The following is a 57366-nucleotide window of genomic DNA, read 5'->3' on the forward strand; positions in this document are numbered from 1 at the left end:
CCGGCAACCTGGTTGGCGCTATCGCCAACGAGAGCGGCCTCGAATCACGCTTCATCGGCCGCATCGAGATCCTGGACGACCACGCCTTCGTCGAGATGCCGGACGGTATGCCGGACGACATCTTCAAGCACCTGCGCAAAGTGTGGGTCGGCGGCAAGCAGCTGAAAATGTCGCTGGCCGACAGCATGCCGGCAATGTCCGGCAAGCACACCCCGCCGAAGAAGCCGGTAGCCAAGCCGAAGCGCTGATCCGCGCCGGCACCCTGGGGCCGGGCAAACCGCCCGGCCTTTTCGCCCCCTCCGTACCTGCTACTGAAAGCTACTGAAATTTTTCCGTTTATAGCGCTATCACGGGAAAAACCAGTAGATTTCAGTAGTTTCAGTAGTTCTTTCAGTAGTTTTCAGTAGTAGTCCGCGACAGGCCCGCAAGGGAAACCGAAAGCCGCGCCCAGGCTGGCGGCCCCAGCACCGCTTGTTGCCGGATTAGCCATCCCCACGCTATGCTGCTGGCTGTTCCGGACCTCACCGAGAAAGCCATGCACAAACTGATCCGCCATTCCCTGTGCGCCGCCGCCGGCGCTGCTGCCGTTGGCGCCTGCGCCGCGCCGGCCGACACCGTCGTCACCAAGCCAATGGACTTGCAGGACTACCTTGCGCTGAAGGGCCCTGCGCCCGACAAGCGGATCATGTACGGCACGGCGCCCAGCCAGTTTGTCGAACTGTTCAAGCCCGCCGGCCCCGGCCCGCACCCGGTGGTCGTGCTGGTGCACGGCGGCTGCTGGACCGTGCACTTTGGCGGTATCGAACAAATGCGCAATATGGCCGGCGCGCTGGCCAGGCAGGGCATCGCAGTGTGGAACGTGGAATACCGCCGTTACGACGAGGAGGGCGGCGGCTATCCCGGCATGTACCAGGACGTCGCCACCGCAGTGGACTTGCTGAAGCACGAGGCCAAGTCCAGCGCCCTCGACCTGGGCCGCGTTGTCGCGGTCGGCCACTCCGCCGGCGGCCATCTTGCGCAGTGGGCCGTTGCGCGCCACAAGCTGCCCGAATGGAGTCCCGCCTGGGCGCCACAGCCTTTGAAGATCGGCACCGTGATCAGCCTTGGCGGCCTGGCCGACCTGCGCAACGAAGCAGCCCTGATCCGCCGCACCTGCGACCGCGAGACGGCGCAAATCGCCGGCACGCCAAGCGCCCGGCGCCCCGACGTTTTTGCCGACACCTCGCCGGCCGAAATGCTGCCGGCCGGCGTGCGTACGGTGCTGATCCACGGCGAGCATGACGACATCTCGCCCACCGTCACCGGCGAAAACTACGCCCGCCGCGCGCGTGCAGCCGGCGACAGCGCCGAGGTCCTGGTACTGCCCGGCGGCAGCCACTACGACGAAGTCTCGGCCGACTCGAAAGCCTGGGCAATCGTCAACGCCCAGGTCAGGAAAGCGCTCGGACTCTGATGGAAGCAATCCTGTTTGTCGGCATCCAGGCCTCCGGAAAGTCGACGTTCTACAAAGAGCGATTCTTCAATTCCCACCTCCGCATCAGCAACGACCTGCTGAAAACGAAGAACCGGGAAAAGCTGATGTTCGCGCTGTGCTTTGACACGGGTATGCCGCTGGTTATCGACAACACCAATGCCAGCAAAGAGGTGAGGGCGCGCTATATCGCGCTGCTGAAGGAGCAGGGCTACCGCATCAAGTGCTACTACTTCAAGAGTGATCTGGAGCGGTCGCTCGAATGGAACGACCAGCGCCAGGGAGCCGAATGCATCCCCCGGGCCGGCATCTTCAGCACCCACAAGCGGCTGGAAATCCCCAGCCCGGACGAGGGCTTTGATGAGTTGTTTTACGTTGACTGGATAGGCGGCCAACGCGTCGTAAAGGAATGGAATAGTGAAGTTTGATGAACTCGACGAATCCATGCGCGTGTACGAAACCGCGCATGACCAGTGCGTCCTGCCCGGCATTTATATGGTCGCCCGCATCGACGGCCGGAGTTTTACGCGGCTGACCAAGGAGCTTGCCGGTTTCGAAGCGCCGTTCGACGTGCGCTTTCGCGACTTGATGATCGAAACCACCAGGCACCTGATGAATTGCGGATTCAAAGTCATGTACGGCTACACCGAGAGCGATGAAATCTCCCTGCTGTTCGACCCGGATATCAATGTATTCGGCCGCAAGACCCGCAAGTACAACTCCATCCTGGCCGGCGAAGCCTCCGCCAAATTCAGCCTGATGCTGGGGCAGTTGGGCGCCTTCGATTGCCGGATTTCGGAACTGCCGACGAAGCGGCTGGTGGTCGACTATTTCCGCTGGCGTAATGAGGACGCCCACCGCAACGCCCTGAATGCGCACTGCTACTGGATGCTGCGCAAGGAAGGCGTAGACCCCAACAGTGCAGCCGCAACGATCGCCGGCAAATCGCTGGCCGGCAAGAACGAGCTGCTTTTCAGCCGCGGCATCAACTTCAATGAACTGCCGAACTGGCAGAAGCGCGGCGTGGGCCTCTACTGGGGCGTCGAAGAGAAGGCGGGCTTCAACCCCAAGGACAATGTACCGGTCGTGTCGCAGCGCCGCGCAATCGTGACGGACCTGGAGCTGCCGATGCGCGGCGAGTACAGCACCTTCGTCGCCAACCTGCTGGAAAACGCTTAGCCCTGCCAGGCTTACTTATTCCGCGGCGGGTACTTGATCGCGTTGAGCTGGATTTTTTCCAGCGCCGCCGCGTGCAGGTCGACATCGAGCTTGTCGGCGATCTGCACCAGGTAAAGCAGCACGTCGGCCAGCTCCTGGCGGATCGCTTCCTGCTGGCCTTGCGCCAGCTCGCCGGCGCGGCCGGTCGGCAGCCACTGGAAATGCTCGGCCAGTTCGGCCACCTCCACCGACAGCGCCATCGCCAGGTTTTTCGGCGTGTGGTACTGCTCCCAGTCGCGCGCGGCGGCAAAAGCGCGGGTGCGCTCGCGCAGGTCGTGCAGCGCGTCGCTCATGCCGCCTTTTCCATGAATACGCTCAAAGGATCGTCGCGGTAATCGCCATACGGTCCGCGTACCCGGTAGCCCAGGCGTTCGTACAAACCGATCGCTTCCGGCTGCGACGGCCCGGTCTCCAGCATGAACTGGCGGCAGCCGCGCGCCAGCGCTTCCGTCTCCAGCATGCCGAGCAGGCGCTGTGCCACGCCCTGGCCGCGCGCTGAAGGATGCACGAACATGCGCTTGACTTCCCCGTATTCCGGCGTCACCACGATGGCGCCGCAGCCCACCGCCGCGCCATCGATATTGCGCGCCACCGCGAACAGCACATTGGGCTGCAGCAGGGAATTCATGTCGAGCGCATATACGCTCTCCGGTGGATACAGCGATAGCTGGTAGGCGTCCAGCAGGTCGATCAGGGCCACGACTTCGGGCTGGTTGGGGGTCTCGAGTTTGATGTCCATCGCCCAATGGTATCATCCCTGCGCCGCCAGACCGGGGTCGGTCCGGGGCGAGACATGTCTAAGGATAACCATGAAATCGCTAGTTCCTCACGCCATTACACTGGCAGTCAGTGCACTTGTCGCCACCAGCGGCATCGCGGCCGACAACAGCGCCATCACCCCGCGCGCCGAAAACCCTTACCTGAGCCAGGTCGATGCCGCCGCCCGCTCCGCGCGCGTGTCGAATGTCGCCTATGTCCTCGACTTCACGCTGACCGGCCAGGAGACCTTCAGCAACACCACCACCGTCAATTTCGACCTGCAGGACAACGCGCAGCCGCTGACGCTGGACCTGGACAAGGCCAGCATCAAGCGCCTGGTGGTGAACGGCAAGCCGGTCGCCGCGCCGCAGTACAACAACTGGTTCATCACGCTGGCCGCCGCCGACCTGAAGGCCGGGCGCAACAGCGTGACCGTGGAATTCGAGCGCAAGCACAGCACCAACGGCGAGGGTCTGCACCGCATGGTCGACCCGGTCGACGGCCGCGTGTATACCTACTCGCACTTCGAGCCGGCCGCCGCGCACCAGATGTTCGCGCTGTTCGACCAGCCTGACCTGAAGGCGACCTACCAGGTCAATGTGAGCGCACCTGCCGACTGGACCGTGGTGTCCACCGCGCGCGAATCCAAGGTGGAAGACGTCGCCAGTTCGCCCGACACCAGGCGCTGGACCTTCCCGGTCTCGAAGATCCTCAGCCCGTACAATTTCTCGCTGCACGCCGGACCTTACAAGGTGTGGGAGGACGCCACCAGCGCCAAGTACCCGATGCGCCTGTTAGCGCGCCAGTCGGTGGCCGACCAGGTCGACCCGGCGCCATGGTTCGAATACACCAGGCAGGGCCTGGCCTGGTTCGACGACTATTTCGGCATCCCTTACCAGTACGGCAAATACGACCAGCTGCTGGTGCCGGACTTCCTGTACGGCGCGATGGAAAACGCCGGCGCCGTGACCTTTGCCGAACACTCCTTCCTGCACAAGGACAAGATGTCCAGCGCCGAGAAGCACGAGCTGGCCAGCGTGATCATGCACGAAATGGCGCACCAGTGGTTCGGCGACCTGGTCACCATGCAGTGGTGGAACGGCCTGTGGCTGAACGAGAGCTTTGCCTCCTTCATGGGCACCCTGGCCACCGCCGAAGCCACCGAATTCAAGGACTCGGCCTGGCAGTATTTCTACGCCCAGGGCAAATCGGCCGCGTACGTGATGGACCAGCGCGTCACCACGCACCCGATCGAAACCCCGGTGCCCTCGACCGCCAACGCCTTCGACAATATCGACGCCATCACCTATTCCAAAGGCGCCTCCACCCTGAAGCAGCTGCGCCACCTGCTGGGCGAGGAAACCTTCCGCAAGGGCGTGCACAACTACCTGGTCAAATACCAGTGGAAGAACGCCAGGCTGGATGACTTCATCGGCAGCCAGGCCGAAGCGGCCGGGCGCGACCTGGGGCAGTGGACCCAGGACTGGCTGTACCAGCCGGGCGTGAACACCATCACCGCCAGCTACAGCTGCAAGGCCGGCAAGGTCGACGCCTTCAGGCTGCAGCAGACGGCCGTGGCGCAATTCCCGACCCTGCGCGAGCAGCGCGTGCAGCTGGCCCTGATGCAGAAGACGGGCAAGCAGCTGACGATCTCCAGGGTGCTGCCGGTGACCTACAAGGGCGCCAGCACCGAGGTGGCGGAACTGAAAGGCGCCGCCTGCCCTGACCTGGTCTACCCGAACTACCAGGACTGGGGCTTCGTGAAAGCCAAGCTCGATACGCGCTCCTTCGCCACCGCGCGCCAGGACGTCAGCAAGGTGGACGACAAGCTGCTGCGCACCATGCTGTGGCACAGCATGTGGGACAACGTGCGCGACGGCGCGCTGCCGCTCAACGAATTCCTCGACACGGTGCTGCTCAACGCGCCGCTGGAAAAAGACTACGTGCTGCTGGGCGATGTACTGGGCAAGATGGGCCAGTCGATCCGCTACCTGCGCACCATGTCGAGCGACGGCGCCTACACCCGCACCGTGGTGGGCCGCCTGGAAAAGATGGCCTGGGCGCAGTCCAGGGCCAGCAAGGGCGACTTCCAGCGCCGCTGGTTCAGCGCCTACCTCGGCACCGCCGGCAGCCAGGAATCGCTGCAGCGCATCGCAGCCATGCTCGATGGCCGCGAAAAGCTGGCTGGCCTGACCCTGAGCCAGGACGTGCGCTGGGACATGATCGCGGTCCTGAACCGCAAGGATTATCCGGGCGCCGAAGCGCGCATCGCGGCCGAGCAGGCCAAGGACAAGTCCGACAGCGGCGAACTGGCTGCGGTGGCGGCGCAGGCTGCGCGTCCGGACGCGAAGGTGAAGCAGGAATGGCTGGCGAAGATCGGCGACACCCAGAGCAAGCTGCCGTTCTCGCGCATCCGCACCGCGATGCACGCGCTGTATCCGTCTTCGCAAGTGGCGCTCAATGAGCAAAGCGCGGCAGCCCGCCTGGCGCAGTTGGCCCAGCTGGACAAGTCGGCTGGCCCGGTCTTCATGCGCGATTATGCCGGCGCCATGATCCCGGCCACCTGCACCGCTGCCAGCGTGCAGCGCCTGGCCGACAGCGCGCAGGCCAACCCGGGCCTGAGCGCCGGCACCCGCCGTGCGCTGCTGGTGGCGCACCAGGAAGACCAGCGCTGCCTGGCGATCCGCAAAGCCTTGACCGTGAAGCTGAACTAAACCTGCACTTTGGTGGAGAGCGCGGCCTGCGCCGTCAGCAGGTCGAGCAGCGCCGGCAGCGGCGCCGGGCGGCCCAGCAGGTAGCCTTGCAGAGCATGGCAACCGTGGGCCGCCAGGAAGTCGGCCTGGGCCTGCGTCTCCACCCCTTCGGCCACCACCCGCAAGCCCATCTGGCCGGCCATGGCCAGGATGGTCTGCACGATCACCACGTCGCTGGCGTCGTCCGGCATGTCCATGATGAAGCTGCGGTCGATCTTCAGCTCATACAGCGGCATGCGTTTCAGGTACGCCAGGCTGGAATAGCCGGTGCCGAAATCATCGATCGAAAAGCGCACCCCGAGGTCGGCCAGCTGGTTCATGCGCGCCACGATTTCATCCATCCGGTCCACCAGCAGCCCTTCCGTCACTTCCAGGATCAGCAGCGCCGGCTCCATGCCCTGCTCCTGCAAGATTGTGCGCACCTGCTGCACGAAGTCGGGCTGGCGGAATTGCTGCGGGCTGACGTTGACCGACAGCGGCAGCGACAGTCCCAGCACCGCCATGCGCTGCTGCGCCAGGCAGGCCTGCTTCAGCGCCCATAAGCCGAGCGGCCCGATCAGCCCCGCTTCTTCCGCCAGCGGGACGAAGATGGCCGGCGCCACCATGCTGCCGTCGTCGCGCTCCCAGCGCATCAGCAATTCGGCGCCGTGCAGCCGTCCCAGGCAATCGAACTGCGGCTGGTACACCACGTGCAGCCGCTCCTGCTCGATGGCCTGGCCCAGTTCGCGCTCCAGCGTCAGGCGCCGTTCGAGCTCGGACTGCATGGCCGCTTCGAAGAAGGCAATGCCGTTGCGCCCGGCGCCCTTGGCGCGGTACATCGCCGTATCGGCTTCGCGCAGCAGGTCGTCGGCCTGCTGGCCGTGCTTGGGCAGCAGCGTGACGCCGATGCTGGCCGAACAGCCGTAGCCCTGGCCGGCGATCTCGAATTCCTGCGCCAGGGCGGCGCGGATCTTTTCCGCCACGCCCTGCGCGGCGCTGCTGGCCGCCGCCAGGTCCGGCGCCAGGTGCGCCAGCAGCACCACGAATTCATCGCCGCCGATGCGCGCCACGGTGTCGCTTTTGCGCACCACCTCTTCCAGGCGCTGGGCGGCCAGGCGCAGCAGGTGGTCGCCGGTGGCATGGCCGCGCGCATCGTTGATGGTCTTGAAGCGGTCGAGGTCGACAAACATCACGGCGCTGAACACGTGCTGGCGTTCGGAACTGGCCAGCAGGCCGGCCAGCCGGTCCAGCAGCAGGCGCCGGTTCGGCAGCCCGGTCAGCGGATCGTAGAAGGCCAGCTGCTCGCCCTCGGCCAGCGAGCGTGCCAGGTGGCGCAGCAGCACGCCGCAGCTCATGGTCAGGATGCCGGCGATAAACAGGTAATTCAGGGCCACGATGGCGGCGCGCACGGCGTGGTCGTCGGCCAGGCCCATGACTGCCGGATCGGGCGCCGGCGCAAAGCCGGTCAGCACGATGGCCACGGCGCCGGCCAGCAGCAGCCAGACGGCCGGCTTCAGCCCCACCAGCAGCGCGGCCAGGCAGGGCACGGCCAGCAGGTAGGTGTGCGCCACCGGGCCCACCTGCAGCATCAGCGCCACGCCGACTGCGAAGGTGATCAGCAGGAATTGCATGGCGCGCAGCGGGTAGGACACCACCTCCTGCAGCCGCCACAGGGCCGCCAGCCAGGACAGCGCGACCAGGTCCACCACCACCACGCCCCACAAGCCTTCGCGCAGCGACTGCGCGATGCTGGGGATGGCCGTGGCCAGGCCCAGTACCAGCACGACCTGGACCAGGCGGGCAAAGATTTTTTCGCGCCAGTGGGTGATCTGGTCGGGGGCAGCCATGCGCTTGCTTCCTTGCTCTAAGGAACCTTGATAGTACGCCCTATGGCGCCCCGTGTCACCGCCGCCGGCGTAGCGCGTGTGTGACTATTTGATAGAATTTTTGATATGCCTTTCTTATAAAATCGGCCGTTTCATTCAATAATTAGGGGATCTCCGTATGAAGACCAAACTGTTCGCGGCCGTGGCGGCCATGGCGCTGGCCGGTTGTGCCGGCACCCAACCAACCCTCGGCGGCGGCAGTACCGTGGCCACCGGCAGCGCCGGCGGCGCCACCGCCGCCAACGCCAGCACCCAGCTGGAGAAATGCGACCGTCCGCTGGGCACCCTGTCGGTGGTGGAAGACCGCAGCATGCCGTGGTTCCAGCAACTGAGCCAGTACAAGCTGGGCTCCACCACCCCGGTGCTGCGCATGATGATCCAGCAGTCGAACTGCTTCGTGGTGGTGGAACGCGGCGCGGCCATGGACCATATGATGGGCGAGCGCGCGCTGGAAAAGTCCGGTGAAATGCGCGCCAACAGCAACTACGGCAAAGGCCAGATCGCGGCGGCCGACTACACCATGAGCCCGACCATCACCTTCAGCCAGAAAGGCACCTCCGGCGTCGGCGGCGCACTGGGCGGCCTGGGCCTGATCGGCAGCGTGGCCGGCATGGTGGCCGGCAATATGAAGACCAATGAAGCGTCGACCATGCTGCTGATGATCGACAACCGCTCCGGCGTGCAGCTGGCGGCAGCCGAAGGCAGCGCCAAGAACACCGATTTCGGCATGTTCGGCGCCATGTTCGGCGGCGGCGCGGCAGCCGGTGCCGGCGGCTACACCAACACCCCGGAAGGCAAGATCCTGGTGGCGGCCTTCATGGATTCGTACAACAACGTGGTGCGCGCAGTGCGCAACTACAAGCAGCAGGAAGTAGCGGGCGGCCTGGGCACCGGCGGCGCGCTGGGCGTGCAGGGCGGCACCACGGCGGCGTCGCAGCAGCCGGTCGCTGCGCAGTCGCAGACCCCGTCGTCGAAAACCAAGGCCAAGAAGAAGTAAGCGGCCATGCTTGCCGGGCGTACGCTACGCCCGGCAAATTGCCAGCAGCGCCTGGCATTGCTATAGTGCTCCGTTGCAGTCCTGCGCGGAGCTTTTCCTTGAACACCCAGACCATTCCAGACACCGCCGCGCCAATCCGGGTGCTGCTGGTGGACGACCATCCCATGCTGCGCGCCGGCCTGGCCGATGCCATTGCCGGCCAGCCCGACATGCAGGTTGTGGCCGAAGCCGGCGACGGCCAGCAGGCGATTGCCGCCTGGGCCTCGGTGCGCCCCGACCTGGCCATCATGGACCTGGCCATGCCCGGCATGTGCGGCCTGGAGGCGCTGCAGGCGATCCGCGCCCGGTTTCCGGCGGCGCGCATCGTGATGCTGACCACCTTCGGCGGCGACGCCCAGGTGCGGCGCGCGCTGCAGGCCGGCGCCAGCGGCTTCCTGCTGAAAAGCAGCCTGCGCAAGGAGCTGGTGGGCATGATCCGCGCCGTGCACGGCGGCCAGCGCTACATCTCGCCGGAAATCGCGCAGCAGCTGGCCAGCCACCTCGGCGCCTCCCTGCTCAGCGAGCGTGAAGTCGAAGTGCTGCAATGCGCGGCGGCCGGCAACGCCAACAAGCGCATCGCCGTCCTGCTGGCGATTTCCGAAGAAACGGTGAAGGCGCATATGCGCAGCATCCTGGCCAAGCTCGATGCCAACGACCGCACGCACGCCGTCACCATTGCCCTAAAGCGCGGCATTATCGCTCTTTGACAGCAGCGCCATCGCCAGCAGCAGTGCGATGGCCGGCAGCAGGCCGACCCCCATGCCCCAGCGCGAAGCCAGCGCACCCGTCACGCAGCCCGCCGCAAACGCCAGCACGCCGCCGCCCAGCGCCGCCAGCGCCGGGCGCTGCTCGCCGCCGGCGCGGTCCAGGCAGTCGATCACCAGCTGCGTGACGTTGCCCGTCATGACGGTGCTGGCCGGCAGCTTCGCCAGCAGCAGCTTGCCGTAGCCGTTCTGCGCGCCCATGGCGGCGGCGCACAGCAGGCCGGCCGCCATGTCCCAGCGCGCCGCGGCGGCCGCCGCCAGCAGCAGCGCCGCCTGCAGCACGTGGGCCGGGCGCAGGGCGTTGGCGCCGCCGCGCTGGCGCCGGCGCACCAGGGCGCGCACCGCGACGATGCCGGCCACGAAGGCGGGGAAGGCGAGCAGCTTGAGCAGCACGTCATTGCCCGGCGCCACCAGCTCCTTCCCGAGCAGCACGAAGTTGCCCGTCACGTGGGCCGTAAACAGCCCGTGCAGGGCCACGAAGCCCAGGGTATCGACATAGCCGCCCAGGAAACTCAGGGTCGTTCCGCGTGCCATGGCCCCCCCTTGCCTGACTTGGCCGCCAGGTCATGCCAGGCCACCAGCAGGAAGCCGCCGGCCAGGCCCAGGTGCTCGTAAAAGCTGTTGGCGGCCATGAAGCGCTGCATGCCCGCCATCTCCCAGTAGCGGTTGGCGATCAAGCTGGCCGCCACCGTGAACAGGGCCAGCCAGGCTGCGCCGAGCCAGCGCAGGCGCCCGCTCAGGACCATGGCCGCCGCCCCCAGCTCGCCGCCGATCACCAGCAGCGCCAGCGGCGCCGCCGGCTGCAGGCCGAAGTGCTGCATTTCGCCGACCGCGCCGCCGAAGTCCAGCAGCTTGTTCAAACCGCCCTGCAGGTAGGCCGCGCATAGCAGGAGCAGGGCCAGCCAGTGCAGGACGCGTAGCGGGCGCGCCACGTCACACCGCCCAGCAGGAGCAGCCCAGCGCGCCCCAGAACGACTTCAGGTCGGCGATCGGCAGGGAACGGGTCCACGCCGTGGCGTGCTGGTGGCCGTGCATGCCGCACTGGCTGGAGCAGGCGCAAGCCGCCGCCGCTGCCATGGCAGCCGTGCGCGCATGCCCGGCAGTGCCGCCCTGCGCCGCGCGCGCCGCGGCGCCCGGCAGCGTGCCCCAGGCGCCATAGCCGCCATACTGGCGCACTGGCGACCAGTCCGGCATGGCGGGCGGCATGGGCGGATCAAACGCGGCAAATGGCCCGGCGCCGTACACCACCTTGCCGCCGACCACGGTCAGCAGCGAGGTGGTATCGGCAATCTCGTCCTCCGGGCAGCGCAGGAAGTCGCGGTCCGGCACCATCAGGTCGGCCAGCTGGCCGGCCGCGATGCGTCCCTTCTTGCCTTCCTCGTTGGAGAACCAGGTGACGTTTTCGGTCCACATGCGCAGCGCCGCTTCACGCTCCAGCAGGTTGCGCTGCGGGTAAAGCCGCATGCCGCCCACCGTGCGCCCGGTGCTCAGCCAGGACAGCGAGACCCACGGGTTGTAGGACGCCACGCGTGTGGCATCCGTACCGGCCGATACCTTGACGCCCGATTCCAGCATGTACTTCACCGGCGGCGTCGCCTCGGCCGCTGCCGCGCCGTAGCGCTCGACGAAGTACTCGCCCTGGTACGCCATGCGGTGCTGCACCGCCACGCCGCCGCCCAGGGCCGCGATGCGGTCGATCGACTGCGGCGAGATGGTTTCCGCATGGTCGAAGAACCAGTGCAGGCCATCGAGCGGCATGTCGCGGTTGACCTTCTCGAACACGTCCAGTGCGCGCGAGATGGTCTCGTCATAGGTGGCGTGCATGCGCCACGGCCAGCGGTTCTGCACCAGGATGCGGATCACGCCTTCCAGGTCGTCTTCCATATTGGCCGGCATGTCCGGGCGCGGCTGGCGGAAGTCTTCGAAGTCGGCGGCCGAGAAAGTCAGCATTTCGCCGGCGCCGTTGTGGCGGAAATAGTCGTCGCCCTGCTGGTACTTGCTGCTGGCCGCCCAGTGCAGGAAGTCGTCCTTTTCCTGTTTGGGCTTTTGCGTGAACAGGTTGTAGGCCAGGCGGATGGTCAGCTCGCCGGCATCGGCCAGTTGCTGGATCACCTGGTAGTCCTCGGGGTAGTTCTGGTTGCCGCCGCCCGCGTCCAGCGCGCCGGTCACGCCCAGGCGGTTCAGCTCGCGCATGAAGTGGCGCGTCGAGTTGAGCTGGTATTCCGGCGGCAGTTTGGGCCCCTTGGCCAGCGTGGCGTACAGGATGGATGCATTCGGCTTGGCCAGCAGCAGCCCGGTCGGATTGCCGGCGCTATCGCGCAGCATCTGGCCGCCCGGCGGCTCCGGCGTATCACGGTTGTAGCCCACGGCGCGCAGCGCGGCGCCATTCAGCAGGGCGCGGTCGTACAGGTGCAGGATGAAGACCGGCGTATCGGGTGCCGCGGCATTCAACTCCTCGATGCTCGGCAGGCGCTTTTCCACGAACTGGTGTTCGGTGAAGCCGCCCACCACGCGCACCCATTGCGGCGCCGGGGTGTTTGCCACCTGGGCGCGCAGCATGGCCATGGCGTCGGCCAGCGAGCGTACGCCGTCCCAGCGCAACTCCATATTGAAGTTCAGGCCGCCGCGGATCAGGTGCAGGTGGTTGTCGATCAGGCCGGGCAGCACGCGCCGGCCTTGCAGGTCGATGACGCGGGTCTGCGCACCGGCCAGCGGCAGGATCGCGCGCGCCGCGCCTACATGGGAAAAACGGCCGCCGCTGACGGCGACCGCATCGGCCTCGGGCTGGCTCTTGTCCAGCGTCGTAAAGCGGCCGTTATGGAGTATCAGCTCCGGTGCAGCAGTCATTGCGTGTCCTCCTTCTTGCCGGCGCATGGCAGTTGGCCGAAACAATGCGGCTTGACCTGTCCATGCAGCCAGGATACCTGCTGTTGCTTCGGTGCCAGCCACTGGCGAACCAGCGGCGGCACCTGTTCTCCCAGCAGGATGCCGAGCAGCCCCACCAGCGCCACCACGGGCGGCGCCGGCGAGCGCACGTTCAGCACGCCGTACAGGATGCCGGCCAGCAGGCCGGCACCCAGCGAGAGAAGATAAATCTTCACTGGCCTTCCTTGGCGTGGAACATGGTCTGCGCGTAGATGATGCCCAGGCCGTAGGCGCCGCCGAATTTCTTGGCGATGCCGGTGGTCAGTTCATAGGTGTCGGTACGGGCCCAGTCGCGCTGCAGTTCCAGCAGGTACTGCAGCGAAGTCATTGGCCGGGCGCCGGCCTGCACCATGCGCTCCATGGCGCGTTCGTGCGCTTCGGCCGAGACGTCGCCGCAGGCGTCGGAAATCACGTACACCTCGAAGCCCTGGTCCAGCGCCGATAGTGCCGGGCCGACGATGCAGACGCCGGTCCACAGGCCGGCCAGCACGATGCGCTTTTTGCCGATGGCGTTGACGCGCCGGATCACGTGCTCGTCTTCCCAGGTGTTCATCGAGGTGCGGTCGGTGATTTCCGCGCCGGGGAAGGCATCCTTGATCTCGTCGAATACCGGGCCGGAGAAGCTCTTCTCGGCCACGGTGGTGACGATGGTCGATACCTTGAAGCCGGCCGCGGCATGCGCCACCAGGGCGGCGTTGTTACGCAGCTGCACGGCGTCGATCGAGTGCGTGGCGAAGGCCATCTGCGACTGGTGGTCGATCATGATCAGGGTGTGGTCTTGCGGCGTGAGCAGCAGGGCGCCGGCGGTGGCTTTGGCAGTAATGGTCATGTTGTTTCCTTTTAGTGAGTTACCAGAGTGGGCGCAGCTTGTCGAGCGCGGCGGACACGCCCGCGCCGTAGGCTTCATCGGCCTTGTTGCAGTTTTCAATGTGGCGCTGCTGGATGTGCAGCGGCACCCCGGCCAGCGAACGCGCGGTGTTGTCGAACAGTGCCTGGCGCTGCTCCTGGTCCATCAGGCGGAACAGGGCGCGCGGCTGGCTGTAATAGTCGTCGTCGGCGCGGTGGTCCCAGCGCGCGGCGGCGCCTTCCAGCGCCAGCGGCGGCTCGGCGAAGGCGGCTTGCTGCTGCCATTCGCCTTTCGAGTTCGGCTCGTAGCCAATGCTGCCGCCCTGGTTGCCGTCGACCCGCATGGCGCCGTCGCGGTGGTAGCTGTGGAACGGGCAGCGCGGCGTGTTGACCGGGATTGCGTGGTGGTTCACGCCCAGCCGGTAGCGCTGCGCGTCGCCGTAGGCGAACAGGCGCGATTGCAGCATGCGGTCGGGCGAGAAGCCGATACCCGGCACCACGTTGGCCGGCGTGAAGGCGGCCTGCTCGACGTCGGCGTGGTAGTTGTCCGGGTTGCGGTTCAACTCCAGCACGCCCACCTCGTGCAGCGGGTAGTCCTTGTGCGGCCAGACCTTGGTCAGGTCGAACGGGTTGAAGGCTGCCTGCGCCGCCTGCTGTTCCGTCATCAGCTGCACCTTCAGCGTCCAGCGCGGGTATTCGCCGCGCTCGATTGCTTCATACAGGTCGCGCTGCGAGGATTCGCGGTCTTTCGCGATCAGCGCTGCCGCCTCTTCGTCGCTCAGGTTGACGATGCCTTGCTGGCTGGCGAAGTGGAACTTGACCCAGTGCCGTTCACCCGCGGCGTTGATGAAGCTGAAGGTATGGCTGCCGAAGCCGTGCATGTGGCGGTAGGAGGCAGGGATGCCGCGCTCGCTCATCACGATGGTCACCTGGTGCAGCGCTTCCGGCAGCAGGGTCCAGTAGTCCCAGTTGTTTTCGGCGCTGCGCAGGTTGCTGCGCGGGTCGCGCTTGACGGCGTGGTTCAGGTCGGGGAACTTGAGCGGGTCGCGCATGAAGAACACCGGCGTGTTGTTGCCCACCACGTCCCAGTTGCCTTGCTCGGTGTAGAACTTGACCGCGAAGCCGCGGATATCGCGTTCCGCGTCGGCCGCACCGCGTTCGCCGGCGACGGTGGAAAAGCGCGCAAACACTTCGGTCTTCTTGCCGACGGCGCCGAACAGCGCCGCCTTGCTGTAGCGCGCGATGTCGTGCGTGACGGTGAAGGTGCCGAAGGCGCCCGAGCCCTTGGCGTGCATGCGGCGCTCCGGAATCACTTCGCGGTGGAAGTGGGCCAGCTTTTCCAGGTGCCATACGTCCTGCAGCAGCATGGGCCCGCGCGGGCCGGCCGTTTCCACGTTCTGGTTGTCCGCGACCGGCGCGCCGGCTGCGGTAGTCAGTTTGCGGTCCATGGATTAGCCCTTGATGAAGGCCAGCAGGTCGGCGTTCAGCCTGTCCTTGTGGGTGTCGGTCAGGCCGTGCGGCGCGCCGGGATACACCACCAGCTTAGCATTTTTCAGCAGTTTTGCTGCCGCCTTTGCCGATGCGTCGATCGGCACGATCTGGTCGTCGTCGCCGTGCAGTACCAGCATCGGGATATCGATCTTTTTCAGGTCGGCGCTGAAGTCGGTTTCCGAGAACGCCTTGATGCAGTCGTAGGTGTTCTTGTGGCCGGCCATCATGCCCTGCATCCACCAGGCGTTGATCATGCCTGGCGACGGTTTGGCGCCCGGGCGGTTGAAGTTGAAGAACGGGCCGGAAGCGATGTCCAGGTAGAGCTGCGAGCGGTCCTTCAGCGAACCGGCGCGGATGCCGTCGAACACTTCCATCGGCAGGCCGCCAGGGTTGGCGGCGGTTTTCAGCATCTGCGGCGGCACGGCGGAAATCAGGCCGGCCTTGGCGATGCGCTTGCTGCCGTGGCGCGACAGGTAGCGCGCCACTTCGCCGCCGCCGGTGGAGAAGCCGAACAGCGCTGCATTTTTCACGTCCAGCAGGTCCAGCAGCTGCGCCAGGTCGTCGGCGTAGTGGTCCATGTCGTTGCCGTCCCATGGCTGGCTGGAACGGCCATGGCCGCGGCGGTCGTGCGCGATGGTGCGGAAGCCGTGGTCGGCCAGGAACAGCATCTGCGATTCCCAGCTGTCGGAGTTCAGCGGCCAGCCGTGGCTGAACACCACCACCGGGCCGTTGCGCGGGCCCCAGTCCTTGTAATAGATTTCCACACCGTCGCGGGTGGTGAAAGTGCCTGAGGTGCGGCCGGCGGCAGCACTGCCTTTGGCGGCTGCGGGCGCGGCGGAAGCGGAGAAGGACGCGCCGGCGGCGGCGACGGCGGTGGCGGCACCCAGCAGGACGTTGCGGCGGCGGTTGCTGATAGGGGATGGCATGGTCTGTTTTTCTTTCTTAATGTGGTTAAAACGCACTTGAAAGAATAGCCAGACCAGGCCGCGGCCGAATCGCCCATCCGGGGGCGTAGGCACTACCTCTTTTGGGGGAGGCGGCGCCGGCGCTTCAGGCGTAGGCCTGCTGCGCCGGGATCACCAGGCGCACCGCCACGCCGCCCTTCGGCCCGGGTCCGATGTCGATCTGCCCGCCCAGGCGCACGATCCGTTCGCGCATGCCGGTGATGCCCCAATGCCCGCTCTTGCCGTGCTGCGCGAGGATGGCATCGAGGCCGATGCCATCGTCGCGGGCTTCCGCCAGCAGGGCTTCGTCACTGAAGCTCAGGCGCACCTCGATATGCGCCGCACCGGAGTGGGCCACGCTGTTCAGCACGGCCTCGCGCAGCACGCTGGCCAGTTCGGCGCACGTGTCGCTGCGCAGGTGGCGCGGCTGGCCCACAACAGTGCAGCTCAGGCGCTGTTCGGCGCCCGGCGCCGCCTGCGCGGCGGCGTGGCGCAGCGCCGCGAACATTTCATCGGCATCCTGTGCACGGCGCAGTTCCATCACTTCGTCGCGGGTGGTGACGACCAGCGATTCCGCGTAGTCGAGCGCACTGCCGACCATTTTCTGCAATTCCGGCTGCTGCCCCAGCTTTTGCTCGACCAGGTGGAAGCGCAGCAGCAAGGCCTGTACTGCCTGCAGCAGGTTGTCGTGCAGCGAACGCGCAATCCGGCTGCGCTCCTGCAGCGTCGCGTCCAGGCGCAGCGCTACCTGCTGCTCCGCGCGGCGCTGGATGATTGCCACACGCCAGCGGTACAGCAGCACGCCTGCCACCAGCAGCGCCAGGGCGCAGGCCAGGCGGAACCAGCTGGTCTGCCAGAAAGCCGGTTCGATCTCGAAGCGGAACTGGGCGCCTTCGTTGTTCCACACCCCATCCTCATTGGCGGCGATGACATGGAAGCGGTAGCCGCCGGGCGCCAGGTTGGTGTACTGCACCCGCCGCTCCAGGCCGGCTTCGCGCCAGCCGCTGTCGACGCCATCGAGCCGGAACTTCAGGCGCACCCGTTCCGGGATCGACAGGGCGGTGGCAGTGAATGCCAGCTCGATGGCCGTGGTGCGCTGCGGCAGCAGCAACTGGTCGGTGGGATGGTACTCGCGTTCAGCCGTGCGCAGCGCTTGCAGCAGAACGGTTGGCGCGCGCGTATTGCGCGGGATGATGGCAGGATCGATCCAGCCGGCCTGCGTCATTGTCGCGTAATACAGCCGGCCGTCCTGCGCCAGCGCCAGCGAGGGCAGTGGCCGCGATTGCGCGGCCATGCCGTTGATGCCGTCCTCGAAATTGAACAGCTCGGACTCCAGCGCCTGTGCCGGCGCGGCCCAGAAGCGCGCCAGCGCTTGCTGCCTGACGCGATGCAGGCCGGCGTTGCTGTGCATCCAAAGGCTGCCTTGCCGGTCCAGCAGCATGCCGGTGATGCGCTGGAAGCCGCCGCCTTGCTGCAAGCGCAGCGGGTGCGCCGTGCCGCCTTCGACCCAGGCGACCCCGAGGTCGCCGCCCACCAGCATTTTGCCGCCGGCGTCCAGCAGGGAAAGCACATTGCCCACCTGCAGTCCGGCGCTGGCGGGCAGCAGCCTGGCCGCGCCAGGCGTCAGCTCGGCCAGGCGGCTGTTGGTCAAACCGAGCCAAGTCCTGCCCTGGCCGTCGGTCAGCATGCAGGTTGGCATCGGCTCCTCGATGCCGTGCAGGCGCTGGTCCGGGCGCCACTGCCCCTGCTCGAACGTCCACAGGCCGTTGCGTGAAATGGCTACCAGCAGGCGGCCGCCAGATTCTGCCGCCAGCGCCTGGATTTCGTAACCGCGGCCCAGGTCCGGCGGCAGGGCCCAGCGCTGCCGGACATCGCCATGGAATTCCCACAGTGCGTCCGCGGAGCCGACCCAGACATGGTCGGGCGCCAGGCGCAGCAGGGCGCTCGGGCCATCGATTTCGGTTTGCAGGCGGCTGCCGTCAGGCCTCAGTCTTGCCAGCGGGGACCTGTTGGCCCCGAGCCACAGCTCCTCCCCGAAACCCTGCTGCGCCAGCCAATAGAAGGCATTGGACGGCGACTCCAGGCGGTGGAAGCGATGGCGCCGCAGGCGCTCGATGCCGCCCGGCGTGATCAGCCACAGGTTGTCTTCGCGGTCGATGGTGATCTTGTCGAATTGCGCCTCGCGCCCCATGGCGCTGGTGAACAGTTCGGCCGCCCGCAGGATGCCGGCGCCGTCGCGCGCCAGCCGCACCAGTCCGTCCACACGCGTGGCCCACAGTGTGCCATGCGGCCCGGACACCGGTGGCCCCTGGTATAGCTGCGGCTGATCGTAGCGCTCCTGGCGCTGCGTGGGCTGGATGTCGAGCACCTGGACTTGCTGGCCCGGCGCCATTACGAACAAGCCATCCATGCGCCAGGTGACCCGCGACTGTGGCGGCACCGGCACCTGGACGAAGCGTTGGCTGCCGAGCGGGCGCACATAGTATTCGGCGCCGACTTTCGCCCACAGCCGGCCGGACTGGTCGTGCTTGACCATATTCACCGAGCCCTTTGGCAGCGAGTCCTGGCCCACCGGCAGCCACTGGCCGTCCTGCCGCATCACCAGGCCACTGCTGGTGGCGACATACATATGACCGTTGTTGTCGGTGCTGATGCTGAGCACAGAGCCGCGTGGAAAACCCTGGCCGGCCACATAATGCGTGGCATGCCCCGGCGTGAAGATGCTCAAGCCGCCGAAGTAGTAACCGACCGCCAGGCCGCCCGTCACCTTGCGCATGGCCATGATGTTGTTCGATGGGAGCGCATGGCCATACACCTTGTCCATCTGGCGGAAACGTATGCCGTCAAAGGTGTACAGTCCCACGGCGGAGCCAAACCACAGCAGGCCTTCGTCGGTCTGGGTCATGTTCAGGGCTTGCTGCGGTGCGCCGTCGGCTTGCGTCCAGCGTCGCCGCTCAAAGCTTTGCCCGTCCGGATACAGTTGCTGCGCCTGGACGGCCAGTGCAATCATACTGCCCAGCAGCAGCGCCCAACGATGTAACCCCATGCCTCAACCCGCGATTCGCAAAAGGCGCATCTTACCCGGAAGCGGGGCTTCATGCCGGGGCGGCGAACGGTTACAGGCGGGCCAGCTGCGGCCCGTCTTTCGGTCCCAGCCAGGTGGCGGCGAAGCGCTTGCGGGTGGCTGCCGCCGCCGCCTTGTCGCCGCGCTTCTCATACACCTCGAGCAGGCCGCGCAGGGCCCAGCCGTTGCTTGGTGTTCTGGCAAACGAAGCGCGGAAGGCCGCTTCCGCTTCTTCCAGCTTGCCCGCCTTCAGCAGCGCCGCCCCCAGCGACTGGCGCACCGGGTAGTACCAGTAGGGCGGCTCGGTATAGGGCAGCGCATCCTGCGCCGCGACCGCCTGCGTGAACAGCGCGATCGCGCCCGCCAGCTCGCCCTTGGCTTCGGCCAGCTTGCCCGCCGCGACCAGGCGCGCGGTGCGCACGATATCGGCGCCCGGCACGCCCCAATCGAGCAGCGGCTTGAAGTCGGCCTTCTGCTCGATGACGGCAATGCTGTCGACCTCGCGCCGGCCCTCGTCCCACATGCCCTTGCGTGCAAAGCCGACGGCGCGCGCGTAATGCCACATCGCGCGCAGCAGGACGAATTCCTCGCCGGGGGCGGGCAGGGCCAGCAGGGTTTCCGCGCTGCTGAATTGCACGTGCGCGAAATAGGGCGCGGCGCGCACCGGCTGCATCGGCGGAATGGCGCGCAGCAGCTCGGGGCTGATCGATCGCTCCAGCCTTTGCGTGGCTTGCAGCGCCGCCTTGCCGTCGCCGCCCATCAGCGCCGACACCATCGCGAAGTGAATGTTGTGCGGGTAGTAGGCACCCTTGTACACGGCGTCGCTGGCGGCAGCGCGGAAGTATCTTTCGTCGATGGCAATGGCGTCGAGATTCGACTGCAGCGCGTCCTTGTACAGGCCGACGCGGTAGTAGATGTGGGACGGCATGTGCACGATATGGCCGGCGCCGGGAACCTGCCTGGCCAGCTGGCGCGCATAGGGCAGGGCTTTTTCCGGGTGGGTCGAGGCTTCCATCGCGTGGATGTAGTAGTGGATGGCGCCGGGGTGGCTGGGATTGCGCTCCAGCACCCGCTCCAGCGCATCGACCAGTTCGCGCGTACGCCCCTTGGGGCTGGCGCCGCCGGCCTCCCAGTAATCCCAGGGCGACAGGTCCATCAGCGCTTCGGCAAACAGTGCCTGTACCGTGTCGTCGTTGGGGAAGCTGCGTGCCGCTTCGCCCATGGCTGCCGCATAAGCCTGGTCCAGCGGCGCGCGGTCGGCTGGCGCCTGCGCGGCATAGCGCTGGTTGACGGCGCGTACCAGCGCCTGTTCCAGCGGACTGGCGCTGTTGGCTGCCGCTGCTGCGCGCTCGGCTGCCGCGAATGCGGGCGCCGCCATTTCGGGCAACATCGGCGCGTTGATGTTCGGTCCCAGCACCAGCGCCTCGCCCCAGTGGCACATGGCGCACTGCGGGTCGGCCTGCTGCGCGGCGCGGAAGGCGCGCGCCGCCTCGGCATGGTTGAAGGAAAACAGCAGCCGCAAGCCCTGGTCGAAATAAGCCTGGGCGCGCGGGCTGCGCGTGGTGATCGAAAAATGCAGCTTCCCCAGGTCCGTGTACAGCGGCGGCGGACCGGCATCATTGGGCTTGCGCGCCTGCTGCACCGGTTTGAAGGGCGCCGTTTCGCTTGGCGCCGCCATGGCCAGCAGCAGCGGGCGTCCGCCGGCTGGATTGGCGCACCATGCGCCATCCAGCAGCGGATCGAAGACCGGCTCGCGGACCGCCTGCGAACCGGCGGGCAGGGCGCCGGCCGCCAGGCACAGCATCAAAGGCAGGGCACGGGCGGTCGGCATGTCGGCTCTCCTGGCTAGTGGTGCAACGGCTTGCCGGCAGCCTGGCCGGTGGTGGCCGGGTGCAGGGCGTGTTCCAGCTTGCTGGTGTCGTAGTAGGCGCGCAGCGAAGCGACTTTATCGCCGCTCATCTTGAAGACATGGACGAAAGGATTGTCGTAGGCGATGCCCGTGCTGCGCGCAATCCAGCTCGAGTCGCCGGTGACCACCACGGTATCGCCTTCCTGCACCATGGTCTTGGGCTCGAGGTAGGTGCACTGCGTGGTTTCATTCAACTTCACGAAAAATTCGGCTATTTGTTGCTTGCCTTGATAGCTGCCGCCTATGGGCAAGTAGTCGGAGTCGGGATTGATCATCTCCGCATCGTCGTTGTAGCGTTCGAGCAGGCCTTTCAGGTCGCCTGCCGCGTAGAGCTTGTAGCCTTCCATGATGAACTTCTTGGTGTCCATACATCCCCCAATTACCGGCACCTGCAGCGGCATGCCGCAGGCTGCCGATCAGATAAGCCTAGTACGCAGCGGGCAGATGTCAAGCTCAGCGCGGGGTGCCGAATACCTGGGTCCAATAGGCTGCCGGGCGCTTGCTGCGGCGGATGCCGACGCCGGCGCCGAACTCGGTGAATCTGGGATTCATCAGGTTGCGGCAATGGCCGGGACTATTGATCCAGCCGGTCACTGCTTCCTGCGCACTGGTCTGGCCGCGCGAGATGTTTTCGCCGACATGGCGCCAGCGGTAGCCTTGCGCTTCGGCGCGCTGCGGCACCTCGTTGCCCTGCTTGTTCTTGTGGGCGAAATAGTTTTGCTGTGCCATGTCCTCGCTATGGGCCTGCGCCGCCTCGGCCAATTGCTGGTTCCACGCCAGCGGCGGCGCGGCCTCCATCCAGCTGTCGCCGCATTGGCGGGCTTCGGCACGGGCGGCATTGGTGGCCTGGAACACCTGGCGCGCCGCGGCGGCAGTGTCGGGCAGCAGCTCGAGCGGATTTGGTGTTGGCGCCGCCAGCACGACGGTCCATTCATTGCCCGCGCGGTGGGCTCCGATATCGCGGTAGCGTGTGCTGCCCAGGGTGGCGCAATACGATTCGCGCAAGGCCTCGAAGGCGCTGCGGGCATCATTGGGGCCTTCCACATTGACCGCGTCTGCAATTTCCGGATCGTAGCCGGCGCTGTCGAGCGTGGCCAGCAGGATGACGCCAGGCCGCAGCGCAATGCGCGACAACACAGGCTTTGGCGTCAGCACCGGGACGGCGCGGCGCAGCTTGCCCTGGCAAGTGGCGGGGGCGGCACGCCAGGCATTGACCATGGCTGCCAGTTGATCCGCATCGCCCGCGTGGGCGGCCGGAAGCTGCGACGCGCATGCGCTTGCGAGAATGATAAGCCTTTTCATGCGGCCACTATACGCGCTCTGCTAAACTGCCGGCAACAGAGGAGTTAAACATGGTTTCGTTGCAAGAACAATTGATGAAGGCTGGCCTGGTCGACAAGAAGAAGGTCAACAAGGCGCAGCAGGACAAGTCCAAGCAGCACAAGGAAGAACTGCGCAGCGGCAGCAAGGCCGTGGACCAGTCGCGCGAGGCCGCCGTGGAGCAGCAGCGCAAGAATGCCGAGCGGGCGCGCGAACTGAATGCGCAGCGCGACGCGGCCGCCGGCCAGAAAGCCGTCATGGCCCAGGTGATCCAGATGGTGCAGCAGCACCGCCAGCCGAAGGGCAATGGCGATGTGGCCTACAACTTCACCATCGGCAGCAAGATCGAGCGTATCTATGTCGCGGACAAGGTGCAGCAGCACCTGGTCAACGGCCGCCTGGTGATCGTGGTGCTGGACGGCGTGGCCGAACTGGTGCCGAAAGTGGTGGGCGAAAAGATCGCCGAGCGCGCGCCGGAAGTAGTGGTGGCCGTCAAAAAGGCCGCCGGCGAGCAGCCGGCGGAAGACGATCCTTACGCCGACTACAAGATCCCGGACGACTTCACCTGGTAAGCAGCACGCCGGCCTGGGCGGACACGGTGAACGGCACCGTCGCTCCGCCATAGCCGGCCCAGTTGCGCAGGTCGAAGCTGCCGCCGCCCGCCATGCGCTGGCCTTGCAGGTTCAGGTAAGTCAAAGGCTGCTTCGGCTTGCACACCTGCGGCAGCCCGACCGATTGCAGGAAGGTGACCGCGCCGGCGCCAACCCGCGTGCCCTTGCCGTCCTCCACCAGCAACGCCGTTTCCACATCGACCCCGATGCCGCGCGCCATGGGGGCCCAGCCATCGTCGACGATGCGGGCCATGAACGCTACCAGGCGGCCCAGGCGCGCGCGCGTGTCGAAGTGGGCGTCGGTGATCACGCTGCCCAGGTCGGGCAGCAGCAGGAAGTCGCGCTCCAGCGTCATGCGCTTGTCGAAGGGATCGGCCAGCGCTTCATCCGAGGTGATGCTGCCGTTCAGCGCAGCAAAGCCGAAGCGCCCCATCAAGGCCAGGCCGGCGCTGGTGCCGCCGATCGGGATTTTGCGCCCGGCCAGTTCCTGGATCGCCGCCTGCACCGGCGTACCTTGCCAGAAATTGATGTAATCCGACTGGTCGCCGCCGGCGATGAACAGTTCTTCCGCATTGCGTATGCGCTCGATCACGAAAGGATCGCTGGCGGCCTCGCGGCTTGGAATCACCAGCGTTTCCACCGACCGCGCGCCGCCCATGGCGAAGATATAGGGGTTGTAAGCGTCGCTGCCGCGGCTGCGGATCACGACGAAGTTGCCGCCGCCGCCTTTCTGCATCATCCAGGCAAAGGCGGCATCGACATCCGGCCCGCCGCCCATCAGCACCAGGCTGGATTTTTTCGGCTGCGGCAGGATCACGTTGGTGGCGTCGCCCAGCGCGTAATACTGGTAAGGCTTGCCGGCGTAGGCGGGGGCAGCCAGCGCGGCGGCCAGCAGCAGGACAACAGCGAACAGGCGGTGGAGGCGTAGCATGGCGATGCTCCCTGGCAAGGTGAATCGTGCCCAGCTATTCTACGCCCGTCATTTGCAGGAAATTAGCCGCGGGCCGGAATATTCAGGCCGCGCGCCACAGCCGGGCGGTCGACGAATGCGCCCAGCACGCGGCGCACGTTGGCGAACTTCTCGAAGCCAACCAGCTCGCCCGCGCCGTAGTACTCCACCAGGTTGCGCACCCACGGGAAGATGGCGATATCGGCGATGGTGAACTGCTCGCCCATGATCCACTTGCGCCCTTGCAGGCGCTGGTCCAGCACGCCGAGCAGGCGCGCCGATTCGTTGATGTAGCGGTCGCGCGGGCGCTTGTCTTCGTATTCCTTGCCGGCGAATTTGTGGAAGAAGCCGACCTGGCCGAACATCGGGCCGATCCCGCCCATCTGGAACATCACCCACTGGATGGTTTCATAGCGCGCCGCGGCGTCCTGCGGAATCAGCTTGCCGGTTTTTTCTGCCAGGTAGAGCAGGATCGCGCCCGATTCGAACAGCGGCAGCGCTTTGCCGCCCGGGCCGTCCGGATCGATGATGGCCGGGATCTTGTTGTTCGGGTTCAGCGACAGGAACTCCGGCGACATCTGGTCATTGGTGTCAAAGCTGACCAGGTGCGGCTCGTAGGCGAGGCCGATCTCTTCCAGCATGATCGATACTTTGACGCCGTTCGGCGTCGGCAGGGAATACAGCTGCAGGCGCTCAGGGTGCTGCGCTGGCCATTTGGCGTTGATAGGGAAGTCGGTAATGCCAGTCATGCTCAAGCTCTCCCGGTTGGACAATGAACCGCGATTATGCGTTATTCCGGTTTTTCATGCCCGGAGCGGGGTATTATTGCCAAGCAAATAACTTTGCCAATACCGATAACTAGGAGACACGATGAGACAGCATGTTTTATCCCGTATTCTGATGTTGATTCCCCTCGCGCTGCTCGCGGCCTGCGGCAGCGGCAGCGATGATCCCCCGCCTGCGCCGGCTGTCCCGCCCATCACCGGCACCACCTACGTCGCCTCGATCCGCTACACCTCCTACGGCGTACCGCACGTCAAGGCGGAAACCTTCAAGGGCGCCGGCTACGGATATGGCTACGCCTTCGCCAAGGAGAACATCTGCCTGTATGCGGAGGAAATGGTGACGCTGCACGGCGAGCGCGCCAAGTACTTCGGCGGCGCCGGCGGCTACCTTGGCCAGCTGGGCGACACCTTCGGCAACATCGATTCCGATTTCTTCTACAAGCTGCTGTTCACGCCAGCGCTGGCGGCCAGGATCAAGGCCGCATCCAGCACCGATGCGCAGGAACTCACCTCCGGCTTCGTGGCCGGTTATAACCGCTACCTGAAAGAGACCCCTGCCGCCAGCCTGCCAACGGCATGCAACAACGCCGCCTGGGTGCAGCCGATGACGGAAGACGATGCCTACCTGCGTTTCGCCCAGGCCGCGATGGCCGGCAGTTCGCTGGCCTTCATCAAGCAGATCGGTTCCGCGCAGCCGCCGAAAAGCGCCACGGCCGCGCTGCTCAAGCGCAGCAAGCCGCGCCTGCTGGCTGCATCCGATTACGCCAACTCTTCGATTGCCAAGGGGCTGCAGACTATCCAGGAGCACACCATCGGCTCCAATGGTTTTGGCCTGGGCAAGGACGTGACGCAGTCCGGCAAGGGCATGGTGTTCGGCAATCCGCACTTCCCATGGTGGGGCGCGCTGCGCCTGAACCAGTTGCACCTGACCGTCACCGGCAAAGGCTACGACGTGTATGGCGCCACGCTGCTGGGCGTGCCGCTGCCGCTGATCGGCTTTAACGACAAGGTGGCGTGGACCCACACCTTCTCCACCGACAACCGCTTCACGCTGCGCTACCTGGCGCTCGACCCGGCCAACCCGACGCGCTACATCAAGGATGGCAAGCCGGTGGCGATGACGGCGGTGCCGCTGACGATCAGCGTCAAGGGCGCCGACGGCGCGCTCACGTCGCTGTCGCGCACCCTGTACACCACCGAGTTCGGCCCGATGCTGATGGACAGCTCCTTCGCCTGGGGCACGTCGTCAGGGTTTGCGATCCAGGACGCCAACCTGGCCAACTACAAGCTGATCGACCAGATCATCCTGAATGGCAAGGCCGGCAGCGTGGACGACTTGCGCACCGCGGCGTCTACCTACGTCGCCCTGCCATGGGTGAACACCATGGCGGCCGACATTGCCGGCGACACGCTGTATGGCAACTTCTCCGTGGCAGCCAATGTGCAGAATGCGCAACTGGCCGGCTGCGTGCCCGGTGCGGCACAGGGCGCGCCGTTCCAGGACATCATGGCTACCACCGGCGTGGTAGTGATGGCAGGCACCTCATCGGCCTGCGACTGGTCGGGCGCGATCGGCGCAGCCCAGCGGCCTTGGGTCAAGCGCAGCGACTACATCCTGAACGCCAACGACAGCCACTGGTGGCCGTCCTCCAGCACCTTCCTCACCGGCTATCCCAAGATCATTGCCACCGGTCCGAACCAGGAAGGTGCGCCGCAGAACAACCGCACCCGCACCGGCCACGCCATCGTGCGCGACCGCCTGGCCGGCACCGACGGCGTGGCGGGCAACCGCTTCACCATGGCCAACCTGCAGCAGATCTATCTGCAGGCGCGCTTCTTCAAGGCACAGAAATGGCTGCCTGAATTCACTGCCGCCTGCCTGGCTTCCGGCACCGCAACGGCAGCGGCCAAGGATGCCTGCGCCGTGCTGGAATCGTGGGACAAAACCCATGCGCCAGGCAGCGAGGGCGCAATCCTGTTCTTTGAGCTGTACGCAGCGCTGGGTGAACTGAATGCGGCATCGTGGTGGAGCGTGCCTTACAATCCGGCCGACCCGCTGGAAACGCCGCGCGGCGCTGCCGGCATTCCTGCCGCCATGGCGAAACTGGAGACGCTGGTCGCCAGCAGCCAGTTCGACACCGCGGCCAAGCGCCGCACCCGCCCGGAAGAAGTGCAGACCATCTCGCGCCCGGACGGCGCCCTGGCCGTGCCGGGCGGGCGCTATACCTTCATGAACTGGCGCGGCGTGAAGAACCAGATCTATCCCGGCATCTGGATTTATACGGCCGATTCGAAAACCAATGCCGGTGCCTATGGCAACAGCTATATCCAGTTCGTGACCTGGGACGAGCGCGGACCGGTGGCGGAAGGCATCCTGACCTACAGCCAGTCCTCCAACCCCGAGAGCCAGCACTTCAACGACGAGACCAAGCTGTATGCCAAAGGCCAGTGGATCAAGCTGCCGTACACCGAAGCCCAGATCACCTCCGACCCGGGCTACAAGCTGGTTGAGGTCTCGGAGTAATTATCCGTTGCGGCGGGCGGCGCGGCAGGCTTCGAGCTGGGTGCGCAGTTCGGTGGCTTCAGCCAGGTAGTTGTCGCGCGCGGTGGCGGCGCCGACCAGTTCCATTTCCGCCGCCAGCTTGGCGTCGGACAGCGTCGCTGCAATAGCGACGCTGCGTTCGAGCTGGCCGCGCAGGTCGGCGATCTGGGCATCCTTGCCTTCGATCGCCAACTGGTCCTTGGCCTTGCCGACCAGGGCGTCGGCCGCGATATTGCGCGCGTTACGCAGCTCTCCGTTCAGGCGCGTGATCTGGTCCTCATTTTCCTCCAGCGTGGCGTTGGCGGCTGCCAGCTGCGCGCGCAGGTCCTCGATCTCGCTGCGTAGCGGGCCGCCCACCTGTTGCGCCGCCTGCTGCACCCAGCTGTTCAGTGCAGCGGTGACCGATTCGGGAATTTCCAGTGGGGGGATGCTGTGCTCTGCCATGTCCGGCTCCGGTGAGGGGTCCACAATCCAGACACGATACCGAACGATTTGCCATAGGGCAATGGATGAAAGGAAACTGAAAGCTCCCGTTTAATACGCTCGGATTTGCTTCTTGGTAACAAACCGAGGGTAACAAAATAATAGGGAGACAAGCATGAAGTGGTTCCATCACCTGAAGATCGGGAGCAAGCTGCTATTCGCGTTCAGCCTGGTCATTGCGTTCACCTGTGTGATGGGCTTGTTCTCCATCCTCGAGCTGGTCAAAGTCAGCCAGTCCTCGACCGATATCGCCACCAACTGGCTGCCGGCAGTGCGCTACGTGGGACAGGTGCAGACTTCGCTGGCGCGCTACCGCATCTCCGAGGCCAGCCACATCCTGGTGGATGAAGGCGATGAGATGACGGCCATCGAAAAGTCGATGGCGACCCGCCTCGAAACGATGCGCAAGCAACAAGAATCGCTGGCCGCGCTGGTGACCGATGCCGAGGAATCGCGCATTTACGCCGACCTGAAACAGGACATCGAAGCCTACCTGGCGCACAGCACAAAACTGGTCGCGCTGTCGCGGGCAGGCAACAAGGAAGAAGCGCGCGTGCTGTTCCGTGGTGCTTCCAACAAGGTTTACCGCAAGCTCAACGAGCAGTTCGAAGCGCTGTCGAAATATAACGACGAAGGCAGCAGCGGCTCCGAGAAGGCAGCCGCGGAGCGCTTCGACATGTCGCGCACGCTGATCATTGGCATGCTGGCCGCGCTGGTAGTGGTGGGGGTGCTGCTGGCGCTGTGGGTGGCGCGCATTGTGGCCACGCCTCTGAAGGAAGCGGTCGTGGTGGCGCAGCGCGTGGCCGGTGGTGACCTGAGCGCCAGTATCAGCGTCACTTCACGCGATGAAACGGGCAAGCTGATGCATTCGCTGCGCGAGATGAACGACAGCCTGGCGCACGTGGTGGGCCAGGTGCGCGGCGGCACCGATGCCATTGCCACCGCCTCGGCGCAAATCGCCAGCGGCAACCTGGACCTGTCGGCCCGCACCGAAAACCAGGCCAGCTCGCTGGAACAAACCGCGTCGGCCATGGAAGAACTGACTTCCACCGTGCGCCAGAACGCCGACAACGCACGCGAGGCCAACCAGCTGGCGCAGTCGGCATGGAACGTGGCCAGCGATGGCGGCAAGGTGGTGCAGCAGGTGATCCTGACGATGGAGAACATCAGCGCTGCCTCGGGCAAGATCGTCGACATCATTGCCGTGATCGATGGCATCGCGTTCCAGACCAATATCCTGGCGTTGAATGCCGCGGTGGAAGCGGCGCGCGCTGGCGAACAGGGACGCGGCTTTGCCGTGGTCGCCTCCGAAGTGCGCAACCTGGCCCAGCGCAGCGCCTCGGCGGCCAAGGAAATCAAGCAGCTGATCGATGATTCCGCGCTGCAGGTGAGTTCGGGTACCCAGCTGGTGCAGCAGGCCGGCAGCACCATGGAACAGGTATTGGCCAGCGTGCGCCGCGTCAGCGACGTGGTGGCGGAAATCTCGGTTGCCAGCGCCGAGCAAAGCACCGGCATCGATGAAGTCAACCGCGCCATCGGCCAGATGGACGAAGTGACGCAGCAGAACGCCGCCCTGGTCGAGGAGGCGGCCGCCGCCGCCGGTGCGCTGCAGGAGCAGGCCGCGCAATTGGCCGGTGTCGTCAGCCAGTTCCGGCTGGCGGGTCCAGCCGCGGGACGGCAGCTGGCGCTACGCTAAAGGCCTGCAGGAAGCAGGCCTGCCGAAAAATGGGTCGGCGCCATGTTTTGTTGTATCCTCGGTCAATGACCAATGCTTTAGAGCGCCTGCCGGAGTTGTTGCTGGATGCCGTCTTCATGGTGGACGAGGGCGGGCGGATCGTATTCGTCAACCCAGCCTGCCGCGCAATTTTCGGTTATGCGCCGGAAGAAATGATCGGCCGCATCATCCTCGATTTCATCCATCCCGACGACAAGAACAAGACCGTGGCGGAAATGGGACATGTGCTGCTTGGCCGTGACGGCCTGGGTTTCGAGAACCGCTACCTGCGCAAGGACGGCAGCGTGGCCCACATCATGTGGACGGCGCGCTGGTCGCCGCAAGACCGCCTGCGCATCGGCGTGGCGCGCGACATCAGTGAGCGCAAGCTTGCCGAGCAACGCCAGGCCGGCATGCTGGCGCTGGCCACGGCCGCCCACGGCGCGGAAACGCTGCCCGAATTATTCTGCGCTTTCGACCAGATCCTGCAAGGCTTGCTGCCGCTGCGCGGCATGGCCGTGGTGCTGCAGCCGGGCGAACGGCTGGTGTATTCCAGCACACCCGGCGGCACGGCACCGTCGGACGCGGCGGGCTGGCATCACCTCAGCCTGTCGGCTTCCGGCATCGCCTTTGGCGAGATGCAGCTGGACCTTGGGCGCACCGGCACGCTGTCGGCCAAGGAAATCGATTTGCTGGAATTTACAGCCGGCCAGGCCGGCGCCGTCATCGAAAGGCTGGCGCTGCATGCCGACCTGGCGCATGCCGCGCGCTATGACGAGCTGACCGGACTGCCGAACCGGCGCCTGTTCCAGGACCGCATCCTGTCGGCCATTGCGCGCTGCCGGCGCGGCCAGTCGCGCGGCGCCCTGCTGTTCATCGACCTGGACGACTTCAAGCAGGTCAACGACGAGCATGGGCATGTGGCTGGCGACCAGCTCCTGCATGCCATTGCCCGCCGCATCACTTCCTGCGTGCGCGAAGCCGACACGGTGGCGCGCATCGGCGGCGACGAATTTGTCGCCTTGCTGGAAAACGTGGCCGACCAGGCTCAGGCCGAGGCCCTGGCCCGCAAGATCCAGCAGGTGATCGCCACGCCCTTGGTGCTGGCCGGCCGCACCGTGCGGCCGCATGCCAGCATCGGCATCGCCCTCTACCCCGCGCACGGTGAAGTCATCGACCAGCTGATGCGCCATGCCGACCAGGCCATGTATGCATCGAAGGCCGCGCGCAAGGCGGCAGCAAGCTAACGGAGCACGTCCCGGCTACAGCGCTGGGTTATCATAGAGCTTTGGTCCCGTATCGATGCTTGTGCGGGATCTGCATCAAAATATCGCTGATCTGCCGCTAAATACAGGGGAATTGTAATAACGCCTCTGCCGCGCGCCTTTATTCTCTAGAATCGCAGATGTCTTTAATTTTTAACTTTGCCCGGGCGGTAACAATGGAGGAAGGTTGGTGACCCAACTTTGCATGGAAAATGTTGGCGCACCGCTGGGAATTGCATCCGAGGGCCCGAAAGTGGCGATACTGCTGGGCACATTCCGCGGCCAGGAGTATCTGGCGGAACAGCTCGATTCATTTGCGGCCCAAACCCATTCCAACTGGGAAGTATGGGCATCGGACGATGGCTCGACAGATAATACCCTGGCGATACTCGCGCTTTTCAAAGACCAGTGGCCCCCTGGGCGCCTGTCGGTCCTGGCGGGACCGGCTAAAGGATTTGTTTCAAACTTTTTGGCCCTGACTTGCAATTCAAGTATCCAGGCGGATTATTACGCTTATTCGGACCAGGACGATATCTGGGAGGCCGATAAACTCGAACGGGCCCTGGAATGGCTGGAAAGCGTTCCAGCCGATGCTCCTGCACTGTATTGCGCACGTACGCGGCTGGTTGATTCGAATAACCGGGAGATCGGCTTTTCTCCCTTATTTGGCGATCCCCGCTTTGCCAATGCATTGGTGCAGAGTATTGCCGGTGGCAATACCATGGTTTTCAATAATGCCGCCCGTGCGCTGCTGCTGCAGGCAGGGCCGCAAATACCGGTGGTTTATCACGACTGGTGGCTTTATATGGCAGTGACAGGATGTGGCGGCAAGGTTTTCTTCGACCCGGTTCCTACGCTGCGCTACCGGCAGCATGAGGCAAACGTTGTCGGGGTAAATTCAAGCTGGCAGGCGCGCTTCCAGCGCATGCGAAAACTGTGGCAAGGGCAGCACAGGAAGTGGTACGGGGATCATATTGCGGCGCTGCGCAGACTGGAAGACCGGCTGACACCGGAAAACAGGGAAATTTTGAACCAGTTTGCCCAAGCCCGTGAAAAGAGCCTGATACCCCGCCTGGTCCATCTGCGCCGCAGCGGCGTCAGTCGACAAACAGGGCTTGGCAATATCGCCCTGTTTGCGGCTGCCATTTTCAACAAACTATGACCTGACGGCGCGACTCCATGAACATTCTCGTAACAGGCGGTGCCGGCTACATTGGCTCCCACACCTGCGTTGAACTGCTGGCGGCAGGGCACAGCATTGTGGTCTTTGATAATTTCAGCAATAGCCACCCGGAATCCCTGGCCCGCATCGAGCGGATCAGCGGCAAGCGGCCCATCCTGGTTGAGGGCGACATCCGTGACCAGGCCGCCATCGAACAGGCCCTGCGCCACTATCGATGCGAAGCAGTGATTCATTTTGCCGGCCTGAAAGCAGTCGGCGAATCGGTCGAAAAGCCGCTTGCCTATTACGACTGCAATATCATTGGCACGCACCGCCTGCTGGGAGCAATGCAGGGTTGCGGCGTGCGCACCCTGGTTTTCAGTTCCTCGGCAACGGTGTATGGCGAGCCCCAGCGTCTGCCCCTGACCGAAGACCATCCGCTGTCTGCGACCAATCCTTACGGCCGCAGCAAGCTGTTTATTGAAGACATGCTGCGCGACGTATACCGTGCCGACCCAAGCTGGCGCATTGCCATCCTGCGCTACTTCAATCCGGTGGGGGCCCATGAAAGCGGCCTGATTGGCGAAAATCCCCAGGGCATTCCCAACAACCTGATGCCGTTCGTGGCACAGGTGGCGGTAGGCAGGCGTGAATACCTGAATGTATGGGGCGATGACTATCCGACTGCCGACGGCACGGGCGTGCGCGACTATATCCATGTGGTGGACCTGGCGTCAGGACACCTGCAGGCCTTGCAGCGGCTTGCGTCGCCGCAGTGTTCGGAAATTAACCTCGGTACCGGCAACGGTTACAGCGTTCTTGAGGTGGTGAAGGCCTTCGAGCGCGCCAGCGGCCAGGCTGTCCCATACCGCATCTCGCCGCGGCGTGCCGGCGATGTGGCGGCGTGCTATGCCGACCCGGCCCGGGCGGAGCGCGACCTGGGTTGGAAGGCGCAGCGTGGTCTCGAAATAATGTGCCGCGACCATTGGAACTGGCAGAAGCAAAACCCGAACGGATATGAATAAAACCGATGGTTTGCTAAAATATCGGCCTATTTTAATATCTGATGGCAGTTGTTTATTAGGAAATCGCTGGAAATGAGCCAAATAAGAAAAGCCGTATTTCCGATTGCGGGGCTGGGAACGCGTTTCCTTCCCGCTACCAAAGCATCAGCCAAAGAAATGCTGCCGGTGGTGGATAAGCCGCTGATTCAATACGCGGTTGAGGAAGCTTATGCTGCCGGGATCCGGCACATGATTTTTGTGACCGGCCGTACCAAACGCAGTGTGGAAGACCACTTTGATACTGCCTACGAACTGGAAAATGAACTCGAACTTGCCGGTAAGGCCGATCTGCTGAATATCGCCCGCAGCATCGCCCCGGAGGACATGATTTGCACCTATGTGCGCCAGCCGCGCGCCTTAGGTCTGGGCCACGCTGTGTTGTGCTCGAAAGAACTGGTGGGCAACGAGCCGTTCGCGGTCTTGCTTGCCGATGACCTCATGGTGGGAACGCCGTCGATCATCGCACAGATGGTCGAACAGTTCTCCGATTGGCGTGCAACTATTCTCGCCGTGCAAGACGTACCGCGCGAAGAAACCAGGCGCTATGGGATCGTTAGCGCTGAAAGCGTCACACAAGACATCGTAAATGTGACAGGGATTGTGGAAAAGCCAAGTCCAGAGGCGGCACCAAGCACGCTCGCCGTCGCAGGGCGTTACATCCTGACGCCCGGAATTTTCAAAGAACTGGAAAATTTGCCGCGCGGGATTGGCGGGGAAATCCAGCTGACCGATGGTATCGCCAATCTGCTGCGCCGAGAAAAGGTGTTTGCCTATCGCTATAAAGGCGCGCGTTATGACTGCGGCAGTAAATTAGGGTTTTTGCAAGCCACCGTGGACCTGGGCTCCCAGCATAATGAAATCGGGGCCGAGTTTTCCGCGTGGCTGGATCAGCGGAAACCAAAATTATGAAGACATGCGTAAAAAATTAAGCCTCTCGATCATCAGCCACGGGCATCATGTCCATGTGGCTACGCTGTTGCAGCAGTTGGCGAAACTGGATCGAAGTGATTTCGAAGTCATCCTGACTTTGAACTTGCCGGAACCGGTGGCGCTTGAGGCTTTGCCTTACCCGGTAAAGCTGATTCAGAATGCGACGCCGAAAGGCTTTGGCGCCAATCACAATGCAGCCTTCCTTGAAAGCACCGGGGACTATTTCGTCATCCTCAATCCCGACATCGAGTTGCTGAACGATCCTTTCGGTCCGCTGCTGGAATTGGCAGAGCGTGACAGCCTGAATATCTGTGCCCCGGTGATTGTCGATGCCGACGGCCAGGTCGAGGATAGCGCGCGCAATTTTCCAACGCCATATGGTCTTTTCAAGCGCTTGTTGTGCCGCTTACTGGGACGCCCAATCCTGCCTGATACGCTCCGGCAGGATAGCGACACCGTGCAGCCGGACTGGGTGGCCGGTATGTTTGTGATGGTCGCTCGCGCGAACTATGAACGGCTGGGCGGTTTCAACGACGCCTATTTCCTGTACTTCGAAGACGTCGAATTTGGCGCGCGCGCGCGCCTGGCCGGCTGCCATATCCTGGTATGCAAGCGTGCCCGAGTGATCCACCAGGCCCAGCGCGACAGCCATCGGCAACTGCGCTTCATGTGGTGGCACGTGCAAAGCGCGGCTAAATTTTTCGTTTCTTCCGCCTATCTGCGCGTCCTGATCCGGCGCATGGCGAAAGCTGGATAAGCAGCAAGCCTAAATGTAACTTGTGTGACAGATTCCGCGGATCGGTCAAAACGAGGCGGGGGCCTTTCCCTTATGCGGTAAAATCTCCCTTTGCCTGAACGGTAGCTAATTAATAACTTGTTTTAGAGGAAGTCACGATGATCATAGTAACGGGTGGTGCAGGCTTTATCGGGGCCAATTTTGTGCTGGACTGGTTGGCACAATCGGATGAAGCCTTGGTCAACCTGGACATCCTGAGCTACGCCGGTAACCGCGAAACACTGGCTTCGCTGGACGGCGATGCACGCCATATCTTCGTGCAGGGCGACATCGGCGACAAGGAGCTGGTGGCACGCCTGCTGGCCGAGCACCGCCCGCGCGCGGTTGTAAATTTTGCCGCCGAAAGCCATGTCGACCGCTCGATCCACGGCCCGGAAGCGTTCATCCAGACCAATATCGTCGGCACTTTCAACCTGCTTGAGGCCGTGCGTTCCTATTGGGGGGGGCTGGAAGGCGAGGACAAGGCCAATTTCCGTTTCCTGCACGTTTCGACCGACGAAGTATACGGCTCGCTCGGCAAGGAAGACCCGGCATTCACCGAAAATAATCGTTACGAACCGAACAGCCCGTACTCGGCCAGCAAGGCGGCCAGCGACCACCTGGTGCGCGCCTACCACCACACTTACGGCCTGCCGGTGCTGACTACCAACTGCTCCAACAATTACGGCCCTTACCATTTCCCGGAAAAGCTGATTCCGCTGGTGATTCACAACGCACTGGCCGGGAAGGAGCTGCCGATCTATGGCGACGGTCAGCAGATTCGCGACTGGCTCTACGTCAAGGACCACTGCAGCGCAATCCGCCGCGTGCTGGAAGCAGGCGTTCTGGGCGAGACATATAACGTCGGCGGCTGGAATGAAAAAGCGAACCTCGATGTGGTGTACACCTTGTGTGCGATCCTGGATGAATTGAATCCGCGCGCCGATGCGCAGTCGTACAAGACCCAGATCACCTTCGTTAAAGACCGTCCGGGCCACGACAAACGCTATGCGATCGATGCCAGCAAGCTGGAGCGCGAGCTGGGCTGGAAGCCGGCCGAAACCTTCGAAACGGGCATCCGCAAGACCGTACAGTGGTACCTGGCCAATGCGGCTTGGGTGGAGAACGTCACCAGCGGCAACTACCGCAACTGGGTTGCGAAGCAATACGCATGAAGATCCTGCTGATCGGCAAAAATGGACAGGTAGGGCATGAGCTTCAGCGTACCTTGCTGCCTTTAGGGGAGCTGGTGGCGCTGGGGCGCGATGGCCTCGACCTGAGTGATCTCACGGCAGTGAAACAAGTGCTGGAAAGCCAGGCAGCGGACGTGATCGTCAATGCCTCCGCTTATACGGCGGTTGACCGCGCCGAAGCCGACGAAGCTGGCGCACAGGCTGTCAACGGCGCCGCTGTTGCCGCAATGGCCGCATATGCCAGCGCCCGCAATGCCTTGCTGGTGCACTACTCGACCGATTATGTGTTCGACGGGGACAAGCCTGCGCCATACGTGGAAGACGATGCCACTGCGCCACAAAGCGCCTACGGACGCAGCAAGCGTGCCGGCGAAGAAGCCATTATGGCGAGTGGCTGCAAGGCCCTGGTGTTCCGCACCAGCTGGGTATTTTCGGCACATGGCGGCAACTTCATCAAGACCATGCTGCGCCTGGCAGGCGAGCGTGACAGCCTGAACGTGGTGGCCGACCAGTTTGGCGCACCGACTTCGGCCGAGCTGATCGCCGACGTCACCGCGCTGGCGGTGGCCGCCTATCGCCGCAGCGCGCTGGCCGGCGGCATTTATCATTTGACCGCTGCCGGTGCCACGAGTTGGCACGGCCTGGCCAGCTACGCCATCGAACGCGCCAAGGTGCACGGCGCAGCGCTCAAGGTCGACCCGGAGCAGATCAAGCCGATCCCGACGGAGGCTTATCCAGTACCGGCCAAGCGGCCCAAGAATTCCCGGTTGGACACCAGCAAGCTATCTACCGCCCTCGACCTGCAACTTCCCGACTGGAAGATCCACGTCGACCGCCTTATTGAACAACTTTCCTGAACGGACATCCGCATGAAACGCAAAGGCATTATTCTCGCCGGCGGCTCCGGCACCCGCCTGCACCCGGCTACGCTTGCAATCAGCAAGCAATTGCTGCCGGTATTCGACAAGCCGATGATTTATTACCCGCTCAGCACCTTGATGCTGGCCGGTATCCGCGACATCCTGATCATCTCGACGCCGCAGGACACGCCGCGCTTCCAGCAACTGCTCGGTAACGGCGAGCAGTGGGGCCTGAACCTGGAATACGCGGTGCAGGAATCGCCGGACGGCCTGGCGCAGGCCTTTATCATTGGCGAGCGCTTTATCGGCCAGTCGCCGTCGGCGCTGGTGCTGGGCGATAACATCTTCTACGGACACGAATTCCAGGACCTGCTGAGCAATGCCATGGAACGCAACGAAGGCGCCAGCGTATTTGCCTACCACGTGCATGACCCGGAACGCTATGGCGTTGCTGAATTCGACAACCAGCGCCGCGTCTTGTCGCTGGAAGAAAAGCCGGCCAAGCCAAAGTCGAACTACGCCGTGACCGGCCTGTATTTCTACGACAACCAGGTAGCCGAACTGGCCAAGAGCCTGAAACCGTCGCCGCGCGGCGAACTGGAAATCACGGACCTGAACCGCCTATACCTGGAGCAGGGCAAGCTCAACGTCGAAATCATGGGCCGCGGCTACGCCTGGCTCGATACCGGTACCCACGAGTCCCTGCTCGAGGCGGGGCAGTTTATCGCAACGCTGGAAAACCGCCAGGGCTTGAAGGTGGCCTGTCCGGAAGAGATCGCCTTCCGTCAGGAATGGATCGACGTGGCGCAGCTGGAAAAGCTGGCACGCCCGCTGGCAAAGAATGGCTATGGCCAATACCTGCTGCGCATCCTCGATGAAAAGGTCTATTAATGAACGTAACGCGTTTACAAATCCCTGATGTGCTGCTGCTGGAACCCAAGGTGTTCGGCGATGATCGCGGTTTCTTTTACGAGAGCTTCAACCAGGCCCGCTTCGACGAGGCCGTTGGGCACAATGTCACTTTCGTACAGGATAACCATTCGCGCTCGGTCAAGGGCGTGCTGCGTGGCCTGCACTATCAGATCCAGCACGCGCAGGGCAAGTTGGTACGGGTCGTGTCCGGCTCAGTGTTCGATGTCGCTGTCGACCTGCGCAAGAGCTCACCAACTTTCGGCCAATGGGTCGGTGAAATCCTGAGTGCTGAGAACAAGCGCCAATTGTGGGTTCCTGAAGGATTCGCACACGGCTTTGTCGTGCTCTCCGAGAGCGCTGAGTTCCTGTACAAGACCACCGATTACTGGTTCCCCGAATTTGAACGCAGCTTGGCCTGGAACGACAAGACGGTCAACATTGCCTGGCCAATCGCCGAGGCGCCACAACTGTCGGGTAAAGACCAGCAAGCCAAGGTTCTGGCCGAAGCGGAGCATTTTGCGTGAGCCGTAAAAGTTTGACAATTAACCCGCATGCTGCGCAGCCAACTTCGCTACTTGCGCTCGGAGCCAGCCTGTGGCGGCACCGGCAACTGATCGCGCAAATGACGCGGCGCGAAGTGGTTGGTCGCTACAAGGGTTCCGCTTTGGGGTTGACCTGGTCGTTCTTCAACCCGGTTTTCATGCTGGTGGTGTACACCTTCGTCTTCTCCGAGATCTTCAACGCACGCTGGGACGGCCTAGGTGCAAATGCAAGCAAAACTCAGTTTGCAATGGTGCTGTTTGTCGGCATGATCGTGCTCGGTTTGTTCAACGAGCTCGTCAACCGCGCACCGGCGCTGATTTTGGGCAATGTCAATTACGTCAAGAAGGTGGTGTTTCCGCTCGAGATATTGCCGGTGATCGCCCTGTGCGCATCCTGTTTTCATAGCCTCATCAGTTTGGCTGTGCTGCTGGTGGCGTTCGGCCTGTTCAACGGCTATGTACCGTGGACCGCAGTGTTCATTCCGTTGATCCTGTTGCCGCTATGCGTACTGACGCTCGGCCTGGCCTGGATCCTGGCTTCGCTGGGGGTCTTCCTGCGCGACGTCGGCCAATTCGTCACGATCATCACCACGGTGCTGACATTCTTGTCGCCGGTATTCTATCCCGTCACCGCGGTGCCGGAACGCTTCCGCGACGTGATCATGGCAAATCCGCTGACGTTTATCATCGAGCAGGCACGCGGCGCCTTAATAGCAGGGAAGATTCCTGACTGGCCGGGATTGGCCTGCTACACCGTGATCGCAGGGATTTGTGCCTGGCTGGGCTACGTCTGGTTCCAGAAAACACGCAAGGGTTTCGCAGATGTCCTCTGAGCAATTGGCTATTTGCGTCAACAACCTGGGAAAGCGCTTTGAGGTCTATGACAAGCCGCGCGACCGCCTGAAGCAATTCCTGCTGCCGCGCCTGTGGCGCCTGGCCGGGCAGCCCCAGCGGCAGTATTTCAAGGAATTCTGGGCGCTCAAGAACGTTTCCTTCGAGGTCAAAAAAGGGGAAACCGTTGGCATTATCGGCCGTAACGGCGGCGGAAAATCGACGCTGCTGCAGATTATCTGCGGCACCCTTACGCCAACCGAAGGCAGCGTGCAGACCAACGGGCGGGTCGCCGCGTTGCTGGAGCTGGGCTCGGGCTTTAACCCGGAATTTACCGGACGCGAGAATGTCTACCTTAACGCGACGGTCCTTGGCCTGAGCCGTGAAGAAGTCGATGCGCGCTTCGATGCTATTGTCGAGTTCGCTGATATCGGCGACTTCATCAACCAGCCGGTCAAGACTTATTCCAGCGGCATGTATGTGCGCCTGGCGTTTGCGGTGATTGCCCATGTCGATGCTGACATCCTGATCATCGACGAAGCACTTGCAGTCGGTGACGTGTTCTTTCAACAGAAATGCATGCGCTTCCTGCGCGGATTGCAAGAGCGCGGCGGCACCGTGGTGTTTGTCAGCCATGACACCGGCGCCGTCGTAAGCCTGTGTGACAAGGCTGTGCTGCTGGTGCGCGGGCAGTTGCCGCTGATTGGCAAGACCGACGAAATTTGCCGCAAGTACATCGAAAACGTCTACGCCGAACGCGGTCCCACCGCTCCCGAGGCGGATGCGCCGACGGCGACGCAATCTGCTCGGGATGTTGCGCCGCTCTTGATTGAGAGCGAGCCATTGGCCGAAAACCTGGTCCGCATCACGCCGTTCCGCGATCAGGCCCAGTCCTTCGGCAAGGGCGGGATCAGCATCCTCGACGCCTGGTTCGAAGACGCTGCGCAGTCGCGCCTGTCGATGGTTGACGGCGGGGCGGAGGTCACCTTCTGCATCAAGGCGCGGGTGTGGCAGGCCATTTCCTATCCGGCATTCGGCTTCATGCTCAAAGACCGCCTCGGACAGTTCGTGTTTGCAGAAGGCACCGACCAGGGCTTCCGCAATCGTGCGCCAGCGCTCGGGCCAGGCGACACGATGCTGGTGCGTTTTTCGTTCCGCATGCCGATCCTGATCCAGGGCGAGTACTCGATGAACGTTGCGGTGGCTGAAGGCGCCGGGGACGATCATGTCCAGCACCATTGGATCAACGATGTGCTCTCGCTGCACAGTTTGAAGAGCCGGCTGGTACATGGCATTTGCGGTTTGCAGGATTTATCTATGAGCATGCAGGTAACACGCGTGAATTTGGAGTAAGGATGGGAATTGTTGTAACGAAATACGGGCGCATGCATGTCATCGAATCCGATGCGGTAGTATCGAGATCCCTGAAGCTGTATGGCGAATGGGCTGACGACGAATTGTTGCTGCTGAAGGCACTGATTGTGCCGGGCATGAGCGTGCTCGACGTTGGCGCATTCATCGGCACCCACACCTTGGCCTTCGCCAGTTTTTGCGGCAGTCAAGGCGCGGTGACCTCGTTCGAGCCGCGCCGGGAGATCTTTTCCGTCCTCGCCGCCAACGTCGCCTTGAATGGATACGGCAATGTGACGGTCCACAATCTCGGGCTGGCCGAAAAGGCCTTTGAGCTGACGCTCGAGGCCCTCAACCTGGATGACGGCAGCAACTTCGGCGGTTTGGCACTGGAAGGCGCGGGGACGGCCTCGACTGCCGCCAGCTACCAGACTGGCGTGGTCACGCTGGACAGCCTGGCACCGGAACGCGTGGACTTGATCAAGCTCGACGTCGAAGGCATGGAGGCCCGTGTTCTGGCTGGCGCAGCGGCGACGATAGCACGCTGCCGACCGATCGTGTTTTGCGAATGTAATGACTTGGAGGGCGGCGCTGAACTTTTGGCATTTTGCCGCGCAAACGGCTATGCGATGCATGGCTATCTGGCACCGGCCTTCAATCCGGCCAATTTCAATGGCCAGGCAGAGAATGTATGGGGCGATGGCAAAGAACTGGCGCTGTTATTACTGCCGTCGGAAAAAGCCCAGCAAAACCTCGATAAGCTGCGCGCGCATCGCATATTTGCAGTGACGCGCGTCGACGACCTGGCCTTGGCGATGTTGTTTAAGCCGCAGTATGTGCCGGAGATATTGCAACAATCTTCAGTCGCTTTACAGATGGGAACCAGGTTTCCATCGCCGCTGGCAAGTGATCTTCAGGCCGAGCTTGGCGGTGCCGGGAAATTGCTCGCACGCGGGCATGATGAATTTACCGCGCTGGAGGAGCTGGTGCGGCAAAGTGGCCTGGAGTTGAAGACCTTGCGCGAGGCCAGCTTATACGACGAAGCTCTTCATGAAGACTTGATGCGGCAGCGCGAATCCGAGTTGCAGACCTTGCGCGCAGTCAGCGTGTATGACGATGCGGTGCATGAGGACATGATGCGACAGCGGCAGGCCGAGTTGCATGCGTTGCGCGAAGCCGGCGCGCGGGCTGACTCCTTGCATAAAGAGGTTTTGCGGCAGCGCGATGTCGAGTTGAAGTGTTTGCGCGAAGTCATGGCGCAGCAAGAATTTGTGCATCAAGCCATGCTGCGCGTAGCCGTTCGCTTTGATGCTGAGAATACCCTTCTTAAGGCGCAGGTCGCGCAGGCCACTATGCAGTTGGCACGGCAAAATACGCACCTCGTTGACAGTGAAGCGCGAGCTCAAGCGCACATCGCCGATCTCGAAAGTCGCCTGAGGGCGATCTACGCTTCACGCTCCTGGCGCCTCACGCGGCCATTGCGCGGACTGGCGCAGAGCGTGCGAGGTACCCCGTTTGATGACGCGGCCGCGATCCCCAACTTTGTATTCCGGGCGATGCCCACCGCCGCGGCACCTGGACCATTGGCCGGCAGCGACGTGACCACGGCAGTGGCGCCGGTGCCGTCGGCCGGAAGACTGTATGCTTTCCTGGCAGATGGCAGTTTGCGTCATCCTGCGATCATTTTCGACCATAACGGTGGCGGCGGCAGTAATTCCTACAGCCGCGAGATCATCCGCTCGATGGTGGCGCAAGGCGAGATGGTACTGCGTGTGTATTGTTTTGAGGCGCAGTGGTTTGTCCAGTGGGTCGACGGCGAGAAAGCAAGCTTGTATGTAGCGGCTTCGCTGGAACAAGTCATGGACTTGATACAGGCGGCCGGTACCCGGAGCATCGTCGTCAATTCCGTCTATGGTTACATGGATGTGGCGGCAGCCTGCAACGCCATCGCCAACCTGGCACGCGGCACCGGTGCTACCCTGGACTTCAAGGTGCATGACTTTCTGGCGTTGTGCCCTTCGCCGCACCTGTCGGACTTCGAGCAGAAATATTGCGGTGTCCCGGCTGACCCCGACGTCTGCAGATCTTGTCTCAAAGTTAATCATGCGTGGTACCATAGCTGGTTCCCAATTGAAAATCGTCCAAGCGAGATCAAGGCCTGGCGTAAGCCATTTGCCGACTTGTTCGATGCAGCGACCACGATTACCTTTTTTGACGCGTCGTCGGTCCCTATCCTGCGCAAGGATTTCAGCTTTGACGACAGCAAGGTGCACGTGGTACCGCATAGCAGTACGTATTTCACCGCAGCGCGTCCAGTCAGTATCGATGGGCCGTTGCATATCGGGGTATTGGGGACGCTGTCGCATTTGAAGGGCGGCAACGCGGTCGTCGCGCTACAGGAATACATTGAAGAGCAACAACTGCCAGTACCGCTGACCGTGGTGGGACAGAGCTATACGCCGCTGTCCGACAAGGTGACTGTCATTGGTAGTTATGCCACAGATGATTTGCCCGACATTGTCGAAAAATTGGGCATTAATGTAATTTTCATGGCCACAATCGTGCCGGAGACGTTCAGCTACACCATCTCCGAAGCAATGGAAATGGGCTTGCCCATTGTCGCCTTCGACATCGGCGCACAAGGCAATCGCCTTAAAGATTATGTTTTAGGAAAAGTAATTCCGCTTGGGGCCTCGCCGCAGACTATGTTAGCGGCCATGGAATCCTGCCTTAAAGCCGCACAGGAGATGAAGAAATAATGCTGGTCTATACCTCAATTACCAAGAGCTATTTGCCTAAGGCGAGGGTGCTTGCCAAATCGGTCAAGCGTTTCCATCCGAATTGGACGTTTGTCCTGCTGTTCTCGGACGAGTTGCCGACCGGCTTTGATTTGCAGCAAGAACCGTTTGACGAGGTGCTTAGCATTGACCAGTTGGGCATTCCCGATTGGCGCAGCTGGGCCTTCGGCCATGCCGTTGTCGAGTTATGTACGGCCGTCAAAGGGCCGGCAGCGGCGCTGCTGGCGCAACGGCCAGGGGTCGACAAGATCATGTACCTGGATCCGGACATCAAGGTCTTCAACTCCTTGGCATCGATCGAGGATGGCCTCGACGAGCACGAGATCTTGCTGACGCCGCACCTGCTCGACGCGGAAGGCACTTTGCATGCCATCATGGACAACGAGATTTCGGCGCTCAAGCACGGTGTATACAACCTGGGATTCTTCGCTGCGCGCACCTCGGGCCAGGGCCTGAGCTTTATCAAGTGGTGGGCAGACCGCCTGTATCATTTCTGTCGCGATGACATTCCCGGCGGCTTGTTCACCGACCAGCGTTGGTGCGACCTGGCGCCGGCGTTTTTCAGCAAGCTGGGCATCATTCGCGATCGCGGCTGCAACGTCGCGACCTGGAATATTGCCCATCGCCCCCTGTCACAAGATGAGCAAGGTACGCTCCTGGTGGCTGGCGTGCCTTTACGTTTCTATCACTTTACGAGTTATGACAACGGCAATGGCATGGGCATGCTCAAGCAGTACGCCGCGAACCAGCAGCTTGCCTTCGATCTGTGGGAAGGCTATGGCGCAGACCTGCGCAATGAGGGCCATGGCGCGCCTCAGTATCAAGGCTGGAATTACGCGCATTATGAAAACGGCGAAGCGATTCCCGTGCAAGCGCGCCGCCTGTACCAACTCAGGGGCGATTTGCGCCAGGCATTCCCTCAACCGTACAGTGTTACCGAGCCGAGCTTCCTGAGCTGGTGGAAAGCAGAGCAGGCGGCACAGTCCGCCGCGCAAGTTGAGGTGGCGGCATCGCAGCCGCAGGTGATTTATCAGCGCACAGTGATTGGCCAAATCTTCAAGGGTATTCTCTCGCCGTCGCGTGGTTTGCAAGTGCTGCGCGTGTCGGCCCGCGTGCTTAAGCACGAGGGCTTGGCGGGATTGTGGCACCGTATCCGCAATTACTCTTGAACCGAACTGATGAGGCAATGACGAAGGCATGAATTTGATGACGATGCGCGCAATGACGCGGCGCGACTGGATTTCATATAGCTTGCTATTTCTGCTAAGCGTACTCATTTTGCTCGCCGTGCGGTTAATGGTTCCAGATTATCTGGTCATTTATCTCAAGCCCGCCAGCGCCGATTCGGTACAAGTGTTTTTCCCCAATGACGAAGGGTATAGCGAGACAGAAAGCTGGGTTTCACCGCGTATCGAGGCGGGAACCGCCAGCCGTGTCGACGTTCCGCTTCGGGCGCGCCATTTCAGCCATGTGCGCCTGGACCTTGGGAGTCAAGCAGGTGACATGGCGATCGAAAAAATTGAAATGCAGTCGCTGTTTGGCACGCGCATCTGGTGGCCTTCCGAACTGTTGACGCTCGCCAAGCCGGTGCAGATGATCGCCCCTTTGCATGTGAGCGACGATGGTCTGCTCGTTCATGCCACGGGTAACGATCCCGCGCTGGAAGTGCCGCTCGCCACTCCATCATTGCGGCGACAAGGCGGGGTAATTGTTCTGCTCGCAAGCCTTCTTGCATTTGCCTTGTTACGTGTTTTGCGCTCGCGCTACTTGCAAGGCACAGGTGCGCTGGTGGCCTGTACGCTGCTCCTGACCATCGGCTTTGCCTACAAGTTTTTCCCTGGCTTCATGTCGTTTGACAGTTTCCAGCAATTTCGCCAGGCGCTGGGGCAGCTGGAGGCTAATGACGCCCATCCGGTAATTATGATGCACATCTGGCGGCTGTTGCTGAATGTCTATCATCACGCCGGTGTGCTGTTGGTGTTCCACCAGGTTATCTATTGGTTCGGCATCGCCTTGTTTGCCTATTTGGTAGCAAGGCGGCTGTCTGTACGGATTTTGCTGTTGCTGGCAATCGGATTCTGTCCGCCGCTGCTCATCCTCTCGCTGCATCTGTGGAAAGATGTGGGAATGATGTGTGCGCTTGGCATCGCCGTTGCAGCATTGGTTGGCTATGTGCGGCAGTCCCATATTGCATGGCTGATTGCGTGCTTGCTGGCCTTGTTCTTTGCGTTTGCGGTCAGGGTAAACGGCTTCATTCCGGTCATGCCCCTCTTGTTGTTGGTGTCCTATTTTGCCGTGAGCAAACTGGGGCGCTCGAAATGGCAAACCGCGGGTTTGACCGCGGCTGGTGTTGTGTGTCTCAGTTTCGCATTTGGCGTGGGGCTGAATCTGCTGAACTCCAATGTGAAGAAAAGCTATGGGATGGGCACACTGGTTGTCTGGGACATGGTGGCCATTTCGCTGGCGGAGAACGAAGACTTGCTGCCGAAGTATCTGCCGCGCAGCACTACGGGAAATATCATTCCGGCGCTTGCTGCCGCCAATAGCCGCGAAGCCAATTTCCCCAGCTATAGCGTGGTCTCTCCCTATCCTCCTGAAGCGTTTCAGAAGCAATTGGTGCGGGACTGGCTTGAACTGGTCGTGACTCATCCGGGTCCATACCTGCGTCATCGCGCCCATCTTCTGGGCGTAATGATGGGGGTCTTAGATCAGAAAATTTATTACCCTTACCATCCTGGTATCGATGAGAACGAATTCAAGATCGGCTTCAGCAATATGGCTCCTGAAGAGGTGCAGTGGAGCTTCCGCTTGTTCAATAAATTTGTAGATTCCATCCTTTACCGGCCTTGGGTCTATGTATTGCTGGCGATGTTTGTGGTCACGGTTGCCAGTGCGCGCTTCCTGAAGACGCAAGGCGATAGGCAGATGAACTTGCTCGCCGCAGCGGTCGCAATAAGCGGGCTCGTTGGGACAGCATCGATGTTTGTCATCGCCACGGCTGCGGACTACCGCTATATTACTTGGACGATTTTCGCAGCGCTGCAAGCAACCGCGATTCTCGGTTCGGACCTGTGGCATTCAGCCCAGGAAAGAAATCGGGTTCATCAAAAAGGTGACGGTCTTGAATAACGTGGCGCTAGACGAAACAGCACTCGACCTTGCGGATTCGCAAGGTCAAACAGACATTCCCGGAACCGATAGTGGTTCCGGCGCAAATAGGCAAGCAGGCAACATCATAATGGACAAGAAATCTGAAGTCGCGGTTGTCATTCCAACCTTCAAAGCGCGCAATCACATTCTGGGCGTGATAACTGAAATCGGTACTGAAGTGAAGCGGATCTATGTAGTCGATGACTGCTGTCCGGACAAAACCGGGGACTATGTCGAACAGGCTTGCAAGGATCAACGTGTGGTTGTCGTTCGACATACTGAAAACCAAGGTGTCGGTGGGGCCGTAATGACGGGTTACGCCGCCGCGATCGAAGACGGTATGGGCATCCTGGTCAAGATCGATAGCGATGGCCAAATGGATCCGGCATTGATTCCGGATTTCATCGCTCCCATTTTGAACGGTGAAGCGGACTACACCAAAGGCAACCGTTTCTTCGACCTGGAAGATGTTCGCTCGATGCCAAAAATGCGACTGTTCGGCAATGCAGTGCTCTCACTCATGTGTAAGTTGTCGTCGGGCTATTGGAATCTTTTCGATCCAACCAACGGATACACGGCCATCCATGCCAATGTGGCGCGCCATCTGCCGTTCAACAAAATCAGCCGGCGTTACTTCTTTGAGACGGATATGCTGTTCAGGTTGAATACACTGCGCGCAGTGGTTGTCGATGTGCCGATGGAAGCCAAATACGGCGACGAAGTGAGTAACCTGAAAATCTCGAAAATCATCGGCGAGTTTTTTGTAAAGCATGTCCGGAATTTCTCGAAAAGGATTTTTTACAATTACTACCTGAGGGACATGTCATTGGCGTCGATTGAATTACCGCTTGGACTCGCACTGAGTGGTTTCGGCCTTGCATATGGCAGCTATCACTGGATGCATTCGGTCCAAACAGGAATCGCCACGACTGCCGGTACCGTCATGTTGGCGGCGCTGCCTGCGCTGATGGGCTTGCAACTGATCCTGGCGTTCATCTCGTATGACATTTCGACCGTGCCACGCAGGCGTATCCACCGTGCCTAGTAATGCCAGTGAAAATCAAATGAAGGGTCCCCACCAGTTTGCCGTGTTTGTATTCGTTGGCCTGACTTGTGCGGTAATTGACGTCGGTTTGATGAAGCTGTTGAGCCAGCTGGGCATGCATTACATGCTTGCGGCCACGTGTGGCTTCGTCACGGGATTGGCGGCCAACTTCCTGTTGCACACCCGACTGACTTTCAGGGCCGCCTATACACACGGGACCTTGATGCGCTTTATGGGGGTGGTGCTGGTGAATTACCTGCTCACGCTTGTATGCGTTACGGTGTTTCATTACTGGCTGGATGGGGCAGTGTTAGGGAAAGTGTTATCCTTGCCGGTAGTTGCGGTTAACGGTTATCTTCTAAGTAAACACTGGGTCTATAAGTGATCGAATTTTCCCCTGTTAGATGTGATGAGGCGGCGTATGCCGATTATGTTCGGCTCTTTTCCGATTGTTTTCCTGGCGTTGACAAGTTCAGCCGGGATTATCTCGACTGGTTATATCGCTGCAATCCCGATGGCCAAGTAGTGGGTTTCGATGCATACGATGGTGACCGCCTGGCGGCCCACTATGTATGCATCCCGGCGCGAGCCTGCGTTGGCGGCGACGACGTCACCGTATTGTTGTCGCTCAATACAGCGACTCATCCAGACTACCAGGGCAAAGGCCTGTTTACAAAACTTGCCGAGCGTACGTATGCGGCCGGTAGCGAGCGCGGCTATGACAGTGTGTACGGGGTAGCCAATGCAAACAGTACGCCGGGGTTTATCCGCAAGCTGGGGTTCCAGTTAGTCGGGCCGTTGCAGGCCTGTGTGGGCGTCGGCCGCCTTGGCATCGACTTTTCGCGCGAAGCTTCGCTGCAATTCCGGCGCACTTGGAGCAAAGAGAGCATTGCCTGGCGCTGTGCTTCCCCGGCCAACCCCGTCGAGACAAGGGTAAAACAAGGCCGCACGACGTTGCTGGCGGATGTGCCGAACAGCCCGATCACAGTTGCCGCCGATATGGATCTGACTGCATCCGTTGAGCAAAAACTGAAAACTGTCTCGCCCCTGCGTTTATTCCTGGGAAAAGTTCCCTCTGCTTGGCAGCGTACTGCGCTTTATGCGGAAATTCCGAAACGTTTCCGTCCATCGCCCTTAAATCTGATCTATCGCTCGTTGAATGGTCGTGTAAAGGAAATTGACTCCGAGGCCGTATTCCTCAGCTTTATTGACTTTGATGCATATTGACCGCGGCGCGCCCATCGCACTGTTCTTGTTTCCTCACCAGGATGATGAATTTGGCGTTTTTTTTCAGATAGAGAAAGAACGAAAGCTCGGACGGAGGATTTGCTGCGTCTACGTAACCGATGGATCGACAACGGCCGATCCAATGTGTCGCAATGCCGAATCCAAAGCGGTACTACAACAGCTGGGGGTTGATCCGGCTGACATTTGGTTTACCGGCCAGCAGCTTCAAATCGCAGATGGCGCACTGCACGCCCATGTTGAGCGGCTCGCTGAATGGATGGACGAATTTATTAACTCCCATCCAGAAATAGTGTCCTGTTACGTACCGGCATGGGAAGGCGGACATCCAGACCACGACCTGCTGTACGCGATCACCGTGCTGTTGCCGGCCTTGCGCGATCGCTTGGATATGGTCCGGCAATTCGCGCTTTATCACGGGCAAGAGTGCTTTGGGCCATTTTTCCGCGTGTTGTCGCCAATACCGGTTAACGGGCCTGTCGAGCGTCAAGCGGTTGGATGGCGTACGCGTATGCGTTACGTGCGCCTTTGCCTGGCTTATCCATCGCAGTGGCGGAGTTGGGTGGGGCTCTTCCCCTTTGTTTGCCTACGTTACTTGTACGACGGCGCACAGCAACTTCAGCGGGTTGACAGCTCAGTTCTGTCAACGCCGCCGCATTCTGGCAGCCTCTACTATGAGCGTCGCGCTTTTCTCGATTGGCCAACGCTAAGCGACGCAGTTAAGCGTGTGAAACGTCGATTTACTGATGTGCCAGGAGCCTCCCCAAACATCTGTAGCGAATAATCGACAATTCCGTTGAGATTTACCGAACGGCACTCGAACTGATTCCTGCTGCCGATGAGCCGGGGTCCCGCCTTGACGGGAACTCGACTCTCGCCACAAAACAATTAGCGGATGGGTTTGCGAGCCATCCTTAAAGCCAGATTTTTGTCTGGCCAAGGCAAAGCTGTGCTCCAAGGATGGCTGGCCGTTTGACTTTCTAGTTCTTCGCAAGAGGCTTCGCGTCGAGGGCGGGCTCACTTGCCAATTCAGGCAAGTTGCCCATCGTGTGTCTTGCGCCTATTTCAATAACTTCAAGCAATACCACGGATGGTTGATGAGTATCAACCAGGTCTTTCCTGAAGAAGCCATCCTGCAGGTGGACCATAATAATTTTTGAAAAATGCCGCTTCATTAATGGCAGTAGCTCGTTACCAAACGAGTCCCGTATCCATAACAAAACCGGGCCCGAAGGATTATCCGTGACCAGGATTTGGGGGGCCGTCCAGTCTTTTCGCTCCGATAAAAAGACCGTCGCATTCGGGTCATGTATTGGATCTGTTGCAAATGAAGTGCCGCCATGTTTCAGGAAGCTCGATATACCCAGCATGAGGGACAAGTTACGCGGTTGCTGATGTGGCGCCTGCGCGCTAGGTGTGAAACTGCTAACTGGTAGTGGTTCCAGTCCTGGGAAATCGCGGGCAATCCGTCGCATTAGCACCCGATAGGCTTGATAAGCCCCCAAACCGTTCCAGTGGGTGTCGTACTTGTACCATATTTCCTGTTCCGGTTTCACCGCGAGAAGTGCAGGCCGAGGATCGATCAGCCGATCAATTCCAGCCTTGGATGTCTCGCTGACAAAATCGTCAAACTCGGTCGCAACTCGCTCGTGGGCAGCCCATCGCGGGCGAAATTCCGGAAATATATCTTCCTTGACGGGGGCCATCAGCATATAAAACTGCCCCCCTTTTCCGGAGACATAATTCATGCGCTGCTTAAAGCCATTCACCCAGCTTTTCAAGCTCTCCGCATTCAAGCGCTCGCGTCCTAATGTCTGGGCCATACGGGAACCATCGTTGTAGAACATCCATCCCTGCTTGCCGACCATGACTTTGGCGGATTGAGAATATCCCATCCAAAATCGAAGGTAATTGAGATATCCGATCATGTGTGCCCGAGGCGGGAAGTGATCTGTCAAATATGCATCAGCACGCGTTGCAAAATCCGTCCATTCCGTGAGGTTTTTGGGAACGGATGGACGCTCAGCTAACAACCTATTTTCTTGTAAGGCAGGAGGAGCAATCCCAAATAAAAAGAACAAGTTAAAAAACAATATCAGTGCCAATACGGACAACGGCAAGAAAAGTGAAATTTTCGCGCGCCCGTTCGATGAATCTTTTTTTATCATGGCAATCTCAAAAACGGAAATATAGGAATGGGTTCAATGTTCCACTCGCGAGGAGCCAAGTGCACATTACAAATCCCAGTACCAGCGATCCCGACGGAATAAAATAAATTCTCTCATCGGGCACTGAGGTGTTGCCATTGAGAGAGCTTTCCTTGAGTTTAAAGCGCTGGAATAGGCGGGGGAGAACAGGAAACGACAGTATCGCGCCCACCAGCAGCGCCACCACAACTTCCGGATTGATCAATGCGGAAATTGGCAACTGGGCCTGCCCGTGGCCAAAACCCATTAGTGTCTGCAGATAGAAGCAGGCATGTCCGAAAGTGTCAGCCCGGAAGAAAACCCACGCAAACATTACTATCAATAGGGTGTAGAGTCTAGCAATCCACTGCGGTCCACGTTTCAAGATGTCACCCAGGAACAGGTTTTCCAGGACTACAAAAAAACCGTGGAGAAGTCCCCAGAATACGAAATTCCATGCAGCCCCATGCCACAAGCCGGTGGCGAAGAAAACGATTAACAAATTCCTGACTGTTTTTGCCTTGCCAAGGCGACTGCCGCCAAGCGGAATATACAAGTAATCCCGGAACCAGGAAGACAGCGAAATATGCCACCTGCGCCAAAATTCAGAAACCGACTTTGCCGAATAAGGGTAATTGAAGTTTCGAGGAAAATGGAAACCGAGAAGAAATGCCAAACCAATTGCCATATTTGAATAACCGCAAAAGTCAAAGTAGATTTGCAATGTGTAGGCAATAATACCAAGCCAAGCAGTTGAGGTTATCAATCCTGCAACCGGGAGGTCAAAAGCATGGTCGGCAAGCGGTGCGATGCTATTTGCAATTAACACCTTTTGACAGAGGCCGACAATAAAATATTGTACGCCTACTGTCAGCTTATCTGAATCAATAGTGCGCTCATGCAACTCATCTTTGATATCGCCGAAACGAACAATCGGCCCGGCGACAAGATGTGGAAACATCATAATGTAAGTAGCGATTCTTACAAAGCTGCGCTCGGCCGGAATGTTCGATCGATATACTTCAATTTGATAGGAAACCAATTGGAATACAAAAAAAGATATCCCAAGCGGCAAGTGGAGATCTAAACGAATATTTTTTTCACCCGTGATCGATGACATGATATCCAGCGCGAATTGGCTATATTTGAAAAAGCCGAGCACGGCAATATTGATGACTATCGAAATAACCAGGATCGTAAGGCGTCGTCGTGCTGCCAGACTTTGCATCATCAATGCAATTGGTTGGTTAATCGCAAGCAGGGCGAGTAGAAGAAATACGTACGCACCTTCACCCCAAACGTAAAATATGGCGCTTCCAGTTAAAAGAACGGAGTTCCTTATTCCGCAGACGTAATAAAAAACCAGAAATATCGGTAAGAAATAAAATACGAAGGTAATTGAGCTGAATAGCATTCAAAGTCCTTGTTTTTTTAGCTACTTTTTATGGGCGCTTTCCCCTAGGCGCTGTTTTTTCGCTCCGGAAGATTGCCGAACGAGGCAGGGACGGAGACACCGCCTTATTGGCTTTCTGTTTTTCGGACAGGCGACCGCATCAGGCTCAGGCGACGCTGTGTGTCGCTGCCCCACATCTTTCGCCATGTATTGCTGTCTTGGCAAGCAAAATTTGCGTGGCAGGCGCAAGTTCGTACACTCTTCGTTGAAAACTACGCCTGGCGGTGGATCGACTTTCTTGTTCCCTTCGGGAGAGCTGTCGCGGCAATTTCTGTCGGGACTGGCCCCTTGTTCCCAGCTTCTCTCAGTCCTTGGCGGCTTCCCTAAGCACTACTTCGGACGTGCTCTCCAGAATGCTAAAATACTAAATTGTGCTCTTGTAAGTATGTAAATTGATTGCAGTTGTCCGCACTATGGCAGGAGAAGTATCCGCAAGCGCCCAGAGGCTGGCGCTGATCTTTTCGCCTCGTTATCGTTGAATGGCTAAGTGGTCCCATGAATTCGGAATTTAATGAAGTTGTCTATTTGAAGGTGAATCCGGATGTCGCGGAGGCTGTGCGTAAGCAGGAGTTTGCCTCCGGCTTAGAGCACTATAAGAAAGTGGGGCGTGCCCAAGGTCGCCCGACCGACTACGCAATGGCGGTTACGGAATTGCGGCAGGTTTTGCTTGAACGCGAGCGGCACATCGCTGAATTGAGCCAGGCAGTACAAGCGATGCAAAATTCGACCAGCTGGCGCTTGACCCGGCCGGTGCGCGCAGTTGGCGGCCTTGTGTCGAAATTGCGCCGTGCCTGGCAGATCGCATCGAGCGTCAGCCGTCGCTATGGCGGTTGGGGCGGCACCGCGCGCATGGCGTTTGGCTTGTTCCGGCGCGAGGGTGTGGCTGGGCTGCGGCGCGGCCTGATGGTCGTCAAGACACGCTCCGATAGCTTTGACCGTAACGACTACCAGGCGTGGCTGCAGCGCTATGCAACCCTGACTGACGAGTCGCGTGAGGCAATGCGCAACAAGATGGCTGGGTTCGCCTTGCAGCCCTTGGTCTCGGTGCTCATGCCGGTGTATAACGCGCCAGTGGAGTTCTTATCCCAAGCCATCGACTCCGTGCGCAGCCAGCTGTACCCCAATTGGGAGCTATGCATCGCCGACGACGCGTCGACCGATCCACGGGTACGCGCGCTGCTGGAAGCCGCCGCGGCGCAAGATAGCAGGATCAAGATTGATTTCAGGGCAGCAAACGGCCATATTTCGCGGGCGAGCAATTCCGCCCTCGCGCTGGCGCAGGGCGAGTTTGTCGCTTTGTTTGATCACGACGATTTGCTGACCGAGCATGCCTTGTACTGGATCGTGGAGGCCATCAATCGCAATCCGGAGGCAGGACTGATCTACTCGGACGAGGACAAGGTCGACGCCACCAACCGCCGCTATGACCCGTATTTCAAATCCAAGCTCAATTACGAATTGCTGCTGGCGCATAACATGATTTGTCACCTGGGCGTTTACCGTACGGCCCTGGTGCGAAGTCTTGGGGGCTTCCGCTCCGAATTTGACGGCGCACAGGATTACGACTTGGCGCTGCGCGTCATTGAAAAGCTTGAGCCTGCGCAGGTGGTGCACGTACCGCACGTGCTATACCACTGGCGTGCCATCGCGGGCAGTACCGCGCTGGGGGCCGGCGAAAAGAATTATGCGGCCGTTGCCGGGCGTCGCGCCGTGGCCGAGCACCTGGCGCGAAAAGGGCTGGCCGCAGAAGTGACGGAAGCCCCGGAAGCGCGGGCACAGAATCGCGTGCGCTTTGCATGCCCGACACCGCAGCCGCTGGTCAGCATCATTATCCCAACCAAGGACCGTGCCGACCTGCTGGAAATGTGCCTGAATTCCCTGCAGGCCAAGACCAGCTACAGCAATTACGAGGTCATCATCGTCGATAACGGCAGCGTGGAACCTGCCACGCAGGCCTTGTTTGATCGCCTGAAGGCGCCGCGCTTTAAAGTGGTGCGGGATGACAGCCCTTTCAACTATTCCGCCCTTAACAATCGTGCTGCCCGGCTGGCGCGAGGCGAGTTGTTGTGCCTTATGAACAACGACATCGAGATCCTGACACCGGACTGGCTGGAGGAAATGGTCTCGTTTGCGTGGCGTGAGGACGTCGGCTGCGTTGGCGCGCGCCTTTGGTATCCGGATGGCCGCCTGCAGCATGGTGGTTGCGTTATCGGAGTGGGCGGGATTGCCGGCCATTCCCACAAATACCTTCCCAAAGGGCATGTGGGCTATTTCGCGCGCGCTGTGCTGCACCAATCGTTCAGCGCCGTGACGGCAGCATGCTTACTTGTGCGGCGTTCGACCTTCGAGCAGATGGGAGGTCTCGACGAACAGCTCGTGGTGGCATTCAACGACGTTGATTTCTGTTTGCGGGTCCAGGCAGCCGGCTATCGCAACGTGTGGACTCCTTATGCGGAAATGAACCACCACGAATCGGCATCGCGAGGTGAAGAGGATTCGCCGGAAAAGATTGCCCGCTTCAAGAGGGAGATTGATTTCGTGAAAGCGCGATGGGGCGACGATTTGTTAAACGATCCGACCTATAGCCCGAATTTGACTCTTGACAGTGAAGACTTCTCTTACGCTTGGCCGCCACGTGTCCATTCTTGTTAGCCGGTGCCGCTGCACACCGCGCTGGCGCGGCTTTCGCAGAACGATTATTTGAAAATACGATCCAAGCTGGAGAATGCATGAGCAACCCACAAGGCACGCAGTAATGAGTACGCTGCCTCTTATCATCGACCTCGACGGTACGCTGATCCACACCGATATGCTTCACGAGTCGGCATTGAGAACCTTGCGCGACAAGCCGGTCGAGGTCTTGCGCATCCCGTTCCTGCTGGCACGCGGCAAGGCCGTGCTGAAGCGCCGCCTGGCCCTGCACGGTGAGTTCGATGCGACGTCGCTGCCATATAACACCGCTCTGCTGGAGTGGCTGCGCCAGGAGCGCGCCCAAGGCCGCAAGCTGATCCTGTGTACCGCCTCGGACCAGTCGATCGCCAACGCCATTTCCGAGCACCTTGGCGTCTTTGACGAAGTGATGGCCAGCGATGGCGTGGTCAACCTGGCGGGCAAAAACAAGGCAGACGCGCTGGTGCAGCGCTTTGGCCAGGCCGGATACGATTATGCTGGCAACTCGCATGCCGACCTGCCGGTGTGGCGCAGTGCGCGCCGCGCCGTGGTGGTCAACGCGCCGCCCGACCTGGCCCGGCGCGCTGCCAATTGCTGCGAGGTGGAACGCTCCTTCGCCGCCCCGGGCGCCGGCTTCACCGCCTGGCGCCGCGTACTGCGCGTGCATCAATGGCTGAAGAACCTGCTGCTGTTCGTGCCGTTGTTTGCTGCCCACCAATTCACCGACCCGGCAAACTGGATGCCCTTACTGCTGGCCTTTATTGCCTTCAGCCTTTGCGCGTCTTCCGTCTATATCGCCAATGACCTGCTCGACCTGGAAAGCGACCGCCAGCATCCGCGCAAGCGCAACCGGCCATTTGCCAGCGGCCAGGTGCCAGCCTGGCAGGGCGTGCTGTGCGCACCGCTGCTGCTGATTGCGAGCGCCGCGGTGGCCTGGCAGGTCGGCGGTAGCTTCTTTGGCTGGCTGAGCGGTTATTTCCTGCTCACTTGCGCCTACTCCTGGCTCCTCAAGCGGCTGATGCTGGTCGACTGCGTGACGCTGGCATTGCTTTACACGCTGCGCATCATTGCCGGTGCCGCCGCGCTGAGCATGCCGCTGTCGTTCTGGTTGCTGGCCTTCTCCGTGTTCCTGTTCCTGTCGCTGGCTTTCGTCAAACGCTATGCGGAACTGCAAGTCCAGGTCCTGCATGGCAAGAAGAAGGCGCATGGCCGCGGCTACTACACGACGGATGCGCCGCTGATCCAGATGCTGGGCGTCTGCGCCGGCTATGCTGCGCTGGTGGTGCTGGCCTTGTATCTGAATAGCGACGCGGTGGTGACGTTGTACCGCACACCCGAAATCGTATGGGGCGCGGTGCCGGTCATGCTGTTCTGGGTCAGCTGGATGTGGATGCAGGCGCATCGCGGTCATATGCACGACGACCCGCTGGTATTCGCGGTCAAGGATAAAGCCAGCCTGGTTGCCGGCGTCTGCTTCGCGGCGGTGCTGGCGGTGGGGACCGCAGGATGGCCAAGGTAATGGTTTCCTCGTGGGGACGGCTGGGCCAATGGGAGCACGAGGTGCGTCCCCTGGCGGAGCGCGCGCAAATGACGCGCCAGCTGCAGGCCGGCATGCCTGGCCTGGCGCACGGCATGGGGCGCAGCTATGGCGACGTCTGCCTGAATCCTGGCGGACTGCTGTGGCGCACCACCGGGCTTGATCGCTTCATCAGCTTCGACCAGGAGACGGGCCTGCTACGCTGCGAGGCTGGCGTCCTGCTGCGCGATATACAGCGCATGGCGATCCCGCGTGGATGGATGCTGCCGGTCACGCCGGGCACTCAATTAGTCACCGTCGGCGGCGCCATCGCCAACGACGTGCACGGCAAGAACCATCACGCGGTCGGTTCCTTTGGCGACCATGTGCGCCGTATCGAACTGCTGCGCACCGACGGCAGCCGCATCGTTTGCGGTCCGGGCGAGCAAACCGAATGGTTCGCCGCCACGGTGGGCGGCCTGGGCCTGACCGGCGTGATCAGTACTGCCGAAATCCAATTGCGGCGCGTTGCCGGCCCTTGGCTGGCAACTGAAACCCTGCCGTACAACAATCTCGACGAGTTCTTCGCGCTGGCCGACGCTTCCGAGGCGGACTGGGAACATACGGTGTCGTGGATTGACTGCTTGTCCGGCAACGGGCGCGGAATCTTCCTGCGTGCTAACCATTGCGCCATCGAAGGCAAGCCAGTGCCTGCCGCGCGTCCGCGCACCATGCCTTTCGTACCGCCGGTATCGCTGGTCAACAGGCTGTCGCTGGCGCCGTTCAACTTCGCGTACTACAACCTGCAGAAGAGCCGGGCCGGCAAGGGCGTGGCCCATTACGAGAGCTATTTCTATCCTCTCGATAACCTGCACGAGTGGAACCGCATGTACGGCCCGAAAGGGTTCTACCAGTACCAGAGCGTGGTGCCGCGCACAGTGGGCCGCGCCGCAGTGCAGGCCATGCTGGC

At 61.5% G+C, this 57366-nt stretch carries 50 protein-coding genes (2 of these 50 running past the window's edge); 31 read left to right on the forward strand and 19 right to left on the reverse strand.

All coding sequences use genetic code 11. The features are described 5' to 3' along the window. The 4 genes from ASE26_RS26475 to ASE26_RS26490 all read left to right on the forward strand — a co-directional run. Positions 1-248: the final stretch of a DEAD/DEAH box helicase gene (locus tag ASE26_RS26475; RefSeq protein ID WP_057247224.1), read on the forward strand. The gene continues 1966 nt to the left of window position 1, outside the view; the window shows 248 of its 2214 coding nt (coding positions 1967-2214); its start codon lies off the left edge, out of view; it ends in the stop codon at positions 246-248. 287 nt (positions 249-535) lie between these two features. Further along, positions 536-1453, forward strand: coding sequence for an alpha/beta hydrolase (locus ASE26_RS26480; protein ID WP_082591488.1), 918 nt, complete (start codon positions 536-538; stop codon positions 1451-1453). Further along, entirely contained in the window at positions 1453-1899 is a 447-nt protein-coding gene (locus ASE26_RS26485) for an ATP-binding protein (RefSeq protein WP_055938168.1), read from the forward strand. The genes ASE26_RS26480 and ASE26_RS26485 overlap by 1 nt, the downstream gene beginning before the upstream one ends. After that, the gene (locus ASE26_RS26490; RefSeq protein ID WP_055938170.1) at positions 1889-2650 is read left to right on the forward strand and encodes a tRNA(His) guanylyltransferase Thg1 family protein; all 762 of its coding nucleotides are present in this window, start codon (positions 1889-1891) and stop codon (positions 2648-2650) included. Before ASE26_RS26485 ends, ASE26_RS26490 begins: the two co-directional genes overlap by 11 nt. A gap of 11 nt (positions 2651-2661) precedes the next feature. Here ASE26_RS26490 and ASE26_RS26495 read toward each other — a convergent pair whose 3' ends face one another. Both ASE26_RS26495 and ASE26_RS26500 read right to left on the reverse strand, forming a co-directional pair. After that, complete coding sequence (locus ASE26_RS26495; protein ID WP_055938174.1) at positions 2662-2982, reverse strand: nucleotide pyrophosphohydrolase; 321 nt, start codon at positions 2980-2982, stop codon at positions 2662-2664. Further along, positions 2979-3428: a GNAT family N-acetyltransferase gene (locus ASE26_RS26500; protein WP_057247225.1), complete on the reverse strand. Its 450-nt coding sequence runs from the start codon at positions 3426-3428 to the stop codon at positions 2979-2981. The genes ASE26_RS26495 and ASE26_RS26500 overlap by 4 nt, the downstream gene beginning before the upstream one ends. A gap of 70 nt (positions 3429-3498) precedes the next feature. On the opposite strand from ASE26_RS26500, the gene pepN reads away from it, so the two are divergent. Beyond that, a complete protein-coding gene (pepN, locus tag ASE26_RS26505; RefSeq protein ID WP_057247226.1) occupies positions 3499-6162 on the forward strand; it encodes an aminopeptidase N in 2664 nt (887 codons plus the stop codon). Here the strand turns inward: pepN and ASE26_RS26510 are convergent. Then, positions 6159-8027, reverse strand: coding sequence for a bifunctional diguanylate cyclase/phosphodiesterase (locus ASE26_RS26510; protein ID WP_055938182.1), 1869 nt, complete (start codon positions 8025-8027; stop codon positions 6159-6161). The two genes, pepN and ASE26_RS26510, sit on opposite strands and share 4 nt — an antisense overlap. A gap of 157 nt (positions 8028-8184) precedes the next feature. On the opposite strand from ASE26_RS26510, the gene ASE26_RS26515 reads away from it, so the two are divergent. Further along, positions 8185-9063: a CsgG/HfaB family protein gene (locus tag ASE26_RS26515; RefSeq protein ID WP_055938185.1), complete on the forward strand. Its 879-nt coding sequence runs from the start codon at positions 8185-8187 to the stop codon at positions 9061-9063. Between the two features lie 113 nt (positions 9064-9176). Further along, on the forward strand, positions 9177-9809 hold the full coding sequence (locus ASE26_RS26520) for a response regulator transcription factor (RefSeq protein ID WP_082507609.1): 633 nt from the start codon (positions 9177-9179) through the stop codon (positions 9807-9809). Here the strand turns inward: ASE26_RS26520 and ASE26_RS26525 are convergent. The 11 genes from ASE26_RS26525 to ASE26_RS26575 form a co-directional block, all read right to left on the reverse strand. Then, positions 9783-10400: a YoaK family protein gene (locus ASE26_RS26525; RefSeq protein WP_057247227.1), complete on the reverse strand. Its 618-nt coding sequence runs from the start codon at positions 10398-10400 to the stop codon at positions 9783-9785. The two genes, ASE26_RS26520 and ASE26_RS26525, sit on opposite strands and share 27 nt — an antisense overlap. Then, the gene (locus ASE26_RS26530) at positions 10379-10798 is read right to left on the reverse strand and encodes a DoxX family protein (protein WP_055938191.1); all 420 of its coding nucleotides are present in this window, start codon (positions 10796-10798) and stop codon (positions 10379-10381) included. The genes ASE26_RS26525 and ASE26_RS26530 overlap by 22 nt, the downstream gene beginning before the upstream one ends. A gap of 1 nt (position 10799) precedes the next feature. Beyond that, complete coding sequence (locus tag ASE26_RS26535) at positions 10800-12713, reverse strand: amidohydrolase (protein WP_229207307.1); 1914 nt, start codon at positions 12711-12713, stop codon at positions 10800-10802. Beyond that, positions 12710-12967, reverse strand: coding sequence for a DUF1427 family protein (locus ASE26_RS26540; RefSeq protein WP_055938197.1), 258 nt, complete (start codon positions 12965-12967; stop codon positions 12710-12712). Before ASE26_RS26540 ends, ASE26_RS26535 begins: the two co-directional genes overlap by 4 nt. Continuing rightward, on the reverse strand, positions 12964-13620 hold the full coding sequence (locus tag ASE26_RS26545) for a hydrolase (protein ID WP_057247228.1): 657 nt from the start codon (positions 13618-13620) through the stop codon (positions 12964-12966). The genes ASE26_RS26540 and ASE26_RS26545 overlap by 4 nt, the downstream gene beginning before the upstream one ends. Positions 13621-13639: 19 nt before the next feature. Next, positions 13640-15085 carry a catalase gene (locus tag ASE26_RS26550; RefSeq protein WP_055938204.1) on the reverse strand — a complete coding sequence of 482 codons (1446 nt, stop codon included), beginning with the start codon at positions 15083-15085 and terminating at the stop codon, positions 13640-13642. A gap of 3 nt (positions 15086-15088) precedes the next feature. Continuing rightward, positions 15089-16054 (reverse strand): alpha/beta fold hydrolase, encoded by a 966-nt coding sequence (locus ASE26_RS26555; RefSeq protein ID WP_057247281.1) that lies wholly within the window; start codon positions 16052-16054, stop codon positions 15089-15091. Positions 16055-16178: 124 nt separating this feature from the next. Next, the gene (locus ASE26_RS26560; protein ID WP_057247229.1) at positions 16179-19118 is read right to left on the reverse strand and encodes a sensor histidine kinase; all 2940 of its coding nucleotides are present in this window, start codon (positions 19116-19118) and stop codon (positions 16179-16181) included. Positions 19119-19188: 70 nt separating this feature from the next. Next, a complete protein-coding gene (locus ASE26_RS26565) occupies positions 19189-20967 on the reverse strand; it encodes a lipopolysaccharide assembly protein LapB (RefSeq protein ID WP_229208213.1) in 1779 nt (592 codons plus the stop codon). Positions 20968-20981: 14 nt separating this feature from the next. After that, positions 20982-21413: a nuclear transport factor 2 family protein gene (locus ASE26_RS26570; protein WP_055938215.1), complete on the reverse strand. Its 432-nt coding sequence runs from the start codon at positions 21411-21413 to the stop codon at positions 20982-20984. A gap of 85 nt (positions 21414-21498) precedes the next feature. Continuing rightward, a complete protein-coding gene (locus ASE26_RS26575) occupies positions 21499-22347 on the reverse strand; it encodes a CAP domain-containing protein (protein WP_055938218.1) in 849 nt (282 codons plus the stop codon). A 50-nt stretch (positions 22348-22397) separates the two neighbouring features. Between ASE26_RS26575 and ASE26_RS26580 the strand changes: the two genes are divergently transcribed. Further along, the gene (locus tag ASE26_RS26580; protein ID WP_055938220.1) at positions 22398-22937 is read left to right on the forward strand and encodes a DUF2058 domain-containing protein; all 540 of its coding nucleotides are present in this window, start codon (positions 22398-22400) and stop codon (positions 22935-22937) included. Here the strand turns inward: ASE26_RS26580 and ASE26_RS26585 are convergent. Further along, entirely contained in the window at positions 22927-23907 is a 981-nt protein-coding gene (locus tag ASE26_RS26585) for a cyanophycinase (RefSeq protein ID WP_055938223.1), read from the reverse strand. The genes ASE26_RS26580 and ASE26_RS26585 overlap by 11 nt on opposite strands. A 62-nt stretch (positions 23908-23969) precedes the next feature. Next, positions 23970-24674 (reverse strand): glutathione S-transferase N-terminal domain-containing protein, encoded by a 705-nt coding sequence (locus ASE26_RS26590; protein ID WP_055938225.1) that lies wholly within the window; start codon positions 24672-24674, stop codon positions 23970-23972. 151 nt (positions 24675-24825) lie between these two features. On the opposite strand from ASE26_RS26590, the gene ASE26_RS26595 reads away from it, so the two are divergent. Further along, positions 24826-27234 carry a penicillin acylase family protein gene (locus ASE26_RS26595; protein WP_057247230.1) on the forward strand — a complete coding sequence of 803 codons (2409 nt, stop codon included), beginning with the start codon at positions 24826-24828 and terminating at the stop codon, positions 27232-27234. Here ASE26_RS26595 and ASE26_RS26600 read toward each other — a convergent pair whose 3' ends face one another. After that, complete coding sequence (locus ASE26_RS26600) at positions 27235-27696, reverse strand: hypothetical protein (RefSeq protein ID WP_055938235.1); 462 nt, start codon at positions 27694-27696, stop codon at positions 27235-27237. It lies immediately after the preceding gene. A gap of 154 nt (positions 27697-27850) precedes the next feature. On the opposite strand from ASE26_RS26600, the gene ASE26_RS26605 reads away from it, so the two are divergent. The 19 genes from ASE26_RS26605 to ASE26_RS30350 all read left to right on the forward strand — a co-directional run bounded on the left by ASE26_RS26605 (position 27851) and on the right by ASE26_RS30350 (position 49355). Then, positions 27851-29431, forward strand: a complete 1581-nt coding sequence (locus ASE26_RS26605) for a methyl-accepting chemotaxis protein (protein WP_057247231.1) — start codon at positions 27851-27853, stop codon at positions 29429-29431. A 65-nt stretch (positions 29432-29496) separates the two neighbouring features. Beyond that, positions 29497-30696, forward strand: a complete 1200-nt coding sequence (locus ASE26_RS26610) for a diguanylate cyclase domain-containing protein (RefSeq protein WP_057247232.1) — start codon at positions 29497-29499, stop codon at positions 30694-30696. Between the two features lie 208 nt (positions 30697-30904). Further along, positions 30905-31876, forward strand: coding sequence for a glycosyltransferase family 2 protein (locus ASE26_RS26615; protein WP_229208214.1), 972 nt, complete (start codon positions 30905-30907; stop codon positions 31874-31876). Positions 31877-31893: 17 nt separating this feature from the next. Further along, positions 31894-32901, forward strand: coding sequence for a UDP-glucose 4-epimerase GalE (gene galE, locus ASE26_RS26620; protein ID WP_057247234.1), 1008 nt, complete (start codon positions 31894-31896; stop codon positions 32899-32901). Positions 32902-32973: 72 nt separating this feature from the next. Further along, the gene (galU, locus tag ASE26_RS26625; RefSeq protein ID WP_057247235.1) at positions 32974-33849 is read left to right on the forward strand and encodes a UTP--glucose-1-phosphate uridylyltransferase GalU; all 876 of its coding nucleotides are present in this window, start codon (positions 32974-32976) and stop codon (positions 33847-33849) included. After that, a complete protein-coding gene (locus ASE26_RS26630) occupies positions 33794-34627 on the forward strand; it encodes a glycosyltransferase (protein WP_082591483.1) in 834 nt (277 codons plus the stop codon). Before galU ends, ASE26_RS26630 begins: the two co-directional genes overlap by 56 nt. Before the next feature lie 137 nt (positions 34628-34764). Continuing rightward, positions 34765-35820 (forward strand): dTDP-glucose 4,6-dehydratase, encoded by a 1056-nt coding sequence (gene rfbB, locus ASE26_RS26635; RefSeq protein ID WP_057247237.1) that lies wholly within the window; start codon positions 34765-34767, stop codon positions 35818-35820. Then, complete coding sequence (rfbD, locus tag ASE26_RS26640) at positions 35817-36695, forward strand: dTDP-4-dehydrorhamnose reductase (RefSeq protein ID WP_057247238.1); 879 nt, start codon at positions 35817-35819, stop codon at positions 36693-36695. The genes rfbB and rfbD overlap by 4 nt, the downstream gene beginning before the upstream one ends. A 12-nt stretch (positions 36696-36707) precedes the next feature. Then, positions 36708-37589 carry a glucose-1-phosphate thymidylyltransferase RfbA gene (gene rfbA / locus ASE26_RS26645; RefSeq protein WP_057247239.1) on the forward strand — a complete coding sequence of 294 codons (882 nt, stop codon included), beginning with the start codon at positions 36708-36710 and terminating at the stop codon, positions 37587-37589. Next, complete coding sequence (gene rfbC, locus ASE26_RS26650; protein WP_057247240.1) at positions 37589-38134, forward strand: dTDP-4-dehydrorhamnose 3,5-epimerase; 546 nt, start codon at positions 37589-37591, stop codon at positions 38132-38134. The genes rfbA and rfbC overlap by 1 nt, the downstream gene beginning before the upstream one ends. Beyond that, a complete protein-coding gene (locus tag ASE26_RS26655) occupies positions 38131-38985 on the forward strand; it encodes an ABC transporter permease (protein ID WP_057247241.1) in 855 nt (284 codons plus the stop codon). The genes rfbC and ASE26_RS26655 overlap by 4 nt, the downstream gene beginning before the upstream one ends. Continuing rightward, a complete protein-coding gene (locus tag ASE26_RS26660; protein ID WP_057247242.1) occupies positions 38975-40336 on the forward strand; it encodes an ABC transporter ATP-binding protein in 1362 nt (453 codons plus the stop codon). Before ASE26_RS26655 ends, ASE26_RS26660 begins: the two co-directional genes overlap by 11 nt. A 2-nt stretch (positions 40337-40338) precedes the next feature. Next, entirely contained in the window at positions 40339-43092 is a 2754-nt protein-coding gene (locus ASE26_RS26665; protein WP_057247243.1) for an FkbM family methyltransferase, read from the forward strand. After that, positions 43092-44300 (forward strand): hypothetical protein, encoded by a 1209-nt coding sequence (locus tag ASE26_RS26670; protein ID WP_057247244.1) that lies wholly within the window; start codon positions 43092-43094, stop codon positions 44298-44300. Before ASE26_RS26665 ends, ASE26_RS26670 begins: the two co-directional genes overlap by 1 nt. 28 nt (positions 44301-44328) lie before the next feature. Further along, positions 44329-46260 carry a hypothetical protein gene (locus ASE26_RS26675; protein ID WP_057247245.1) on the forward strand — a complete coding sequence of 644 codons (1932 nt, stop codon included), beginning with the start codon at positions 44329-44331 and terminating at the stop codon, positions 46258-46260. A 109-nt stretch (positions 46261-46369) separates the two neighbouring features. After that, positions 46370-47326 (forward strand): glycosyltransferase family 2 protein, encoded by a 957-nt coding sequence (locus ASE26_RS26680; RefSeq protein WP_057247246.1) that lies wholly within the window; start codon positions 46370-46372, stop codon positions 47324-47326. A gap of 19 nt (positions 47327-47345) precedes the next feature. Next, on the forward strand, positions 47346-47711 hold the full coding sequence (locus tag ASE26_RS26685; protein WP_057247247.1) for a GtrA family protein: 366 nt from the start codon (positions 47346-47348) through the stop codon (positions 47709-47711). Beyond that, positions 47708-48553, forward strand: coding sequence for a GNAT family N-acetyltransferase (locus tag ASE26_RS26690; protein ID WP_057247248.1), 846 nt, complete (start codon positions 47708-47710; stop codon positions 48551-48553). The genes ASE26_RS26685 and ASE26_RS26690 overlap by 4 nt, the downstream gene beginning before the upstream one ends. Then, positions 48543-49355 carry a PIG-L deacetylase family protein gene (locus ASE26_RS30350; protein ID WP_082591484.1) on the forward strand — a complete coding sequence of 271 codons (813 nt, stop codon included), beginning with the start codon at positions 48543-48545 and terminating at the stop codon, positions 49353-49355. Before ASE26_RS26690 ends, ASE26_RS30350 begins: the two co-directional genes overlap by 11 nt. A gap of 196 nt (positions 49356-49551) precedes the next feature. Here ASE26_RS30350 and ASE26_RS26700 read toward each other — a convergent pair whose 3' ends face one another. Then, complete coding sequence (locus ASE26_RS26700; protein WP_082591485.1) at positions 49552-50739, reverse strand: hypothetical protein; 1188 nt, start codon at positions 50737-50739, stop codon at positions 49552-49554. 7 nt (positions 50740-50746) lie between these two features. Then, entirely contained in the window at positions 50747-52171 is a 1425-nt protein-coding gene (locus tag ASE26_RS26705; protein ID WP_057247251.1) for an MBOAT family protein, read from the reverse strand. Between the two features lie 534 nt (positions 52172-52705). Between ASE26_RS26705 and ASE26_RS26710 the strand changes: the two genes are divergently transcribed. From ASE26_RS26710 to ASE26_RS26720, 3 genes are all read left to right on the forward strand, one after another. Continuing rightward, entirely contained in the window at positions 52706-54862 is a 2157-nt protein-coding gene (locus ASE26_RS26710; protein ID WP_057247252.1) for a glycosyltransferase, read from the forward strand. 103 nt (positions 54863-54965) lie between these two features. Beyond that, a complete protein-coding gene (locus ASE26_RS26715) occupies positions 54966-56399 on the forward strand; it encodes a UbiA family prenyltransferase (protein WP_057247253.1) in 1434 nt (477 codons plus the stop codon). After that, positions 56387-57366 carry the 5' portion of an FAD-binding oxidoreductase gene (locus ASE26_RS26720; protein WP_057247254.1) on the forward strand. Its footprint extends 322 nt past the window's final position, so 980 of the gene's 1302 nt are visible here — the first part of the coding sequence; it begins with the start codon at positions 56387-56389; its stop codon lies off the right edge, out of view. Before ASE26_RS26715 ends, ASE26_RS26720 begins: the two co-directional genes overlap by 13 nt.

This window comes from Duganella sp. Root198D2, assembly GCF_001428585.1.
In the GTDB taxonomy this organism is placed as follows: Bacteria; Pseudomonadota; Gammaproteobacteria; order Burkholderiales; family Burkholderiaceae_D; genus Rugamonas.

Excerpts from the sequence above, each read along its gene's own strand:
- pepN (WP_057247226.1), top strand. The coding sequence starts at position 3,499 with ATGAAATCGCTAGTTCCTCACGCCATTACACTGGCAGTCAGTGCACTT.
- ASE26_RS26480 (WP_082591488.1), top strand. The coding sequence starts at position 536 with ATGCACAAACTGATCCGCCATTCCCTGTGCGCCGCCGCCGGCGCTGCT.
- ASE26_RS26495 (WP_055938174.1), bottom strand. The coding sequence starts at position 2,982 with ATGAGCGACGCGCTGCACGACCTGCGCGAGCGCACCCGCGCTTTTGCC.
- ASE26_RS26610 (WP_057247232.1), top strand. The coding sequence starts at position 29,497 with ATGACCAATGCTTTAGAGCGCCTGCCGGAGTTGTTGCTGGATGCCGTC.
- ASE26_RS26560 (WP_057247229.1), bottom strand. The coding sequence starts at position 19,118 with ATGGGGTTACATCGTTGGGCGCTGCTGCTGGGCAGTATGATTGCACTG.
- ASE26_RS26535 (WP_229207307.1), bottom strand. The coding sequence starts at position 12,713 with ATGACTGCTGCACCGGAGCTGATACTCCATAACGGCCGCTTTACGACG.
- ASE26_RS26665 (WP_057247243.1), top strand. The coding sequence starts at position 40,339 with ATGGGAATTGTTGTAACGAAATACGGGCGCATGCATGTCATCGAATCC.
- ASE26_RS26515 (WP_055938185.1), top strand. The coding sequence starts at position 8,185 with ATGAAGACCAAACTGTTCGCGGCCGTGGCGGCCATGGCGCTGGCCGGT.
- ASE26_RS30350 (WP_082591484.1), top strand. The coding sequence starts at position 48,543 with ATGCATATTGACCGCGGCGCGCCCATCGCACTGTTCTTGTTTCCTCAC.
- ASE26_RS26605 (WP_057247231.1), top strand. The coding sequence starts at position 27,851 with ATGAAGTGGTTCCATCACCTGAAGATCGGGAGCAAGCTGCTATTCGCG.
- ASE26_RS26670 (WP_057247244.1), top strand. The coding sequence starts at position 43,092 with ATGCTGGTCTATACCTCAATTACCAAGAGCTATTTGCCTAAGGCGAGG.
- ASE26_RS26660 (WP_057247242.1), top strand. The coding sequence starts at position 38,975 with ATGTCCTCTGAGCAATTGGCTATTTGCGTCAACAACCTGGGAAAGCGC.
- ASE26_RS26585 (WP_055938223.1), bottom strand. The coding sequence starts at position 23,907 with ATGCTACGCCTCCACCGCCTGTTCGCTGTTGTCCTGCTGCTGGCCGCC.
- ASE26_RS26595 (WP_057247230.1), top strand. The coding sequence starts at position 24,826 with ATGTTGATTCCCCTCGCGCTGCTCGCGGCCTGCGGCAGCGGCAGCGAT.
- ASE26_RS26700 (WP_082591485.1), bottom strand. The coding sequence starts at position 50,739 with ATGATAAAAAAAGATTCATCGAACGGGCGCGCGAAAATTTCACTTTTC.
- ASE26_RS26500 (WP_057247225.1), bottom strand. The coding sequence starts at position 3,428 with ATGGACATCAAACTCGAGACCCCCAACCAGCCCGAAGTCGTGGCCCTG.
- ASE26_RS26510 (WP_055938182.1), bottom strand. The coding sequence starts at position 8,027 with ATGGCTGCCCCCGACCAGATCACCCACTGGCGCGAAAAAATCTTTGCC.
- ASE26_RS26525 (WP_057247227.1), bottom strand. The coding sequence starts at position 10,400 with ATGGCACGCGGAACGACCCTGAGTTTCCTGGGCGGCTATGTCGATACC.
- galE (WP_057247234.1), top strand. The coding sequence starts at position 31,894 with ATGAACATTCTCGTAACAGGCGGTGCCGGCTACATTGGCTCCCACACC.
- rfbC (WP_057247240.1), top strand. The coding sequence starts at position 37,589 with ATGAACGTAACGCGTTTACAAATCCCTGATGTGCTGCTGCTGGAACCC.
- rfbD (WP_057247238.1), top strand. The coding sequence starts at position 35,817 with ATGAAGATCCTGCTGATCGGCAAAAATGGACAGGTAGGGCATGAGCTT.
- ASE26_RS26685 (WP_057247247.1), top strand. The coding sequence starts at position 47,346 with ATGAAGGGTCCCCACCAGTTTGCCGTGTTTGTATTCGTTGGCCTGACT.
- ASE26_RS26555 (WP_057247281.1), bottom strand. The coding sequence starts at position 16,054 with ATGCCATCCCCTATCAGCAACCGCCGCCGCAACGTCCTGCTGGGTGCC.
- ASE26_RS26485 (WP_055938168.1), top strand. The coding sequence starts at position 1,453 with ATGGAAGCAATCCTGTTTGTCGGCATCCAGGCCTCCGGAAAGTCGACG.
- ASE26_RS26550 (WP_055938204.1), bottom strand. The coding sequence starts at position 15,085 with ATGGACCGCAAACTGACTACCGCAGCCGGCGCGCCGGTCGCGGACAAC.
- rfbA (WP_057247239.1), top strand. The coding sequence starts at position 36,708 with ATGAAACGCAAAGGCATTATTCTCGCCGGCGGCTCCGGCACCCGCCTG.
- ASE26_RS26675 (WP_057247245.1), top strand. The coding sequence starts at position 44,329 with ATGAATTTGATGACGATGCGCGCAATGACGCGGCGCGACTGGATTTCA.
- ASE26_RS26565 (WP_229208213.1), bottom strand. The coding sequence starts at position 20,967 with ATGCCGACCGCCCGTGCCCTGCCTTTGATGCTGTGCCTGGCGGCCGGC.
- ASE26_RS26545 (WP_057247228.1), bottom strand. The coding sequence starts at position 13,620 with ATGACCATTACTGCCAAAGCCACCGCCGGCGCCCTGCTGCTCACGCCG.
- ASE26_RS26570 (WP_055938215.1), bottom strand. The coding sequence starts at position 21,413 with ATGGACACCAAGAAGTTCATCATGGAAGGCTACAAGCTCTACGCGGCA.
- ASE26_RS26600 (WP_055938235.1), bottom strand. The coding sequence starts at position 27,696 with ATGGCAGAGCACAGCATCCCCCCACTGGAAATTCCCGAATCGGTCACC.
- ASE26_RS26580 (WP_055938220.1), top strand. The coding sequence starts at position 22,398 with ATGGTTTCGTTGCAAGAACAATTGATGAAGGCTGGCCTGGTCGACAAG.
- ASE26_RS26715 (WP_057247253.1), top strand. The coding sequence starts at position 54,966 with ATGAGTACGCTGCCTCTTATCATCGACCTCGACGGTACGCTGATCCAC.
- galU (WP_057247235.1), top strand. The coding sequence starts at position 32,974 with ATGAGCCAAATAAGAAAAGCCGTATTTCCGATTGCGGGGCTGGGAACG.
- ASE26_RS26710 (WP_057247252.1), top strand. The coding sequence starts at position 52,706 with ATGAATTCGGAATTTAATGAAGTTGTCTATTTGAAGGTGAATCCGGAT.
- ASE26_RS26575 (WP_055938218.1), bottom strand. The coding sequence starts at position 22,347 with ATGAAAAGGCTTATCATTCTCGCAAGCGCATGCGCGTCGCAGCTTCCG.
- ASE26_RS26680 (WP_057247246.1), top strand. The coding sequence starts at position 46,370 with ATGGACAAGAAATCTGAAGTCGCGGTTGTCATTCCAACCTTCAAAGCG.
- ASE26_RS26590 (WP_055938225.1), bottom strand. The coding sequence starts at position 24,674 with ATGACTGGCATTACCGACTTCCCTATCAACGCCAAATGGCCAGCGCAG.
- rfbB (WP_057247237.1), top strand. The coding sequence starts at position 34,765 with ATGATCATAGTAACGGGTGGTGCAGGCTTTATCGGGGCCAATTTTGTG.
- ASE26_RS26705 (WP_057247251.1), bottom strand. The coding sequence starts at position 52,171 with ATGCTATTCAGCTCAATTACCTTCGTATTTTATTTCTTACCGATATTT.
- ASE26_RS26630 (WP_082591483.1), top strand. The coding sequence starts at position 33,794 with ATGAAATCGGGGCCGAGTTTTCCGCGTGGCTGGATCAGCGGAAACCAA.